A 57671-nucleotide genomic window follows, 5' to 3' on the forward strand; every position below is an offset into this window, starting at 1 on the left:
CAAAAAAGCCCGGCAAGCGATGCTTGCCGGGCTTTCGAAGCATGTCGAAAACTTAAAGAATCTCGGACGCGTAATCCGCCAGACGTGAGCGTTCGCCGCGCGCGAGCGTGACGTGACCGCTATGCGTCCAGCCCTTGAAGCGGTCGACCACGTACGTCAGTCCCGAACTGCCTTCCGTCAGATACGGTGTGTCGATCTGCGCGATATTGCCCAGACACACGATCTTCGTGCCCGGACCGGCGCGCGTGACGAGCGTTTTCATCTGCTTCGGCGTCAAATTCTGCGCTTCGTCGATGATCACGTACTTGTCCACGAAAGTCCGGCCGCGCATGAAGTTCATGCTTTTCACCTTCAGGCGCGATCGGATCAGTTCCTGCGTGGCGGCACGGCCCCATTCGCCGGCAGCGTCGTCGGTCTTCTGCAGGACTTCGAGGTTGTCGTCGAATGCGCCCATCCAGGGCTGCATCTTTTCTTCTTCCGTACCCGGCAAGAAGCCGATGTCCTCACCAACCGGAACAGTCGCACGCGTGACGATAATCTCGTTATAACGCTTGTCGTCGAGCACTTGCGCGAGGCCGGCAGCCAACGCCATCAAGGTCTTGCCGGTACCGGCCTGACCCAGCAGCGTGACGAAATCCACGTCCGGGTTCATCAGCAGGTTCAACGCGAAATTCTGCTCGCGATTGCGCGACGTAATGCCCCACACGTTGTTCTTGTGGTGGCTGTAATCGCGCAGCGTTTGCAGCAGCGCCGTCTTGCCGTTCAGCTCGCGCACGATACCGTAGAACGACGGTTCGCCATTCTGCGGTTCGAAATAAACGAACTCGTTCACCAGCATGGACGCGCATTGCGGACCGGTCACGCGGTAATACGTCGTGCCCGTCTTCGTGTCCTGCCAGCTTTCCATGCCCTTAGCGTGCTTCGTCCAGAAGTCCGAAGGCAGGGCACGCACGCCGGAATAGAGCAGGTCCTTGTCTTCCAGCACCTGGTCGTTGAAATAATCTTCAGCGGGGAGGCCAAGCGCGTGGGCCTTGATGCGCATGTTGATGTCTTTCGACACCAACACGACCTGACGATCCGTCCGCTCCTTCTGCAGCGCGCGAACCACGCCGAGAATCTGGTTGTCAGCCTTGCCGACCGGCAGGCCTTCGACCGGCTCGATATCGGTCAGCGTGGTCTGGAAGTACAGGCGGCCGGTTGCATCGCGATTGCCCAGAGCGGACAACGGCAAGCCTGCCGACATCTCGCCAACATGCGCCACCAGCGCATCCAGCGTACGGCTGACCTGACGCGCATTGCGCGCTACTTCCGACATGCCCTTTTTATGGTTATCGAGTTCCTCGAGCGTCATCATGGGCAGATAGACGTCGTGCTCCTCGAACCGGAACAGCGATGACGGATCGTGCATCAGCACGTTCGTGTCGAGCACGAACAGCTTGCCAATCTCGTTTTCCGGCTGACCGCGCTGGCGACGCTTCTGCTGACCGTGCGGTTGAGCCGCCGCAGCCACGGGCGCGGCAGGCGCTTCGGAGCGTGACGGCGTGCGCGCTTCGACCGGCGTGCGGGCGACAGCCGGCTGCGCGGTTTCGACCTGTTCGGCCGGTGTCGCAGCGGGTTGCAGCAACGCCGCCGTTTGTTTCGTGCGGCGCGTACGCGCGGCGGGTGCAGCGTCGGAGGCTTCTACCGCCGAGCCCTTGGCCGCGTTCGCAAGCGTTTCGCTGGCTATGGCGCGCAACGTATTGGCGGTATTCGCGGCGGCAGGCCGCGAAGCACCGACGCTCGCGCCAAAATCGGTTTCAGTTTCAACTAGATCGCCATCGCTTGCCTGCTTTTTCGATGATCGGGCAGGACGGGCTTTGGCTTTGTATTCTTCAGACGGCAGGAGGTTGCCGAGCTTGACGGGTGCGGTAGGCAAAGGCATGGTTTTCCTCGATAGGATTCGGATCGTATGTCGTGCGTCGCCTGTCGCATCCTGCTTGGGTCTTTCAGGCCTCAGGTTTTGACCAGAAGGCCGGACGTCGATGCAGTTTGCGCCCGGAGACGCGCTTCGGTTTCGAAAACGCCGGTTCGCCTAGATTTCGATCGGCTCCTTGGAAGTTGCGTCCTGAAGAAAACGGGCATGAAACGCACGGACGGCGCGGGACGCCCTAGGGGCGCACGCTGCGGGAGAGGAAGCGTCCGCAAACAAAAAAGCCGCCGTCCCGGACGATGGGACCAGCGGCTCGACAGCGCCTGCTTCAAAGCGCCTTTCAACTTCCGCCACGCCCCGGGATTCCAGGCGTGGCGTGTAGCGGAACCCCGTGCCGGTCGCGGGGAAAACCGCGAAACACCGGACGCTACGCAAAGAGAAATGGAGGGAAGGGCAAGCGCTCATTGCGAATCAATATATCGTGCCTCAAAGCGCTTGTACAGCTTCCACAATCTGCTCAACGTGACCTGGAACCTTTACGCCACGGAACTCCCGGCGAAGCACGCCGTTCGCGTCCAGCAGGAAGGTCGAACGCTCGATTCCGCGCACTTCCTTGCCGTACATTTTCTTCATTTTGATGACACCGAAGAGCGTGCAGATGGCTTCGTCGGAATCGGAAACCAGCGTGTACGGCAGTTCCAGCTTCGCCTTGAAGTTGTCGTGCGACTTCACGCTGTCGCGCGAGATGCCGATCACTTCAGCGCCTGCCTTCTTGAACTGGGCATAAAGATCACGGAACTGCAGGCTTTCCGTTGTGCAGCCGGGCGTGTTGTCTTTCGGATAAAAAAATAGCACGACTTTCTTGCCTCGCAGCGAGGACAGCGAAAAGTCGCCGCCCGTTGCGGGCGCGGTGAAATCGGGAACGGCTTGATCGACTGCGATCGGCACGAAGTTTCTCCTTTTTTTATCGGGTGACGCGTTGCTCGTGCGCCAGTTTCTGGTGAACGAGCATGTTGGAACAGTAGTGCGGATCCGGGAGAAGCTTAAAGCGTTGGGCAAGGTTGGGTCGTGAAGGTCGGCTTGCCCGGCTCAGCGGCGCCGGATTCGGTCCGGCGGCCCGAGTGCAAATAACCTGGTCTTCCAAGCTCAAAACACGCTTCAGGCGTCCACGTGCTTCAATTCGCCCGAAGTGTATTAGTCCGGCTGAAGGATCAACTCGCCCGCGCGACCTGGAATCTCACCCCAGGCGACAGGGTACGTGGGCAGCGTCGCGCGGTCCAGCGTCGCATGATAGTCGCCCATCGTGCAGAAGCTGTGACCCTGTGCACTCCAGCCAGCCAGCAATTGCTCGAATACCGTGGCCAGCTTTTGTCCTTCGAGTTCGGCATGCAGCGTGTAGACCTGGTCGTGCGCCTGCTTCGACGTGAGACCCAGCAAATGCGCCGCGACGTTGTTCACGTCGACGCCATCCACCCCCAGGATTTCATCCAGCGTGGGCAGCGTGGTGGGCATCTGGATGTGGTTCAGCGCCCGGCCGTCGAGCACCGGAATGTAGGGCGTATGGCCACGGCCGTCGGACGCGTACTTCATGCCCCAGGCATCGATTTGTTCGAACGCGTAGCCGTTCATCTGCCAGCCCGCCGCACCGTGCGTAACCGGCGGCGCGCCAAAGATCTCGGCGAAACGTGCGTGACTGCGCTGCATTTGCGCGGTGGTCCATTCGCGATTTCCGGCGCGGACGTTGTCTTGCCAGTACACGTGATCCCACGTGTGGATGCCGCACTCGAAACCGCCTTCGTGGACTGCGCGCATTTCCGCAACCGCACGACGGCCGATATCCGGTCCCGGCAGAAGCACGCCATACATGAGCGTCTTGATGCCGTAATGCTCGACCACCGACGTCCGCGACACCTTCTTGAGAAACCCCGGGCGAAACACGCGGCGCAACGCCCAACCCGTGTGATCGGGTCCGAGGCTGAACAGGAACGTGGCGCGAGCGTGGTATTTGTCGAGCAGGCGCGCGAGATTGGGCACACCTTCGCGCGTACCGCGCAGGGTATCGACGTCGATTTTCAGAACAATGCGAGCCACGCGCCGTCCTTAAGACTGATCTTCGACAAGGCGCCGCGCCGTGCCTACATCGCCGCGATAGGCTTCGAAAATCTTGCGCAACGCGTCGTCCATGGTGGCGACGGGTTTCCAGTCGAGTTCCTGGATCGTGTTGTCGATCTTCGGCACGCGGTTTTGCACGTCCTGATAACCCGCGCCGTAGTAATCGCCCGAGGACGTTTCCACGAGCTGGACCGTCTTCGCGCTTTCAGCGTACTCGCTGATCTCGTTCGCGAGCTTGAGCATCTTGTGCGCGAGTTCACGAACCGAGAAGTTGTTGCTCGGATTGCCGATGTTATAGATCTTGCCGGTCGCCACGCCGTTCTTGTTCTCGATGATCTTCATCAGCGCGCCGATGCCGTCATCAATATCCGTGAACGCGCGCTTTTGCGCGCCGCCATCGACGAGGCTGATGTTTTCACCGCGCACGATGTGACCCAGGAATTGCGTCACCACGCGCGAGCTGCCTTCCTTCGGCGTGTAGATCGAGTCGAGGCCCGGGCCGATCCAGTTGAACGGACGGAACAGCGTGAAGTTCAGGCCTTCCATGCCGTAACCCCAGATCACGCGATCCATCAACTGCTTCGAGCACGCGTAGATCCAGCGCGGCTTGTTGATCGGGCCGTAGCTCAACTGCGATTCTTCGGGATCGAATTGCTCGTCGGTGCACATGCCGTACACCTCGGACGTCGACGGAAACACAAGGTGCTTGCCGTATTTCACAGCCGAACGGACGATGGGCAGGTTCGCTTCGAAGTCGAGTTCGAACACGCGCAGCGGCTGCTTCACATAGGTGGCTGGCGTCGCAATTGCGACCAGCGGCAGGATCACATCGCATTTCTTGATGTGATATTCGACCCACTCCTTGTTGATCGTGATGTCGCCTTCAAAGAAATGCATGCGCTCGTGGTGGGCGAGGTCGCCGAGACGGTCGCGCTGCATGTCCATGCCGAAGACTTCCCAGTCGGTCGTCTCGAGAATGCGCTTGGAGAGGTGGTGGCCAATGAAGCCGTTGACACCCAGGATCAGGACTTTTTTCATGAATGAGGAATTGATTGAGTGAGTCGGCCGAATTCGGCGGGACTGATGACGCGTTCGCAGCCGGCGGGAGTCTGGCTTTCGCCCACGAATGGTTGCCGTAGTTCACGGATGGCGACAACGCGGCTGTCGCCGCATACGCCAAACAGCGCATTATCCTTCACGTGCAGGCCAGGCGGCAAATTCGACAGCTCACGCAGGCTCTCGGCAGCGATGCCCGGCAAGCCGTTTTCGGGCACGAGACGCGCCCGCGCGACGATAAACCGCTGCTGGTCGATGTCCGTAAAAGCCCCCGGATACGGCGGCGCGACGGCGCGAATCAGGTTGTAGACCTGCTGTGCCGGTTGCGACCAGTCGATACGGCCATCCTCCGGCTTCCGGCCGCCGAAATAGCTGCCTTTCGTCAGGTCGTTCGGCAAATGCGGCGCTTCGCCCGCGATCAGGGCCAGCAACACGCGCCACAAGGTTTGTTCTGCGGCGACGGTGGTTTTGTCGAAGACTTGCGAGGCGGTGTCGTCGGGGAGAATGGGGACGGGCGTTTGCGCGAGGATTGCTCCTGCGTCGGGTTTGGCGGCCATTTCGTGCAGCGTCGCGCCCGTTTCTGTTTCCCCGTTCAGCACGGCCCAATTGGTCGGCACGCGTCCCCGGTACTTCGGCAACAACGAACCATGCATGTTGTACGCGCCGCGAGCGGCGAGCGCGAGCACGCCGACCGGCAGCATGTGCCGGTAGTAGAAGGAGAAAATGAAGTCCGGCGCGAGTTCGCTGATTGCGTCATGCAGTTCGGGCGACTTGGGGTCGGCTGGCGTGATCACTGTGATGCCGTGATCCTCCGCGACCGACTTCACGCTGCCGAACCAGATGTTCTCGGCCGGATTGTCCTCGTGCGTGATGACCAGCGCGACTTCAACGCCGCGCGCGAGCAGGACTTGCAAGCAACGAACGCCGACGTTGTGATATGCGAACACGACCGCACGCGGTTTCGCGCGGGGTGCATTTGTGACGGCAACCCCATCGTTCATAGCGGATCGACCTCGCGGCTGATTGCCGCTACCGCTTCCTGGCGAGGCATGGTTCGCGCGAGTTTGCCGTCGCGCTCTTCCAGGATGGTTTGCACCAGGTAACGCGGCCGCGCGCGCACTTGCTGATAGATCCGGCCGATATATTCGCCAAGTAGCCCAAGCGCGAAGATGATCACGCCAAGCATGAAAAAGGTGATAGCGAACAATGTGAACACACCCTGGACTTCCGCGCCGAACATGAAGCGTCGGACCAACAGCAGCAGGAACAGGCCTGCGGACCCCACGGACAGGATCACGCCGATGAACGACAACCACTGCAGCGGTACGACCGAGAAGCCGGTCACCAGGTCAAAATTGAGTCGGATCAGGCTGTACAGCGAATACTTCGATTCCCCAGCAAAACGCTCTTCATGCGCGACATCGATTTCAATCGGATTCTGCGCGAAGGTATAGGCCAGCGCCGGAATGAAGGTGTTGATTTCACCGCACCGGTTAATGGTGTCAATGATGTGCCTGCTGTAACCGCGCAGCATGCACCCCTGGTCGGTCATGCGAATGCGCGTGATGCGCTCGCGCAGCCGGTTCATCAGGCGCGACGCTTTCTTGCGCCAGAAACTGTCCTGGCGTTGCTGGCGAATCGTGCCGACATAGTCGAAACCTTCGCGCATCTTCAGAAGCAGTTTGGCAATTTCCTCAGGGGGATTCTGCAAATCGGCGTCGAGCGTAATGACGCGTTCCCCGCGCGATTGCTCGAAGCCCGCAAGAATGGCCATGTGCTGGCCATAGTTGCCGTTGAGCAGGATCACGCGCGTGGTGTCCGGCCGCGCGCGAAACTGCTGGGCGAGCAATCTCGCCGACTTGTCGCGGCTGCCGTCGTCGATGAAGATCACTTCATACGTTGTGTCGAGCGCGTCGAGTGCGGGATACAGGCGGGAGAAGAGGGCGGCGAGGCCTTCTTCTTCGTTGTACACCGGGACCACGACCGTTAATTCCGGGCCGGTCGGCAGAAAATCCGTTTGACTCATGTTGACGATGGTTCCGCTAGGTGTCCGTGGTGATAAATGTGGTTCTTGTTTTGCTATGCCATCCGCGTGCCGACGATGCCTTCAGTGCACGTCCAGTGCGCTAAATCGCGTGCGCCGCGCAGATTTCGTTGACTGCATCTACGACACGGGTCACGTCGTCCTGGGTCATCTGCGTGAAAAGCGGCAGCGTGACCGTTGATGCACCGTATTTTTCGGCGTGCGGGAACATGCCTTCGTGAAATCCGCGTCCACGATACAGCGTGAACAAATGCAGCGCCGGGTAATGCACGCCCGTGCCAATGCCGCGTTCCTTCATCAGGCCCATGAATGCCGAGCGAGTCAGCGACAAGCGCTCGAGCGGCAGTGCGATCTGGAACATGTGCCAGTTGCTGTCGGTGAAATTCGGCACCGGCAATTGCACGCCCGTTCGCACGGCCGCGCCGTTTGCGAAAGTCTCAAAGTATGCGCGTGCAAGCTCGCGGCGTTGTTCCGTGAAGCGCTCCACGTGCTTGAGCTGGCCGAGGCCGACGCGCGCGGCGACATCGGTGAGATTGTATTTGCCGCCGAGGAGATCGCAATCCATGCCGTCAAAGCCAGTGCGCGTGATGCCTTGTAGCCGGTACTTTTGTGCGAGCACGGCTTCTTCCTCATTATTCAGGACCAGCGCGCCGCCTTCGATTGACGTGACGTTCTTGTTTGCGTGAAAGCTAAACGAAATAATGTCGCCGAATGCGCCGATCTTCTGGCCGCGCCACGACGATCCAAATGCCTGGGCTGCGTCTTCGATCACGCGCAGCCCATGCTCGCGCGCAATGCCGTACAGCCGGTCCATGTCCACGGGCAGACCCGAGAGATACACCGGCAGGATTGCCTTGGTGCGTGGCGTAATGGCCTTTTCGAGCAAATTCAGGTCGATATTGCGCGTGACCGGGTCAATATCTGCGAACACCGGCGTAGCGCCTGTTTCAATGATTACATTGCTGGTCGAGACCCAGGTCATGGGCGTGGTGATCACTTCGTCGCCTTCGCCCACGCCTGCTATACGCAAGCCAATCTCCATGGTCGCCGTGCCGGAATTGAACGTGCGTACCGGGCGGCCGCCGCAATAGGCGGACAGTTCAGCTTCGAACTGCTGGTTTTGCGGGCCAGTCGTGATCCAGCCTGAACGCAGCACGTCGACAACGCCCTGAATCGTCTCTTCGTCGATCTCGGCGCGTACGAAAGGCAGAAAGGGAAGCGTATTAGAAGGCACGTTCTGGGTCATGGAAGCTCTGCGAAGGAAAGGAACGGTGAGATCTTTGATACACGGTGACAGCCGGGCAGGTTCGCTCAAGTGGCCTGGCCACATGAATTGTCTCAACCGCGCGTCAGGACCACGACGCCGATCAGGATAATGCCGATCCCTACCAATCGCTGCAACGACAGGATTTCGCCAAATAAATACCACGCCGCGAACGCGTTCACCACGTAACCGAGCGAGAGCATGGGGTACGCGATTGATACGTCGACCCGCGACAATCCCACGATCCACACGAAGACGCTGATCACGTAGCACGCCAGTCCGCCGATGATTGGCCATTGCGTCGCGATCTTGAAGCCGATCGGCACGATGTTCGCGGGGGTGAATTCGAAATGACCCACGGCGTTTACGCCCGCTTTGAGCAGCAACTGCGCACCGGCGTTCAGCATGACGCCGGTGATGATGCAAATGAAGGATATCGGGTTCATCGTGAGCCGTAATAGGGATTTTTTTAGCGCAGCGCCGCAAAACGATAAGGCTTGGAGGCGTCTCCGGCTTCTGTTTTCGCTGGCGGCCGGTCCTCAGGCAAACACGCGGCGCCATTGTTTCAAGGTTGGGGTTTCTCGACAATCACCCTTCGGTCGTCCCGCGCAATGACCTGCATGGGCACCTGCTTCGCCAGCAGCTCGTCGTAGCGGCCGGGCGGCATCAGCGCAAGACCATAGCGTTGCGCGTCCCAGCGCTGAATCCACTCGTCGATGGTCGGCACCCACTTCTGGGGTTCCGTCGTGACGCCGAACTGCAATTCGTCGGGCTCCTGCACCATGATCATGGTGTGGCCGAGGTAGAACGGCATGGTGTGATCGAGCTTGGCGACCGAGTAGAACGGCGTGTCGGCGGGCAATCGGGCCATGGCGGCTTTCACCGCGGGCACCAGCTGCACGCCCGAACTTTCGCGGCCGAACACATCGTGGCCGGTGCCGGCGATCGTGCCCATGAGCAGCCACGCAGTTCCCAGCAGCACCACGCCACCCATCGAACTACGCCGGTTCAGCCAGATGGCAGCCAGCGTGACCACGAAGGCCACCGCGAGCGCGGCGTACACCCAGACCTGGAATTCCTTGTACAGCGCATTGGGCGTGTGACCCCCGCCCATCCGGCCCAAAAAGATCGCGCCAAACGCTGCCACGACCAGAAACACCGCGTACCCCGTCAGATGCTTGTGCCATTGGGCGCGTGTGAGCAGCGGCAGATAGATGGCGATCAACAACGCAATGGAAGGCGCGATCGGCAGGGTATACGACAGCAATTTCGAATGCGACGCGCTGAAGAACAAGAAGATAAACGCCGTCCAGACGAGAAGCAGTGTGACAGGCGCGAAGCCGTTCGGCTGGCGCGGCACCTTCAGGGCATGCCGGACGCTCTGGAACGTCACCGAGAGCCAGGGCAGGAATCCAACAATCAACACCGGCACGAAGTAGTAAAACGCACCCGGCCGGTTCTGTTCGGGGGTCAGGTATCGCGCAAACTGCTGCACGATGAAAAAGAAATTCAGGAACTCCGGATTCTTGATCTGGACCAGAACGAACCACGGCGCGGCAATGATCAGGAACAGGATCAACCCGCTGCCAATATAAAGCCGGCGCCACAGCGCCCAGTCACGCGCGATCAACGTGTAGAGCACCAGCACCGCGCCCGGAAGAATCAGGCCGACCAGCCCTTTTGACAACAGCGCGAGCGCCATGCCGGCCCAGCAAAGCCACATCCAAAAGCGGACTTGGGGCGCCGGCAGGTTCGGACGTTGCGCCAGCAGCAAGCTGCAGAGCGTGAGTTGCATCCAGAACGACAGGCCCATGTCGAGCGTATCGAAATGGCCCATCAGGTTCCAGTACGGCGAAGTCGCGAGCACCACGGCCGCGCAAAGCCCCGTCACTCCGTTGAACACGCGAGCGCCGGTATAGCCGATCAGCAGCACGCCGGCAAAGCCTGTTAGCGCCGTATAAAGGCGGGCTTGCCATTCGCCGATGCCGAACCATGCGAACGTCAGGGCGTTCGCCCAGGTTTGCAGCGGGGGTTTTTCGAAATACTTGTAGCCGTTGTAGCGCGGCGTGATCCAGTCGCCGGTCACGAACATTTCGCGCGCCATTTCGGCGTAACGGCCTTCGTCGCTTGGAACAAGATGACGCAGGCCCAGCGGCGCGAACCAGATCACGGCAAGTGCCGCGATCAGCAAGAGAAGCGAGAGGCGGGTGAGCGGTAGCCGGGAAGGCGTATCGTTCATGAGGGTTGACCTGTCCGATGCCACTTTCGCGGCGCTAGCAAAATCCATGAGGGGCCCGAGTTTGGCTCATTGAGGCTTAAGGCCGGCTTATTTGGCCCGGTTCCGCACGTTCGGCCCGTTTGGGGCGAGCTGCGCGGCTTATCCGGTGACCTCGGCGCGTCAGCCCATGCAGATTCCGCTGCTTCGACCAAACGCACAAGTCAGCCAGACGGCCAGTCCTTGTGCACCTCGTCATGCGGCGGGCGCTCAAGGGACCAGTGCGTCGACCTGCGGTGCGCAGAAAACAGGCGCTACCGTTGCCGATAGCCGTACCGATATCGACGCCGGGCGGCAGTTTATCGCACTGGCGCAGTGAATCCGTGTTGAAGCGTTGATGTGGCCGTTCGTGCCGGCCTCCATCGGTCAGCCGGGACTACGTTTCGATCAGCAGCGCAGCCGCAACCCGGCGGCCTTCCGACATGAGAATGTTGTAAGTACGGCATGCGGCGCCGAAGTCCATCGTCTCCACGCCAATGCGTTGCTGGGAGAGCCTGGCGATAAGCCGTGGATGCGGAAAACGCAGGCGCGCGCCGCTGCCGAACACGACGACTTCAGGTCCGACCGCGATGAGCGCGTCAAAATCTTCCGGGGTCAGCGCCTCGAACGACGACACCGGCCACGCGATCACCGGCGTTTCCGGCATCACGATGATGCTGCCTTCGTGGCGTTGCAGATTGATCGCGACGTAATCGGCGCCGTAACTCGTGATGGTATTGAGCGCGCCGCTGGCTTCCTGGTGTAATTTCAAATCGGTATTCCGACAGGCAAGTTGATGGCGAAAGGTGACTGGGCGAGCGGCCTGTGACAAAGAGGAGGCCCGGCGCGCAACGCAGCCTTCATCGGTTCACGCGAGCACCCTAATGAAGCCGATGTGCACGCGTTTTACCGGTGGCGCATTGCGAAAGCCACGGATAATCCGCTAAATTATAACTTTTAAGCCGCCAGCGGGTTGCGAGCCCGGGCGGCGCGATGCATCGCGTGCCGCCACAAGCTGCTTGCCGACACGCAATCGGGCGTTTTGCCTTGGCCTGATGGCCATAAGCTCACACGATTCCGCCCAAACCTGCCTCTATCCGACGCATTTTCGCTAGACTGCCTGTTCCGCGTTGCTACTCAGGGTTTCCGCGCGGTGTCCGGTCCGTTTAATGTCTCGCTCAAGGACTCGGTTCGACGTATTTTCACGCTCCGCGTCCGAAGCGCCGGGCAAAAATAACGGCGTTGCCAGCGTTGTGGCGGGTCCGCGGACCTGACTTGTCAATTTTATTTGTCGTTTTCCCTGATCCAGAGCCTGATTTCAGTAACCCAGTGAGCTTTCCTGCCGTGAAACCGATTCTAAAATCCAATAAATTACAGAACGTCTGTTATGACATCCGCGGTCCCGTGCTCGAGCACGCGAAGCGGCTGGAGGACGAGGGCCACCGGATCATCAAGCTCAATATTGGCAACCTGGCTGCCTTCGGCTTCGACGCGCCGGACGAAATCATCCAGGACATGATCCGCAACCTGCCTACTTCGTCGGGGTATTCGGACTCGAAAGGCGTGTTCGCCGCGCGCAAGGCGATCATGCATTACTCCCAGCAGAAGGGCGTGGCAGGCGTCGAGCTGGACGACATCTACATTGGCAACGGCGCGTCCGAATTGATCGTGATGGCCATGCAGGGCTTGCTTAACGACGGCGACGAAGTGCTGCTGCCCGCGCCGGACTACCCGTTGTGGACGGCCGCGGTGAGCTTGTCGGCAGGTACGCCGGTGCATTATCTCTGCGACGAATCTGCCGACTGGATGCCCGATCTCGACGACCTGCGCTCGAAGATCACGTCAAGCACGAAGGCGCTTGTCATCATCAACCCGAATAATCCGACCGGCGCGCTGTATTCGGACGAGTTGCTAAAGGACATGATCGAGATTGCGCGCAAGCATGGCCTGATTATTTTTGCTGACGAGGTCTACGACAAGATCGTCTATGACGGCCGCAAGCACACGGCGGTCGCGGCGCTGTCCGACGACGTGCTGACGGTCACGTTCAATAGCTTGTCGAAAAGTTACCGGGCCTGCGGATATCGCGCGGGCTGGATGTTCATCTCGGGGCTGACGGGTGAGAACCGCCGCATTGCCCATGACTATATGGAAGGGCTCGGCATCCTGGCCTCCATGCGCCTGTGCGCGAACGTGCCCGGGCAATACGCCATCCAGACGGCGCTCGGCGGTTACCAGAGCATCAACGACCTGATCGTGCCGGGCGGGCGCCTGTTCAAGCAGCGGGAACTCGCCTACGACATGCTTACCGCCATTCCCGGCGTGACTTGCGTGAAGCCGCAGGCGGCGCTGTACATGTTCCCGAAGCTCGACCCGAAGATGTATCCGATCGTCGATGACCAGCAGTTCATTACGGACCTGCTGCTCGAAGAACGCACGCTGCTTGTGCAGGGCACCGGCTTCAACTGGCCGACGCCCGATCATTTTCGGGTGGTGTTCCTGCCGAACGTCGATGATCTTGCTGACTCCATCAACCGTATCGCGCGCTTTCTCGATGGTTATCGAAAACGTCACTCTGTCTAAACCTCTCTTATAAGACTCACGCTGCAATGGAACCGATCAAAGTTGGCCTGCTGGGCTTCGGCACCGTCGGCAGCGGCACCTTCACGGTGCTGCGCCGCAATCAGGAAGAAATCAAACGGCGCGCCGGACGGGGCATCGAAATTACGCGCATCGCGGTGCGCACGCCGTCGAAGGTGCAGGGCGCCGAAGGTATCGACGTCACGACCGACTTCAACGCGGTCGTTGACGATCCTTCCATCGACATCGTCGCCGAGATGATTGGCGGTACGGGCGTTGCGCGCGAACTGGTGCTGCGCGCTATTGCAAACGGCAAGCACGTGGTGACGGCAAACAAGGCGCTCCTCGCCGTGCACGGTAGCGAGATTTTCGAAGCGGCCAGCAAGAAGGGCGTGATGGTCGCGTTCGAAGCCGCGGTCGCGGGCGGCATTCCGATCATCAAGGCGCTGCGCGAAGGGCTGACGGCGAACCGGATCCAGTACATCGCGGGCATCATCAACGGCACGACGAACTACATTCTCTCGGAGATGCGCGACCGCGGACTCGACTTCGCGACCGCGCTGAAAGCGGCCCAGGAACTGGGTTATGCCGAAGCTGATCCGACCTTCGACATTGAAGGCGTGGACGCGGCGCACAAGGTCACGATCATGAGCGCCATAGCGTTCGGCGTGCCCGTGCAATTCGACCGGGCTTACGTGGAAGGGATTAGCAAGCTCGACGCCATTGATATCCGCTATGCCGAGGCACTCGGGTACCGAATCAAGCTGCTGGGTATTGCGCGCCGCACGGAGAAGGGCATCGAGTTGCGCACGCATCCCACGCTGATTCCGGCAAAACGCCTGCTGGCGAACGTGGAAGGCGCGATGAACGCGGTGGTCGTCCACGGCGATGCGGTGGGCACCACGCTCTATTACGGCAAGGGCGCGGGCGCCGAGCCGACCGCGTCGGCGGTAGTCGCCGATCTCGTGGACGTTACACGCCTGCATACGGCCGACCCGGAACATCGCGTGCCGCATCTGGCGTTCCAGCCGGACAGCCTGGCCAACACGCCGATCCTGCCGATCGAAGAAGTGACGAGCAGCTACTACCTGCGCCTGCGCGTGGCCGACGTCACGGGCGTGCTCGCCAACATCACGCGGATCCTCGCCGACAAGGTCATTTCCATCGACGCGTTGCTGCAGAAGGAATCCGAGCATGTCGACGGTGAGGACAAGGGCGAGACCGACATCATCCTGCTGACGCACGAAACGGTCGAACGGGAAATCAACGCGGCGATCACGCAGATCGAGGCGCTTTCCACCGTGGTCTCGAAAGTGACGAAGCTGCGCATGGAAGGTTTGAACTAGGGCTTTGATATGAACTACATCTCTACGCGCGGCGCCGGTTTTGGCGAGCGCCATACTTTCTCCGACATCCTGCTCGGCGGTCTCGCGAAGGACGGCGGCCTGTATTTGCCCGCTGAATATCCGCGCGTCACGGCGCAGGAACTGACTGCATGGCGCACGCTTTCGTATGCGGATCTGGCCTACGAAATCTTGCGCAAATTCAGCGACGACATTTCCGACGATGACCTGCGCTCGCTCACGCGCCGCACTTATACGGCGAGCACTTACAGCAACGTTCGCGATCACGAGAGCGCGTCGCAGATCACGCCGCTGAAAACGCTGGGCGAAGAGGGCGGCACGACGGTTTCGCTGCTGGAATTGTCGAACGGTCCCACGCTTGCGTTCAAGGACATGGCCATGCAGTTGCTCGGCAACCTGTTCGAGTACACGCTGGCCAAGCAGGGGCAGACGCTGAACATTCTTGGCGCCACCTCAGGCGACACCGGCAGCGCGGCCGAATACGCCATGCGCGGCAAACAGGGCGTGCGTGTTTTCATGCTGTCGCCGCATCAGAAGATGAGCGCGTTCCAGACGGCGCAGATGTTTTCGCTGCAGGATCCGAACATCTTCAACCTTGCGGTAATCGGCAACTTCGACAATTGCCAGGACATCGTCAAGGCGGTGTCGAACGACCACGCGTTCAAAGCGGCCAACAAGATCGGCACGGTCAATTCGATCAATTGGGCACGTGTGGTGGCGCAGGTCGTCTACTATTTCAAAGGCTACTTCGCCGCGACGAAGTCGAACGCCGAGCGGGTCTCGTTCACAGTGCCATCGGGCAATTTCGGCAATGTTTGCGCCGGGCATATCGCGCGGATGATGGGCTTGCCGATCGAGCAACTGGTTGTCGCCACGAACGAGAACGACGTGCTCGACGAATTTTTCCGCAGCGGGATTTATCGCGTGCGCACGGCGGCCGAGACGTATCACACGACCAGCCCGAGCATGGATATCTCGAAGGCGTCGAATTTCGAGCGTTTTGTGTTCGATCTGCTCGGCCGCGATCCCGCACGCGTGCTTCAGCTTTTCCGCGACGTGGAAGAAAAGGGTGGTTTTGACCTCGCGGCCAGCGGCGACTTTGCGCGCGTGAAGGAGTTTGGTTTCGTGTCGGGACGCAGCAGCCATGCGGACCGGGTGGACACCATCCGTGACGCGTTCAGGCGTTACGGCACCATGATCGACACCCACACGGCCGACGGCCTGAAGGTTGCGCGCGAGCACCTGAAACCTGGCGTGCCGATGATCGTGCTGGAAACTGCCCAGCCGATTAAATTCGGCGAGACCATCCGTGAAGCGCTCGAGCGCGAACCAGAGCGGCCGGCGGCATTTATCGGTATCGAAGCATTGCCACAGAAATTCGATATCTTGGCGGCCGAGGCGGATCTGGTGAAGGCGTATATCGCGGAACGCATCTAGGCTCGGGATGCGCGGCGCCAGCGGATCCGGGCAGGTTCAACCAGCCCGGAACGCCTGGCGCAGTCTCGACCGTGGTGCCATCGTGGCGCCTGCGGCGGCATTTGCGGACCGGCGGAAGCAGCGGTCTACGCACTCCAAGCGTGCGGCTTTTCGCTGCGATGCCGCAATTCGTCGAAAAACTGCTAAAATTACAGGTTTTTCGCCGTACATCATTCAAAAGGACGCGCTGTGCTGTCTACTGCCAACATCACCATGCAATTCGGGCCGAAGCCCCTCTTCGAGAACATTTCGGTCAAGTTCGGGGAAGGAAATCGCTACGGCCTGATCGGGGCGAACGGCTGCGGCAAATCCACGTTCATGAAAATCCTCGGCAGCGACCTTGAGCCGAGCTCGGGCACCGTCATGCTGGAGCCGAACATCCGCTTGGGTAAATTGAGCCAGGATCAGTTCGCCTACGAAGACCAGCGCGTGATCGACGTCGTCATGATGGGCCACACTGAAATGTGGCGCGCGATGTCCGAGCGCGATGCCATCTACGCGAATCCCGACGCGACCGACGACGACTACATGCATGCCGCCGAACTCGAAGCAAAGTTCGCCGAGTACGACGGTTATACGGCCGAAGCGCGCGCGGGTGAGTTGTTGCTGGGTATTGGCATTGCCATCGAAGACCATAACGGTCCCATGAGCAACGTTGCCCCGGGCTGGAAGCTGCGCGTATTGCTGGCGCAGGCACTGTTCTCGAAGCCGGATGTGTTGCTGCTCGACGAACCGACCAACAACCTGGACATCACCTCCATTCGCTGGCTCGAGGACATACTGAATCAGTACAACTCGACCATGGTGATCATTTCGCATGATCGACACTTCCTGAACCAGGTCTGCACGCACATGGCGGACATGGATTACGGCACGTTGAAGGTGTACCCGGGTAATTACGACGACTACATGCTGGCGTCGGCCCAGGCGCGCGAGCGTCAGGCGAATGCGAACCAGAAGGCCAAAGACAAAGTGGCCGACCTCCAGGACTTCGTGCGCCGGTTCTCGGCCAACAAATCGAAGGCGCGTCAGGCGACCAGCCGTGCGAAGCAGATCGAGAAGATCAAGATCGAGGAGTTCAAGCCGTCGTCGCGGCAGAACCCGTTTATTCGCTTCGACTTCGAGAAAAAGCTGCACAACATCGCAGTGGTGGCGACCAACATCACGAAGAAATATGACCGCACCATCTTCAACCATTTCAATCTGAGTGTTCAGCCGGGCGAGCGGATTGCGATTATCGGCGAGAACGGCGCGGGCAAGACCACGTTGCTGCGCGCGCTGAAGGGCGCAATCGAACTGGATGGAGGCACGGTCAAGTGGGCGGAAAACGCGCTGGTCGGCTATATGCCTCAGGACACGTACGAAGAGTTTCCGAAAGACGAGACGCTGACCGACTGGGTTGACCAGTATCGTCAGGACGGCGACGACGACCAGATGGTCCGTGGCACGTTGGGCCGTTTGCTGTTCAACGCCGACGACATCAAGAAGTCGGTCAAGGTGCTCTCGGGTGGTGAGAAGGGCCGCATGATCTGGGGCAAGCTGATGCTCGGGCGCCCGAACGTGCTGTTGATGGACGAGCCGACCAACCACATGGACATGGAGTCAATCGAGTCCCTGCAGATCGCGTTGGAGAAATACGATGGCACGCTGATCTTCGTTTCACATGACCGCGAGTTTGTGAATGGACTGGCGAACCGGATCATCGAAGTGAAGAACGACGGCACGTTGCGCGACTTCGGCGGCACGTACGAGGATTTCCTGGCGAGCCAGGGGATTCACTAATTGAGCGTGCATTACATCGCGAGCAATACAGCAGTTTGCCTTTAGAAACATTTAGAGGAACAAGTAGCGACGCAAACGGCCCGCTTCGTAAGGAAAGCGGGCCGTTTGCGTTTTCGGGAACGAAGCACGTTCGGAAAACTGAAATACAGCACAGTCGAATTTGCTTGATAAAAAGCAACATCAATTTGTCCAACCTCCTGCAAGCTCAAAACTTTGACTCTGGAGATGAACCTTCGATGACCCCTCTTACCCCCCTGACCATTCGCGGCCGCACCTTGCTTCCTGTTGTGCAGGGAGGCATGGGCGTGGGTGTGTCCGCGCACCGGCTGGCCGGCGCCGTCGCCCGGGAGGGTGCAATGGGAACAATCTCCAGCATCGACCTGCGGCATCACCATCCCGACCTGCTCGAAATATGCAAGCAGAATCCGGATCAGGCGACCCTGGAAGCCGCCAACCAGACGGCGTTGCGCCGCGAGATCATTGCTGCGAAGGCGCTTAGCGAGGGCCGCGGCATGATTGCCGTGAATGTCATGCGCGCGGTGTCGTCCTACGGGGCAGCGGTGCAAACGGCGTGCAACAGCGGCGCGGACGCTATCGTCATGGGTGCAGGCCTGCCTCTGGACCTGCCGGACCTGACGCAAGGTGTCGATATCGCGCTGATCCCGATCTTGTCGGACAGCCGTGGCATCGCGCTGGTGCTGAAAAAGTGGCTCAAGAAAAATCGTCTGCCCGATGCCATCGTGATCGAGCATCCGGGGCATGCGGGCGGCCATCTTGGCGTGGCAAGCGTCGCGGATATTCCGAGCGAGCGCTTTGACTTCGCCCGTGTGATCGACGAAACCATGCTGACTTTCGATGCCCTCGGCATCGGCCGGACGCAGATTCCGCTGATCGTGGCGGGTGGTATCGACGGGCATGCAGCGGTGCGTCGCTGGCTGGCGGCAGGTGCGTCAGGCGTGCAACTCGGCACGGCGTTCGCGGTGACTGAAGAGGGTGACGCGCATCCTGAGTTCAAGCGCATTCTGGCCGATGCAACGCCGGAAGACATCGTCGAATTCGTGAGTGTGACCGGCCTGCCGGCTCGCGCGGTGAAAACTCCATGGCTCGATCGCTACATGCGCAATGAGCAACGGATTCGCGACAAAATTGGCTCGCGTGAGCAAAAGTGCCCCACGGGCCTCAATTGTCTCGTGGCGTGTGGTTTGCGCGATGGTATCGAAAAGTTCGGGCATTTTTGTATCGATACCCGTCTCGCCGCGGCCCTGCGTGGAGATCGTGCGAACGGATTGTTCTTCCGGGGGCGCGAGGCGCTGCCGTTCGGATCAGCCATTCGCAGCGTGCGTGAATTGCTCGACTTGCTGGTCGCGGATATCCGGCCTGCGACGGCAGCCTAAGCGACCAAGACTCAACTCAACCGCAACTCAAACCTTGTCCCGCGTGAAGCGCATCGCAGTGCCTTCGCGGGTAATGCGTTCCCAAATGGCGAGCTTCTCGGCGTCGCTGAGAAACACCCAGTTGGAGACTTCTCCGGCCATGCGGCCACAGCCCTTGCAGATATCGTCGAAGAGGGTCGAGCAGACGCCGATGCACGGGCTGTCGGGTAAATCATGAAGGTTCGATGCCATAAAACACCTGTAGTCGGGCGCGGCATGCAGTGAAAACCTGCGGCGCCCGCGCAAAAGCCCTCAGTTTAACGCGCGATGCTGTATCCGATCCGCGCGATCCAGTGGTTACGCTGGTTGTAATCGAGAATGTCTTCGCCGTAGCCGTTAAAATAGCCCACCCACAAATAGCCGCCCCACGCGCTGCCGATCAGCTTGGCGAGCGGATAGGTGAATTGGGTGTCCACGCTGCCGTAGCCGTGTTTTGTGCCTTTGCGCAATGTCGTGGCGAGTTGCCAGCCATCGGGGCTGCCGTACTTCACGAGCAGGTCGACGTACCCGCGATAGTCCTGGATATCTTCGTTGCCGCTCTTCGTGATGTAGTAATAGATTTTCGGCGCTATGGTCAGGTGGTTCGAATTGACATCGCCGAAATCCCAGCTCGGACGCACGAACGCAATGTTGATGCCGCGCGAATCCGCGCCGCTCTTGCCGTTCGACTCATGGCCGATACCCGCGGTTACGCCCATGCGCGAAAACAGCGAGCTTTTCCAACCTGTGTTCTCCAGGTAGTAGAACAGTTGCGGCTCGTAACTCGTGTCACGGAAAGGCGCCGATTCCGCCGACAGGTCCCAGATCGACGTTTGCGTGTAGGCAAAATACAGGTTGTCGAGGAAGCCGCGCGAGCGGGGATCGTCCGGCATGATCAGGCGATATTTAAAGCTGAACTGGAATTTGGCGAGGTTATCGCCGTTCTGGCCATCGGCGAAATACATCGGTTCGAAGGTCGACAACCGGCCGCTGAACATGCGGTCACTCGTGCTCGTCGGAACGGCCGACGTGTTCGCCGCGGCCTCGGCGCTCGCCAATTGCTGCGGCGTCTTCGCTTTCGTCTCAGCGGTTTCCGCCGCCACCACTTGCGTCTGCGACTTGCCGCGGTTCAGGGTGATCAGCATGGGGGATGAATCGAAGCCCACCGGATCGACCTTCATCACGCCGCGCGCCGCGTCGGGCCAAGGGGCGGCGTAGCGAACTTTCCGATATTGGCCGGGGCGCAGCGTCAGCTGGTCGGGGACGTTGCCTTCGCGTTGCAACGCCAGTGGCTGTGGCGGCAAGTCGCCGTTGGTCAGCGTGATGTTGAGCGCTTTCGGTACATCGATGGTAAGCGGTTGCTTGTCGTCGTCGCTATAAAGCAAGGTCAGTTCGAGCGGTTGTTCTGCAGCGGCTTCGCGCACGGGCTGGAGCACGGCGACGGTGGCGTAGGCTGCGCTTGTCCATCCGGGGCCGATAGCGCCCGCGAGCAGCGCCAGGCGGCAAGCCGTCGCGACATCGCGTTGCCGGAAGGGCATAAGGGAGCGGCGGGAGCAGAGGGGAAGCGGCAAAGAGCCTCGGGCCATGAAACGATCGTCCTTGTTGCGTTGAGCAGCGTCGGTGCGGGCGGGGCGGCAGGAACGCGTATTCCTTGTCGCCCCGATTGCGCGATCCACGACTGCTTGTTTAGCGACTGGCTTGGCGATTAACTGAGCGGATAGATTCACGCCTGCCATCGGTTGAAATTCGCGGAACGCATAATTGTAAGCGCGCGGAAGGGTCATCTCGATAAGTTGGACGAACGGGCAGCCACAGCAAAAAGCGATCCTGACCTGCATCGACCGACTTATTTCTCGATGAACGAAACGGGAGAAGTGGGGGTGTTTGCTGGTTCGTATCAACGCCTTTGGCGGGCGCATTCACGCCGCGTTGGACCATGCATCCCGCGGTCAGAACGACTAGCCGATTGAAACGTTGGCGGGGTGCGAATCTCAGACTTCCGGGCGGGTCGTCCTGTCAGGCGTAGAAGAAACCTTGAAATGCGGGATAAAAGTCACAGCGAAAAGAGCGCAGTCTCCGCAGCAACCGAAAATCAGCGGCAAACCCAAACGATCCTTGCACGCCCAGACACCCCTCAACTTTCGGTCAACAACTGCCACAACAGCGCGCCGTTCAGCAGCACGATCAGCGCGGCGCACAACCACGCCAGGGCGAGCGGAATGCGCTTGATGCGCCACCGGCCCATGATTCCCGCGTCCGAGGCAAAGCGCACGAGCGGGATCACGGCCAGCGGCAATTGCAGGCTCAGCACGACCTGACTTGCAACGAGCAACTGGTTCGACCCATGTTCCCCGAACGCGCCGACCGCGAGCAGCGCGGGTCCCATGGCCAGCGCGCGGGTGAGGAGCGCTCGCGCCCAGCGAGCGATCTTCAGTTGCAGGAACCCCTCCATGACGGCTTGTCCGGCCAGCGTGCCGGTCACCGTGGCGTTCAAGCCGCACGCCAGCAAAGCCGCTGCGAACACAATGCTCGCCCAGTGACTGCCGACGAGCGGTGCGATCAGGCGATGGGCATCGGCGAGATCGTTGACGTCGAAATGGCCGTTGGCATGGAAGACGGCCGCCGCCACGATCAGCAGTGACGCGTTGACGGTGAATGCCAGGCTGAGGGACGCGAAGGTATCGATGTTGACGCCCTTCATGGCGTTGGAGATAGCTTCGTCGTTGCCGTTTTTCGCGTGCTCCTTGACGAGCGCGGAGTGCAGATAGAGGTTATGCGGCATGACGGTGGCGCCGAGGATCCCGGCAGCGAGCCAGATCATGCCGGCGTCGCGCAGCAGGGCGGTGGGCGGTGCAAGACCGGCCAGCGCGCCGCGCCATGACGGGTTGGCAAGCGCGAGTTCGACGACAAAACAAAATCCCACGAAAAAGATCAACGTGGTCACGGCGATCTGGAGCGGCCGCTGCCCACGGCTTTGGAGCGCGAGCATGGCGAACGTGCCTACCGCCGACATCAGGACGCCGACTGTCAGCGAGACACCCAGCAGCAATTGAAGGGCGACTGCGCTGCCGACGACCTCGGCGACATCGCACGCGATGATCGCGATCTCACTGGTGATCCAAAGGAAGAGCGTGGTGCGCCGGCTGTAGCGTTGGCGGCAAAGTTGCGCGAGATCCCGTCCCGTCACAACGCCTACTTTCGATGCCACCCACTGCAGCAGCAAACCCATCAAGCTGGCGAGCAGGACGACGCTTAGCAATTGATAGCCGTATTTCGCGCCGCTCGCGAGCGCGGTGGCCCAGTTGCCTGGGTCCATATAGCCGACAGCGACGAGCGCTCCAGCGCCGACGAACGAGAACCAGCCGCGCTTGGGGAGCGAGCCGTTCGGTTGACCGGCCTGATGTCCGGATGCGGGATCAGGTTGCGGATCGTCCGCGGTGCCGGATGAAGTGAGAGTGGACGGATTCGTGTTCATGCGGTTTGCGGCCTGTTTCCTGAAGCGGGATGTCGCGAAGCGGTTGGGGAAAAGGCATGAGCAGCGGGACGAACCACCCTCAGGGCCACGAGACGTCACATCGATAAAAACACGGTGCAAGCCGCAGCGCATCCTCGGGCGACAGGCGAACCTGAGCAGAGCCTCAGCAACGACCGTTCCGCTGACTTGCTGCTCGTCGCCGCCAGCCTCCCATCACAGTCTCACGCGGCGCTCTAAAGGCATGGTTATGGGACGAGCGATTCACATCGGTTTCGGCACAAGGGCCCCGATAATGACATTACGTAAGCCTCTACCCGGTTGGATTCAACAACGGCGGTGGGGTCTTTATAGCTGGGCCGGCAATCTGGAACCCCTCATAACTCCACTTCACTCCACGATCGGGCAAACGCGTCCCTTGTACACTCCACGCGACAAAACTTGCCGATTGTTTTTTGCGAAGCAACCTTTTGATGATAGTTTTCGTTTTTTTAAGATCGTCTCGAATCGACTCGGCATTGGCTCGGCATTGGCTCGGCTGGGCAGGGGAGAAAGAGCGAATCGAGACATGGAAATCAACGGTCGGCAAGTCGAAAGGACGGAGAAACTGAAATGACAGAAAAAGTGGCGGACCGGTTGTCGATGCGTTTGGGGGCATCGGGCGCGGCTGCGCGCGTATTGACGATCACTATGGCTATCGCGGGCGTGGCGGCGGTATCGGCACCGCTGGCGGCATCGGCGAAAGACACGCAGCTCAACGTCTACAACTGGTCGGACTACATCGCGAAAGACACGATTCCGAACTTCGAGAAGCAGACGGGCGTCAAGGTCAAGTACGACAACTACGACAGCGACGACACGCTGCAAGCCAAGCTGCTCACCGGCAATTCGGGCTATGACATCGTGGTGCCGACCAGCAACTACGCCGGCAAGCAGATCACGGCGGGCATCTTCGCCCCGCTCGATAAATCCAAACTCCCCAACCTCAAATACCTCGACCCTGACCTGATGAAGCTGGTCGCGGGCGCCGATCCGGGCAACCAGTACACGGTGCCGTGGGCCTACGGCACAACGGGCCTGGGCTACAACGTCACGAAGGTCCAGCAGATCCTTGGCAAGAACGTGCCGCTGGATAACTGGGACATCCTGTTCAAGCCGGAAAACATCTCGAAGCTCAAGGCCTGTGGTGTGTCCGTACTCGACGCCCCTGACCAGATGTTCGCCGCCGCGCTGCATTACATCGGCAAGGATCCCATGAGCACGAACCCCGCCGATTACCGCGCGGCGCTGGCGATGCTCAAGAAGATCCGACCGTACATCACGCAGTTCAACTCGTCGGGTTATATCAACGACATGGTTGGCGGCGACGTCTGCTTCGCCTACGGCTGGTCGGGCGACGTGGTGATTGCCAAGCATCGTGCAGAAGAGGCGAAGAAGGCGTACAAGATCGAGTACTACATCCCGAAGGGCGGTGCGCCAGTGTGGTTCGACGTGATGGCGATTCCGAAGGACGCGAAGAACAAGGAAGCTGCGCTCGAGTGGATCAATTACATCGAGACGCCGCAGGTTCACGCCGCGATCACGAACGAGGTGTATTACCCGAGTGCGAACTCGGAAGCGCGGAAATATGTATCGAAGGATGTTGCCAACGATCCGGCCGTCTACCCGCCGCAAGACGTGATCAAGACGTTGTTCCTGCTCAAGCCGTTGCCGCCGGAAATCCAGCGTTTGCAAACGCGCCTCTGGACGGAACTGAAGTCGGGGCGCTGATCCTGATTTTGAATTCCGGTAAGGTTGCCAGGTTTGCATCGGGCAATTGATCAACGCGAAGCCCCTGGTTCTCCGGGGGCTTTGTTCGTTGCCGGCGACCTTGCAGGCGGTGGTGGCGAAAAGTCGTCGAAAAAATAATTGAGAAGTGCAGCTGGAAAAGCAGCACGAATGCGCGTAGCGCAGGAGCCAGGCAGCAGATCATGAGTGAGCAGCAGTCGAGCGCAGTGCCCGCCGGACCGGGCAATCAAGGCAGGCAGAGCGGTTCGGGAGCTCCCAATGGCCGCAGGCCGGAACCGGGTTTGCGGTACCCGGACTGGGCGGCGGAGAATTTCGTGCGGATCGTCGATGTCGTCAAGAAATTCGATGAAACCGTTGCAGTGAAGGGCGTGAACCTGTCGGTGAAAAAGGGCGAACTATTCGCGCTGCTCGGCAGTTCGGGCTGCGGCAAGTCCACCTTGCTGCGCATGCTTGCGGGGCTGGAGTCGGTCACCTCAGGCCAGATTGTGATCGATGGCGAGGATCTCGCAAGCATGCCGCCGTATAGGAGACCGGTGAACATGATGTTCCAGTCGTATGCGCTGTTTCCGCATATGACGGTGGAGTCGAACGTGGCGTTCGGGCTCAAGCAGGAAGGCGTGCGCGGCGCGGAACTCAAGGAGCGCGTGCATGCAACGCTCGACCTCGTGCAGATGGCGAAGTATGCGCAGCGCAAGCCGCATCAGTTGTCAGGCGGCCAGCAGCAGCGCGTGGCGCTGGCCCGCAGCCTGGTCAAGCGTCCGAAGTTGCTGCTGCTCGACGAGCCCATGTCCGCGCTCGACAAACAGATCCGCCAGCGCACGCAGATCGAGCTGGTGAATATCCTCGATAAGGTCGGCGTGACCTGCATGATGGTCACGCACGATCAGGAGGAGGCGATGACCATGGCCGGCCGGATCGCGGTCATGAGCGAAGGCGAAATCGTGCAGATCGGCACGCCGCACGAGGTCTACGAATATCCGAACAGCCGCTTCACGGCTGAATTCATCGGCTCGACAAATCTGTTCGATGGCATCGTGGTGGAAGACGAACCGGATCACGTGTTCGTGGAAACGGCCGAGTTGCCGTCGCGGCTGTATGTGAATCATGGCATTACGGGCCCGCTCGGCATGCCGGTCACCATCTCGGTCAGGCCCGAGCGCATTGCGTTGACGCGCAAGCCGCCCGACGGTGCGTACAACTGGGGCCGCGGGACCGTCGCGAACATTGCGTACATGGGCGGCTACACGCTGTATCACGTAAAGCTGGACAGCGGCAAAGTGGTCGTGGCGAACCTGTCGAGCCTCGCGATTGGCCAGATCGATTCGCCCACTTGGGACGATGAAGTCTTCGTGCGCTGGACAGCGTCGGCAGGCGTGGTGCTCACGGCATGAAAACGCTGAATTTGCAGGACTTTCTTAAGCGGCGCTTCGGCCTTTCCGGCAGGACGGCGGTCATCTTCGGGCCGTATTTGTGGCTCGTGCTGCTGTTCCTCGTCCCGTTCCTGCTGGTCGTCAAAATCAGTTTCTCCGATTCGCGTCTCGGGATTCCGCCTTATACGGAATTGACGGCGATGAAAGACGGCGTGCTGAGTATCGCGCTGGATTTTTCGCATTACGCGTTCCTGTTCACCGACAGCCTGTACTTCGCGACGTACATGAATTCGCTGCTGGTGGCGGGGGTATCGACGCTGCTGTGCCTGCTGATTGGTTATCCGATGGCGTATTACATCGCGCGTTCGAATCCGGCGACCCGCAATCTGCTGATGATGGCCGTGATGCTGCCGTTCTGGACGTCGTTCCTGATCCGCGTGTATGCGTGGATCGGGATTCTGAAGAACAACGGTTTGCTGAATAATTTCCTGATGTGGACCGGGATTATTCATTCGCCTATCGAGCTGTATCACACGAATATCGCGGTTTATATCGGCATGGTGTATTCGTATTTGCCGTTTCTCGTGATGCCGCTTTATGCGCATCTGGTAAAGATGGATCTCACTTTGCTCGAAGCCGCTTACGATCTTGGCGCGAAACCGTGGAAAGCGTTTTTGCAGATCACGCTGCCGTTGTCGAAGAACGGGATTATCGCGGGCTGCCTGCTGGTGTTCATTCCGGCGGTGGGTGAATACGTGATTCCGGAATTGCTGGGCGGCGCGGATACCCTGATGATCGGCCGCGTCATGTGGAATGAGTTCTTCGATAACGCCGACTGGCCGATGGCTTCAGCCGTCACCTGCGCCATGGTTCTGCTGTTGCTGGTTCCCATGGCGTTGTTCCAGTATTACCAGGCGAAGCAACTAGAGGAGAAGCGATGATTGAACCCAGTCGCTCGCTCCGGTTCACGTTCCTGGGTCTCGGATTCCTGTTCCTCTATATTCCGATCGTGAGCTTGGTGGTGTATTCGTTCAACGAGTCGCAACTCGTGACGGTATGGACGCAGTTCTCGTTGAAGTGGTACGCGGCGTTATTACACGACGATGAACTGATCAACGCGGCGTGGTTATCGATTCGAGTTGCGGTGTTCACGGCATGCGCGTCGGTAGTGATCGGGACATGGGCAGGCTATGTGCTCGCGCGCATGGGGCGGTTTCGCGGCTTTACGCTTTATGCCGGCATGATCAATGCGCCGCTCGTGATACCTGAGGTGATCCAGGGGATTTCGCTGCTACTGCTGTTCGTGGAAATGGCGAAAGTATTTGGCTGGCCGGCAGGACGCGGCATTTTCACGATCTGGATCGGTCACGTCATGCTGTGTATTTCCTACGTCGCGATCATCGTGGAATCGAGAGTCAGGGAATTGAATCCGTCGCTTGAAGAGGCCGCGCTCGATTTGGGCGCAACGCCATTGCGCGTGTTTTTCGCGATTACGTTGCCGCTGATATCGCAGGCGTTGGTGGCGGGATGGCTGCTGTCATTCACGCTGTCGATTGATGACCTCGTGTTGTCCGCGTTTTTATCGGGACCGGGGTCGACTACGCTGCCGCTTGTCGTGTTTTCGCGCGTCCGGCTCGGCTTGAATCCCGAGATGAACGCGCTCGCCACGTTGTTTATCGCGTTCGTGACCGTCGGCGTGATCGCTGCTAATTACTTCATGCAGCGCAGCGAGCGCAAACGGCTGATGAATGTGATTTAGATGCAGTGATTTAAAAGCGCAAGCCTCAGTCGTCTTGAGCCGCCCTTGCGAGGTGTTTGCCGAGCGTGGCCGAGTCGGTGTTGGTGCCGCACAGCAATACGCCAACGCGTTTGCCCTGCAAGGTCTCGCGTAACGGCCCGAGCAATGCGGCGGTTGCGGCGGCACATGCCGGTTCAACGGCCAGCTTCAGCTCGTTGAACAGATGCAGCATGGCGTGGCGCAGTTCAGTGTCCGACACGGTCACCAGACGGTCGATATGCCGCCGGCACAATTCATAGCTGTAGTCTTCGGTGTGCGGCGCCATCAACGAATCGGCAATGCTTTGCATCGCGCCCATCTTGACGGTGTGATTCGCGGCGAAACTCTGGCCCATGGCATCGGCGCCCTTGGGTTCAACGCCATACACATGAATCGATGGATTCGCGAGCCGGAATGCCAGCGATACCCCCGCCGCCAATCCGCCGCCGCCGATCGGCAAGATGACGGCGTCCAGATCGGGCGCCTGCGATGTCCATTCGTAGCCGAGCGTCGCTGTGCCCACGATCGTCCGATAACCGTTGAACGGATGCACGAAATAGCGGCCTTCCTCGGCTTCTATGCGACGCACGATCTCGAATGCTTCGGCACCGTTTTCCGCCATCACGATGTCTGCCCCAAAGCGGCGGCAGAGCGCCAATCGCGCTGGACTGGCCGTCTTGATCATCACGACCTTTGCGCTGATCTGAAGACGCATCGCGGCATACGCGACCGCGACCGCGTGATTGCCCGCCGATACGCACGTCACGCCCGCGTCGCGTTCGCCTTCCGTGAGCGCTAGCAGATGCGAAAACGCGCCGCGTGTCTTGAACGTGCCGCCGACCTGCAGCAACTCGAACTTGAAGTTGACCGGCGTGCCTTCCAGCGTGGGAAAGTCGTGACGCTCGAAGGTCGGCGTGCGCGCGACCCATGGCGAGAGCGTCATGTGCTGGCTGGCGATATCGTCGAGCGTGGGAATCGGCGTGCCGTCGATGGTGTTATCGGAGTGATGGGCGGTGGACATGGATTACCTTGTGAACTCAACGCGCAATTTCAACAGACATCAACGTACCTGCGCCTCAACCGACATGCTGTGAATGAACTTGCCCAAAAACGCTTCGCACGCCGCAAGCTGCTCCAGCGACACATATTCGTTCGCCTTATGCGCCTGCTCGATATTCCCCGGCCCGCACACAATGCTCGGCACGCCAGCGAGCTGGAACAAACCTGCTTCCGTCCCGTAAGCCACCTTGCGCTTGTCCTGATTCTCCGTCAGCGCCCGCACCAGTTGCGTGATCGCCGCCTGCTCGGAGGCATCCAGCCCCGGCGCCGAAGCAATCTTCGAGAACTCGATCGCTGCGTTCGCGTGTTCCTTCTGCATCTTCGGCAACAACTCTTCCCGTGCGTATTTCTCGATGCGCTGATAAATCGGCTCAGGATCAAGCGTCGGCAAATTGCGGAATTCGAACGCGAAATTGCATTCGGCGGGCACCGTGTTGATCGCGTTGCCGCCATTGATCGTGCTGGTCTGCGCAGTCGTGAAGGGCACGTCGTACTGTTCGTCGAATGGACCTTGCGCGCGGAATTGATCTGCGACATCGCGGATGTAGCAAATCAGCCGCGCTGCATATTCAATCGCGTTCAAGCCCTTCGGCGTCAGCGACGAATGCGCCGCAAACCCGCGCACGCAGCAGTTGTACGCGTTGATGCCCTTATGCGCGATAACCGGCCGCATGCTGGTCGGCTCACCCACGATGCAGCCATCGGGACGCAATCCGCGCTTTTGCAGGTCGGTGATCATCAGCGGCGCGCCGGCGCAGCCGACTTCTTCGTCGAAGGAGAGGGCGAAATGTATCGGCCGCGCAAGTTTCGTGGCCTGCATCTTCGGCAACAAGCTCAGCGAAGCACCGATAAACCCCTTCATGTCGCACGTTCCGCGACCGTACAACAGGCCATCGCGGACTTCAGGCTTGAACGGATCGCTGTCCCATTTCTGGCCATCGACAGGCACCACGTCCGTATGCCCGGAGAGCACGATCCCGCCATTCGTCGCGCCATCGTGCGCGGGCACGGTGGCGAACAGGTTGGCCCATTTGCCGGACGGATCGGTGCTGAGCGTGCAATCGACACCCGCCGCGCGCAGTTCGTCGCGCACGGTTTCGATCAAGCCCATGTTCGGGTTGCGGCTGACGGTGTCGAAGGAGACGAGCTTCTTGATCCACGGCAACGACGCCGGCTCGGAACCTGACGATGCATTGGAAGAAGGTGTTTGGGCGACGGAATCCGTCGATTCAGCGATCTGCGACATGACGCTCTCCTTGGAATTATTCACTTTCGATAATACCGAAAAAACCGGCCGCGCACCGCCGGATAAGGCAGTGCGCGGATGTGCATAGTTCAGCGCGACGGCAACGACGCAATCGCGGGTTTCTGCTGACGCACCGGCGCGCCCAGGGCGCGCAGCGTTTCCTTGACCGTCGAAATCCGCACAGCAAGATCTGGACTGCGCACTTCTATGCGCAGCTTGTCTTGCCCTGCGAGCTTGATGTGCTTGTTCTTCTGCACCATCTCGATGATCTTCATTGCATCGATGGGCGGGTTCGGAATGAACTGCAATGCAATTGCGTGCTCGGCCGCGTCGATCTTGATAATGCCCAGCGGCTTGGCCGCGAGACGCAGCTTATGCGTCTCGACCAGCGCGCTCGCCTGCGGCGGCAACTTCCCAAAACGGTCGATCAGCTCTTCAAGAATGCTGTCGATGGCATCGCTCGTCTCGCAGTTCGCCATGCGTTTATACAGCGACAAACGTTCCTGCACATCGCCGCAATAATCGGCGGGAAGGATGGCCGGCGCGTGCAAGTTGATCTCGGTCGTGGCGGCGAGCGGCGAGTTCAGGTCGGGCTCGCGGCCTTCCTTCAACGCTCGCACGGCGTCGTTGAGCATGTCCGTGTAAAGCTGGAAGCCGATCTCGTGGATTTCGCCCGATTGTTTATCGCCGAGCACTTCGCCCGTGCCCCGAATTTCCAGGTCGTGCATCGCAAGATAGAAGCCTGAACCGAGCTCTTCCATCTGCTGGATGGCCTCCAGCCGACGCTGCGCCTGCTTGGTCAGCGCGGCCGGATCGTGAACCAGCAAATACGCGTAAGCCTGATGGTGCGATCGCCCAACCCGCCCACGCAATTGATGCAACTGCGCGAGGCCGAATTTGTCGGCGCGATGGATGAGGATTGTGTTTGCGCTCGGCACGTCGATCCCCGTTTCGATAATCGTCGTGCACAGCAGCACGTTCGCGCGCTGGCCGACGAAATCGCGCATCACGCGTTCGAGTTCGCGCTCGTGCATTTGCCCGTGCGCGACCGCAATGCGCGCTTCGGGCACGAGTTTTTCGAGCATCGCACGCCGGTTTTCAATGGTCTCGACTTCGTTGTGCAGGAAATAAACCTGGCCGCCGCGCTTGAGTTCGCGCAGCATCGCCTCGCGGATCACGCCGTCTTCTTCGCGTCGAACGAAGGTCTTGATCGCCAGGCGCTTTTGCGGCGCGGTCGCGATGATCGAGAAGTCGCGCAGTCCTTCCAGCGCCATGCCGAGCGTACGTGGAATAGGCGTAGCGGTGAGCGTGAGCACATCGACTTCCGCGCGCAGCGCCTTCAACGCTTCCTTCTGACGCACGCCGAACCGATGCTCCTCGTCGATGATCACCAGCCCGAGCCGCTTGAACACGACATCGGTAGACAGCAGCTTGTGCGTGCCGATAACGATATCGATCGTGCCTTCATTGATCGCCTGAATCGACGCGCTGACTTCCTTCGTGCTCTTGAAGCGCGACAACTCGGCAATCTTCACCGGCCAGTCGGAGAACCGGTCGCTGAACGTGTTCGTGTGCTGTTCGGCGAGCAGCGTGGTCGGCGACAGAATGGCCACTTGCTTGCCGCCCATCACCGCGATAAACGCCGCCCGCAGCGCCACTTCCGTCTTGCCGAAGCCGACGTCGCCGCAAACCAGCCGGTCCATCGGCTTGCCGCTCGTCATGTCGCCTATCACGGCCGTAATTGCCGCGGCCTGGTCGGGCGTTTCCTCGAAGCCGAAACTCTCCGCGAACTTCGCGTAATCGCGCGCTTCGAGCGGGAACGAATGACCTTCGCGCAGCGCGCGGCGCGCGTAAAGATTGAGCAGTTCGGCGGCGGTATCGCGGATTTGCTGCGCAGCCTTGCGCTTCGCTTTGTCCCACTGGCCGGAACCGAGCGCGTGCAACGGCGCGCTTTCCGGATCCGCGCCGCTGTAGCGCGAGATCACGTGCAACTGGGCAACCGGCACGTACAGCTTGCTTTCGTTCTGGTATTCGAGATGCAGGAATTCGGTTTCGCCTTCGCCCAGATCCATCGATACCAGGCCCATATAGCGCCCAATACCATGCTGCGTATGCACGACCGGATCGCCGATCTTCAGCTCCGAGAGGTCGCGCACCATTGAGTCGACGTTGCTCGCCTGCTCTTGCCGGCGCCGTCCCGCGCGGCGCGTGAGCTGGCCGTACAGCTCGGTCTCCGTGATGATCGAGATGCCTTCGCCGGGCAGCGCAAATCCGTTCGCGAGCGGTGCGACGCCCAGCGAGAATTTGTTGTCGCCGGTGAGCCAATCCTGGAAGGTATCGTCGAGCGATGCGCGCAGGCCGTTATCGGAGAGCAGTTGCTGGATCGTCTCGCGGCGGCCGGCGGATTCAGTCGCGAACAACACGCGATTCGGCGTCTGTTCCAAGTAATGACGCAGCGCGAGCAGCGGTTCCTCGGCGTGACGGTCGATCGCGAGACCCGGCAACGGCACCGCCCAGCCGCCTTCGGGCGTGGCCGGGAACTTGATCTGCGCGAACGGTTTGGCGAACGAGAAGAAATCGTCGTCGCTCAGAAACAGGCGCTGCGGTTCGAGCAGCGGCCGCTCGCGGTCGTGCGACAAGAAGTTGTAGCGCTGCCGCGTGTCGTTCGTGAAGCGCTTGATGGCCGCGTCCATGTCGCCGACGAACGCCAGTTGCGCGTCTTGCGGCAAGTAATGGAACAGCGTGGCGGTTTCGTCGAAGAACAACGGCAGGTAATACTCGATGCCCGCCGCCGGCACGCCATTGCCGATGTCTTTGTATATCGATGAGCGGCTTGGATCGCCCTCGAACACCTCGCGCCAACGGCTGCGGAACGCAGTGCGCGCGGGTTCATCGAAGGGAAATTCGCGGCCCGGGAGCAAGCGCACGTCGCGAACCGGATACAAGCTCCGCTGCGTATCGGGATCGAAGGCACGGATGGAATCGACCTGATCGTCGAACAAATCGATCCGATACGGCAGCGGCGAGCCCATCGGATACAGGTCGAGCAGCGAACCACGCACGCAATATTCGCCGGGACGCACGACCTGGCTCACGTGTTCGTAGCCGGCGAGCGTCAACTGGCTCTTCAGTTTCGCCTCGTTCAGCCGCTCGCCCTGCGTGAATGAAAACGTATACGCGGCCAGAAATGATGCCGGCGGCATCCGATACAGCGCCGTCGTCGCGGGCACCAGCAGGATGTCGCAGCGGCCTTCACCCAGATCGTGTAACGTCGCCAACCGTGCCGAAACAAGGTCCTGATGGGGCGAAAACGTGTCGTAGGGCAACGTTTCCCAGTCGGGCAAAAGCCGCACGCGGGCATCGGGCGCGAAAAACGGAATTTCGACCGCGAGACGCTGCGAATCGACAGCGCTCGCACACATGACGACCAATAACGGGACTTTTTCGCGAAAAGCCAGGTGGTAGCGTGCCAGGGCGAGGGCGTCGGAGGAACCGGTGGCGCCATCGAAGGCAAAGCGCTGACCAGCTTTGACGAGTGCGATAGGGGACGTTGACTGCAAACTGACGGCTTTTGAAGGCATAAAGTGTGCGGGGAACCGTTCGCGTGCGAAAGTGCACGCGGGACCGGCATGGTCGCGATGGTCCTATTATAAAATCCGGGCTTCACTTTTGACTTGGGCGTTTTCAACTCGTGACTTCCCGCCTGTTCGCCCTCATTCCGTGCGCCGGTTCCGGCAGCCGCTCCGGTGCACCGATGCCGAAGCAATACCAGACTATCGGTCGCCATCCGATGCTGCGTTATTCGCTCGCCGCCTTCGACGCCTGTTCCGAATTTGCCCAGACGCTGGTCGTGCTGGCGCCGGGCGATCATCATTTCGATGACCGCCGTTTCGCCGGCTTGCGCTTCGCCGTGCAACGCTGCGGCGGCGCGACGCGGCAAGCGTCGGTGTTCAACGGGCTCGCCGCGCTGACCGGTTTCGGCGCGCGCGACGACGACTGGGTGCTCGTGCACGACGCGGCGCGCCCCGGGCTCACGCCGGAGATGATCCGCAGACTGGTGAGCGAGTTGAAGAGCGACCCGGTCGGCGGAATTCTGGCGCTGCCGGTGGCTGACACGCTCAAGCGGATCGAAGCCGAGGGGGTAGCGCACACAGAAGGGCGCATCGCCCGCACGGAGTCGCGCAACGGCTTGTGGCAGGCACAGACGCCGCAGATGTTCCGCCTGGGCATGTTGCGCGATGCAACCACGCGAGCGCAGCAGGACGGCCACGATCTCACCGACGAAGCCAGCGCCATCGAATGGCTCGGGCACGCGCCGCGGCTGATTCAGGGAAGCCTGCGCAATTTCAAGGTGACGTATCCGGAAGATTTCGCGCTGGCGTCCGCTATGCTCGGCGGCGCTTGACGCAGCAATTTGATTTGCCCTTTACTTTCTAGGACTATCGATGGATTTCAGAATCGGACAAGGCTACGACGTTCACCAACTGGTCGAAGGCCGGCCGCTCATCATCGGTGGGGTCACTATTCCCTACGAGCGCGGGCTGCTGGGTCATTCGGACGCTGACGTGCTGCTGCACGCAATTACAGATGCGCTGTTCGGCGCTGCTGCCATGGGCGATATCGGCCGGCATTTTCCCGATACAGACGCGGACTTCGCCGGCGCGGATAGCCGGGCGCTGCTGCGCGAAGCCTTTTCGCGAGTCTCGGAAGCCGGCTTCGCGATCATGAATGTCGATTCCACGGTGATTGCGCAGGCCCCGAAGCTTGCACCGTTTATCGAAGCGATCCGGGCGAATATTGCCGAGGATCTCGAACTGCCGCTGACTCGGGTGAACGTGAAAGCCAAGACGAACGAGAAGCTGGGGTATTTGGGGCGCAAAGAGGGCATCGAAGCGCAAGCGGCCGTGCTGCTGATGCGCACGGGTATCGACGCCTGAGTTTTCACGCGCCTGAAAAGCAAAACGCCACGTTTAACTAAACGTGGCGTTTCTTTAGTCGCAAGCTCGACCCTTCTACCGTTTAGTTGCCTTCAGCGGTGATTGCCAGCTGAGCAGCGTTGATCACAGCGGCGATCCGGCCTACATCGCGCAATTGCGTCGTGCTCATGCCCTCGCCAACGAGGTTTTCATAGTGCGACTTCACGCAAAAGTGGCACTTGCCAACAATCGATGCCGCCAGCGCGTACATCTCGAAGCGACGTTTATCGACGCCGCCATGCGTTGCGTATGCGTTCATGCGAAGTGCTGCGGGCTGCGTCTTCAGATCGGCGTTATCGGCCATTTCCAGGTACGGATACCAGACGTTGTTCATGCCCATCAACGCGGCTGCGGTCAACGCGCCATTCGTTTCCTCGGCCGACAACACGCCTGACGCGCGGATGATCGCGACAATCTTCGACGCCTTCGCTGCAAACGCGGCCGCCAGCGCGACGCCGACCGCGTCATTGCCTTCCAGCGATGAACGCGCAATCGTGCCATCCACGTTCAAGCGGATGTCTTTTGCATAATCGGGAATGAGTTCTTTAATCGATGCGAGGAATTCCATAAATTTCTCCTATCCAGTAATCGATAAAAAAGCCCGCCGGTTCGAGCTTGACTCGGAACGCTGACGGGCCGGGGCGAAAGCCATCGGGCTTTCGCCAATACAACTTACAGCGTCGAACCGCCGACCGCGCGATTGCACGGGCACAGTTCGTCCGTTTGCAGGCCGTCGAGAATACGCAGGATTTCTTCCGGATTACGGCCGACGTTCAGGTTGTTCACCGAAACGTGCTGAATCACATTGTCCGGATCGATAACGAACGTTGCGCGCAGCGCCACGCCAGCTTCCTTGTCGCGGATGCCGAGCTGGTCGATCAACTCGCCCTTCACGTCGCCGAACGAATAGTGGTTCAGCTTGCTCAGGTCCTTGTGTTCCCGGCGCCATGCCAGTTTCACGAATTCATTGTCCACGCTGCCGCCGAGCAACACAGCATCGCGATCGGCGAAATCGCTGTTCAGCTTGCCGAATTCGACGATTTCTGTGGGGCAAACGAACGTGAAATCCTTCGGGTAGAAGTACAGGATCTTCCACTTGCCAGGGAACGACTGTTCGGTGATGTCTTCGAACGCCGACACGCCATTTTCTTCGTGATTATTGAAACCCGGCTTAGCAGCAGTAACGGTAAACGCTTCAACTTTATCGCCCACGGTCTTCATATGAATACTCCTGTGTTCGTTGGAAGAGGAAATCAAGACTAACTGATCGCTGTAACGCTCACATGACGCAGGATCAAACTTGCTGGTGAAGCTGATGACTGCGTTGAACGACCTTCATCATAACTCTATTAACTATCTATTTCAATAGATTTTGACTAACAAACCGGATAGCTTTTTACGAATGGACCGATAGCGTTTTCTTGAAACGATCGGCTAACGCGCGGCCTAGCGGAAGCTACTGCGCTTTTCCATCGCCGGGAAGTCGATGGTCACCTCGAACCCCGCCTGCGGATGGCGGTTGCGCAAGCGCAAGGTGCCGCGCTGCCGCGTGACGAGGCGCTGCACGATCGCCATGCCGAGGCCGGTGCCGTTCGCTTGCGTGCGCGCAGTGTCCACGCGGTAAAACGGCCGGGTAATCAGCGCGACCTGATCTTCGGGAATGCCGCGCCCTTCATCCAGTACCGACAACTCCACGCGTCCGTGGTTGACCCGCGTTTGCAGCGTGATCCTCGCGATATCGTCCACGGCGCTGCGCCCGTACTTGCGCGCGTTTTCCAGCAAATTGCCGATCACGCGCCGTACGTCGGTGGGATCGCCTTCAACGATCGCGCCCTGAGCCAGGTCGGTCTTCATCAGCACGCCGTCTTCCGCGTAGAAACGCGCGGCCATTTCCCCGCCGATCAGAGAGAGATCCACCGCTTCGGCCATGCGCTGCATCGGCCGGGCGTAGTCGAGGAAGCGCCCGATGATCATGTCCATCTGTTCGATGTCATCGACCATCGCAAGTTTCGTCGCTTCATCGGAAGGACTCATTTCGGTTTCGAGCCGCAAGCGCGCAAGCGGCGTGCGCAAGTCGTGCGAGATGCCGGCCAGCATCAGCGCACGGTCGGCGTCGAGCTGCTCGAGGTCCTGCACCATCTGGTTGAAACTGCGATTGGTTTCGGCGGCCACGCCCATGCCACGCTCGGGCAGCGGCTCAGGCGATTGCCCTGAGCCGACCCTGCGCGCCGCGAGCGCCAGCCGCGCGAACGGCCGGTTCACCAAACTGGTAATGAACGCCGCGCCGAATAGCGACAGCGCGAGCGCAAAGACACCCCAGCCGGCCCATTGCAGACCAGTGACGTTATCGAGCTGATCGCGATCGAGCGCCACCCAGTAATCGTCGTCGTCGATCTTGAAGCTGATCCAGACACCCGGGATATCGTTGACCGATTGCGCGATGACCGTGTCGTTGCCGAGCCGGCCGCGCACGTCGTGCTCGATCAGCCGGTTCAGCGACTCGTCGGGCTGCAGGCGATATTTATCGGTGGTTTCGCGCGGGTACACGCGCACTCCTTCGTTGCTCTCCAGATCCTGCAGCAACGCGCGGCGCAGGTCGGGATCGGAATAAAGGAGGGCGGTGCGGGTGAGCTTGACGACCGCGACGAGTTGCAGCGCCACGCGCTGTGCGCGCGGTTCGCGTTCGATCACGCGGAAGCTCTGGAACCATGCGGCGATGCTGACCGCAATCAGCAGCGCGATCAAGGCGAAGGTCCGCCAGAACAGGCCGCCGAACGCGAGCGTCAGTAGCCGCCTGTCAATCCGCATGGTGTGCTGATGCTCTTGCTGGTGGCGCGCACGGGGCGCGTTGGTCAGAACTCAATCAGGCTGCGCCGTCGGGGATAAAGACATAACCGAGACCCCACACCGTCTGGATAAAACGGGGGCTACTCGGGTCCGGCTCGATCAGCTTGCGCAGTCTTGAGATCTGTACATCGAGGCTGCGGTCGAAAACTTCGTACTCACGGCCGCGCGCCAGTTCCATCAGTTTTTCACGCGACAGCGGGGCACGCGGATGTCGCGCAAATACCTTCAATACCGAGAATTCGCCGGTGGTCAGCGGGATTTCCTGGCCGTTCTTGGTCAGCGTCCGCGTGGCGAGATTCAACGCAAATTCGCCGAACTCAAAGACTTCAGTGGTTTCGGACGGCGCACCCGGCAGTTCCGACGGTGACTGGCGACGCAGCACGGCGTGAATCCGCGCGACGAGTTCGCGCGGGTTGAACGGCTTTGGCAAATAGTCGTCCGCGCCCATTTCCAGGCCCACGATGCGGTCGACGTCCTCGCCTTTCGCGGTGAGCATGATGATAGGCGTGCGGTCGTTGCTGCCACGCAGGCGACGGCAGATCGAGAGTCCGTCTTCCCCTGGCAACATCAGGTCGAGCACGAGCAGGTCGAAACGTTCGCGAACCCAGAGCTTGTTCATCGACGGCGCATTTTCAGCGACATAGACGTTGAAGCCCTGTTCGCCGAGATAACGTCGCAGGAGATCGCGCAAACGGGGGTCGTCGTCGACTACGAGTATTTTTGAGGGATTTTTGGTTTCCATGCCCGCATCTTAGCGCGATTAGAAAGAGAGCCTAGTTTGCTCCTTTTCTGAGGTAACAGATAGTTACAAAATTTACGGCGAGTGTGGCACGACATAAAGGTTCTATGCGTACACTCCTTTACCCAAGCCCGTCATTCGGTGGATACTCCATTAGTACAACGATTGCGCGTCAGTATCATGGCGGCATTAACCGTCAATACTGGCATGACACGCAAGCACGCCAAAGAGCCTGAGACTGTCCGGTTGTCGAGCAACGAAGGGAACAACATGAAGGGAGCGCGGCGGCGCATACCTGTGCGCACCAAGCGCATCATCCGACTAACGCTAATCGCTAGCGCGTTTTACGCCGTGTTTGCCGCGCGTACCGCTCTGGCGCAACCCTCTTCAGCTACCAATCGCAGTTCGTCCGCGTTCGATCGTCCTGATTCGTCGATGTCGTCGTCTTCATCATCTTCGTCGCCAGCTTCGTCCCGGTATTCGAATCCAGAGGTCGAGAGTGCGGATTTCAATTCGCAACAGACCCGGAAACGCTTCGATGGCCGCTTCATGCGCGCGCAACATCGGATGCAAAAGCCGGCTAATGGGAATCGCGACCCGCAACTGGCCATGCCGGCCATGGCCCCGCCGCCAAGCGATCCGCAACCGCCCGAGCGGCCTCCGCGGCATGGCGTGATGACCGCCGATGAACGGCGGCTGCTGCGCCAGCATATTGAAGAAGCGGTCAGGGATCTTTACAAGAGATAAGGCCTGTGCAATGGCGCGGCCTTTGCGGGTCCGCGGAGCCGGATGCCGAAGTGGCGCCGGCGGTCAACGGGCGCCGACAGCGCGCCGTTGATTGAGATAGCACGGCCACCGGACTCGCTCCTTGATACACCCCTTCAGGTTTACCGATGTCCACATCGCACGCGCTTCGGATCGGCGCGAGCGTGGCGTGCGTATCGTCATGCTGGTTATCGCGTTGTGTTTGATGCTCACCAGCGCGCTGACGGCTCAGGCAGAGCAAAACAACACGCCGCGCCGCGTGCGCAACGTACATAGGACGGAAACCACGGCAGTCGATGCCGATCCGCTCGATGCCACCGACGCCCGCTTCCTGCTTACTCGAACAGGCTTCGAAGCAGACGCCGCCGAGGTTGCCCCGTTGATTGGAATGACCCGCAAGCAGGCTGTTAATGGGTTGCTTGCGGGCGCTCGTGCGGAAGCTTCGGTACCACCGCCAGCGTGGGTCACGGAGCCGATTCCATCGGTTGAAGTGCGCCGTGCCTGGACGCAGGACGAGCGGCGCGATGACCAGCGCGAACAAAGCCGTCGCTACGATGATTTGCGCGGCTGGTGGATACGCGAAATGGTGACTACGCGTTCGCCGCTCACCGAGCGCATGACGCTCTTCTGGCACGATCACTTTCCGTCGGGTGAAGACAAGGTTCACTATCCGCAGCTTATGTTCCGGCAGAACGCGTTGTTGCGTCGCGACGCGCTCGGCAATTTCGGCGACTTGCTGCATGCGGTGTCGAAAGATCCGGCCATGCTGCAATATCTCGATGTCGCCGGCAGCCGCAAAGGCCGCCCGAACGAGAACTTTGCGCGCGAGGTCATGGAGTTGTTCACGCTCGGCGAAGGACATTATTCGCAGCGTGACGTGACCGAAGCCGCGCGGTCCTACACCGGCTGGGGGCTCGATCCGAATACGCTCGCTTATCAGTTCAATCCGAAAATCCACGATGACGGCGACAAGACCGTCCTCGGTCAGAAGGGCAATTTCGATGGCGATCAGGTTCTCGACATCCTCCTCGCGCAACCCGAAACGGCGACGTTCATCACGACCGAATTGTGGCGCGAGTTCATCTCAGAGACGCCGGACCCGGCTCAGATCACACCGATCGCCGATCGTTTTCGCGCGTCGCGTTACGACATCAAGACTGCGTTGCGGGGACTGTTTTTATCGGAGGCGTTCTGGGATGAGCGCAACCGCGGCGTGCTGGTCAAGTCGCCTGCGGAATTCGTGGTTGGCGCTGTGCGCGAGTTTGATATAGGTTATGCCGATCAGGACGCAACCGCGCTTGGTGCCCAGGTGCGCAATTTCGGCGAGAACCTCTTTTATCCGCCGAACGTGAAGGGCTGGCCCGGCGGCGAAAACTGGATTAACAGCTCCACGTTGCTCGCGCGCAAGCAGTTCATCGAACAGTTGTTCCGGGCGACCGAAGCACATGGCATGCGCCCGGCGGCGGCCAATGCGAAGACGAGCGCGAAGCTGGACTCAGTGGCTGACAAGACGCAAAGCATGATGACCAGCGCCGCGATGAAACCCGCATCGACGCAAAGGTCTCATCCGGGCTTGCGTTTCGATCTCGACGCATGGCTCGCGCGATACAAGACGACGCCTGACGCGCGCCCGGACTTGTCGACGCAATTGCAAATGCAGCGCGCGGTGCTGGCGGTTTCTCCGGCGGACGCCACAGAGCCTGATGTCACCAGCAGTGCTTATTTGCGCGCTTTGCTGATGGACCCTGCGTACCAGTTGAAATAGGCGACCTCATGAACCGACGCGATTTCCTTTCGATGACCGGCGCAGCCGGCGCCTTTGCGTTGGCGCCGTCGGCATTTGCCGCAGCAGGCCCGCTTCCGGTCGAGATGCGTTCGACCGGCTATGGCAATGTGCTGATCCTGGTCGAACTGAAGGGCGGCAACGACGGCCTGAACACCGTGATCCCATTCGCCGACCCCGCTTACGCCACGTTGCGTCCGGGGATTGGCATCAAGCGAGAACAGGTCATCCAGCTTGACGAGCGCACGGGTTTTCATCCGGCGATGCAGCCATTGATGCCGCTCTGGAAAGACCGGCAACTTGCGATCGTGCAGGGCGTGAGTTATCCGCAACCGAATCTCTCGCATTTTCGATCGATTGAGATCTGGGATACCGGTTCGCGTTCCGATCAATATCTGCATGAGGGCTGGCTCACGCGCACATTCCGTGCGCAACCCGTGCCGACCGGATTTGCTGCTGATGCCGTGGTGATCGGCAGCGCGGAAATGGGGCCGCTTGCGAACGGCGCGCGCGCGGTCGCGCTCGTGAATCCTGCGCAGTTCGAGAAGCAGGCGCGGCTTGCGACGCCGGTATCGCTGAAGGAACGCAATCCTGCGCTCGCGCATATCTTGGATGTAGAAAACGAGATCGTGAAGGCGGCTGACCGGCTGCGTCCGCGGGCTGGTCAGTTCGCGCTCAAGACGCAATTTCCGGGCGGTGCATTTGGGACGTCGATCAAGACCGCGATGCAAGTGTTGGCCGCAACCGATACCTCCGCCGGCGTGCCGCAAAGCGGGCAGGGTGTTGCGGTGATCCGCTTGACGCTTAATGGTTTCGATACGCATCAGAACCAGCCGGGACAGCAGGCGGCGTTGCTGAAGCAGTTATCGGAGGGAATGGTGGCGATGCGCTCGGCGCTAGTTGAACTGGGCCGATGGAACGAGACGCTGATCATGACCTATGCTGAGTTTGGCCGGCGGCCGCGAGAGAACCAGAGCAATGGGACGGATCACGGCACGGTCGCGCCGCATTTCGTGATGGGTGGCCGCGTGAATGGTGGGCTTCATGGAGCGGCGCCGGAATTGGGAAGATTGGATGGGAATGGCAATTTGCCGGTTGGCGTGGACTTCCGTCAGATGTACGCGACTGTGCTGGGACCGTGGTGGGGAATGAATTCTAGTGCAGTGCTGGGCCAGAAGTTCGAGACGCTGCCGTTGCTGCGGGCGTAGACCGCGCGGCGGCTTGCCAAGTTCGTGGCTTCGTTCCTTGGTTGGTTATCCGCGGATAGCGCGGGGTGCACCTTGGGCAGGTTCAATCACTGGTGGCGAAGCGTGGGGTATCCGTGTTCGGAGAAAGAGGGGTTCACACATCCGTGGCTCTTGCGAGCACCGTGCTTTTGGGGCACCTATGAAATGGAACTGCACGCTGTGGACACTTAGGGTAGAGCGGTGAAAGCGTTTTCTTTGCTTCGTTTCTTTGTCGCTTTGGACAAAGAAATGACGCGCTGCCACGCGCAGTGGCTAATAGTGATAAAGAAATCAGCCAACATAAAACGCGCAAAAACCTAAAAAGCAGCAACCCGGCACTGAACCAGACCGCTAACACAAAAACCTGGCAACCCGGCACTGACCCTGACCAAAATCCCAAGCCCGCAACCCCCAAAAAACCGTCCACCGGCGCGAGCAACCCCTACCTGATCCGCCAACTAATCCAAAGCTTGCGAATAGGCGTAAGCGCAATCCTTTGATGAAGCACCTGAAAATTTTCGCGTTCAATCTCGTCGAGCAGAGCTAGTGATAAAGCCGCTTGCGTACGCAGAACGCGCTGCGTGGCGCGCTCGTCTGGAGGGATTGCGGCCAGAGACTGCTTAAGCGCTTCCCTTGCACGGTTAGTTTGAAAGCGCATGAGCTCATTAAACGCATCGCTGTATTTGCGATTGATGAGATCTGCGGCCGTAACATTAAAGCGCTGCATCTCGTCGATAGGAATATAAATGCGCCCATGACGCGCATCGTCACCCATTTCGGCGATGCGTTCCGCGAGCATCAGTGCCGTGCCAAGCGAGTTAGCCCAGCCCGGTGCGTCGTCGGGACGGTGCGCACTCGCCCGCGCGATGATTAACGCAAACTCGCCACCGACGTTATCCAGATAGCGCCGCAAACCCGTCCAGTCGAGATATCGCGCCTGATCGAGGTCCATGCTGAAACCATCGGCCATATTGTTGATTGATGCCCGTCCTTGCTCGTCGAGAACCGGCGTATTCGCCTGATGTGCAGCGATCGCCTTCGTCACCGGATGCGCGGGTTCGCCGCCGAACAGGCTGGCCAATTCCTTTTGCCACCAAGCGTGTTTCGTGCGACCAATGGTCGGATCGCTCGTTTCCTTGACGGTGTCCTCCAGCTCCCGGCGCAATGCGTAAAACGCGGTCAGGAGCGGCCGGCTGGCCAAGGGCGCACGACGCAGGGCGTAGTACGTGCTGGAGCCATCGGGTGCGGCTTTTTGCTGGCAGTAGTCGTCGAAATTCACGGCAATGGAAGGTGATGACGGCGTAAGCCGATCGGTCCGGGCCAGAAAAAAAGCCATTGAAACTCAATGGCTCGCGCGTGTTCTGGAGACTGGACAGGTAACTGAGGAGTCTTTTTCGGAGCGGTGAAATCTACTTCACCGCCCGCAATATTCAGCGCGAATTATCCCCCGGATGCGAATGTGCTGCAAGACGGCCCGGAACGGGTGCTGCCTACGCGGTGACATCAACCCGTTCCTCACCACGCGATGGCGATTGGGGTCAATGCCGGGGTGCTAGGTTCTGGCGTTAGCGGTCTGGTTCAGTGCCGGGTTGCTGCTTTTTAGGTTTTTGCGCGTTTTATGTTGGCTGATTTCTTTATCACTATTAGCCACTGCGCGTGGCGGCGCGTCATTTCTTTTTCCAAAGCGAAAAAGAAACGAAGCAAAGAAAACGCTTTCACCGCTCTACCCTAAGTGTCCACAGCGTGCAGTTCCATTTCATGGGTGCCCCAAAAGCACGGTGCTCGCCAGAGCCACGGATGTGTGACCCCCTCTTTCTCCGAACACAGATACCCCACGCTTCGCCACCAGTGACTGAACCTGGCTAAGGAACACCCCGCGCTATCCGCGTGAACCATCCACCAAATTAATACGCTTGACGAACCACGTCGCCAGCCCACCAAGAAACGGAGTCTCAAAAGCGCGTGAGGCCGTGCCGGTCCGTGGAACACGGGTGCTTGCCCGAGAGCGTACGGGGCGAAGCGTTTTACTGTCAGGATTCGCGAGAAGGAGGGTTTCACACATCCTAAGCTCTGGCGAGCACCGTGCTTTTGGGGCACCCATGAATAAAAACTGCACGCTGTGGACACTTAGGGTAGAGCGGTGAAAGCGTTTTCTTTGCTTCGTTTCTTTGTCGCTTTGGACAAAGAAATGACGCGCCGCCACGCGCAGTGGCTAATAGTGATAAAGAAATCAGCCAACATAAAACGCGCGAAGACTTGGAAAGCAGCAACCCGGCAAAGAACCAGACCGCTAACGCCAAAACCCGTGCACCCATTAGATATCCAAACAAAACGGGCTCACTACTCCGCCTCGCAGACTACATCGAATTTGAGCAGCTTGGTGGGACCGAAGGTATTGCTGATCGCGACATCGGCGGCATCGCGGCCTCGCGCCATCAACACACGGCCCATTCGCGGCACGTTGTTGCGGGCATCGAATGTCTGCCAGTTTCCGCCGATAAAAGCCTCGAACCACGCCGCGAAATCCATGGTGGTGTATGGCGGCGGCATGCCGGCGTCGCTGATATACCCCGTGCAGTAGCGCGCCGGAATATTCATCGCGCGACACAACGTGACGGCCAGATGCGCGAAGTCGCGGCATACGCCCTGACGCTCGTTAAACGCTTCCCACGCTGTCTTGGTCGGGCGCGCGTGTGCGTAATTGAACACAATATGGGTATGCACGAAATCACAAATGGCCTGCACGCGCGGGCGTCCCAGCGGCGTATTGCCGAACGTTTTCCACGCGAACTCTGACAGCAGGTCCGTTTCGCAATACCGGCTGCCGAGCAGGAACACAAGGCATTCGTTCGGCAGGTTTTCAACGGGATGCTGCTCGCCATCCGGCCCGGGCTTTTCAAATTCGGACGCCACTTCAAGCAACGCCGACGTCGACAATGCGATCTGGCCTTCGGGCGCAACGATCCGGCTGCACAGGTTGCCGAAGCCATCGCGATACTGCGAGATCGGCACGGGCGGATCAACGACCAGCAGATCGGCGAGCAAGACCTGGGGAGCAAACGAGAAATGCGTGTTCAGCATGAGAAGCATGGGTGTCGGTTGTTGACACTCGTAGACCAGCTCGTAACCAACGCGGAGTTTCATGAGAGTGGCCTTTCTATGGAAGAGGACATCAGCGGTTCTCGGTCACGCTGACCTCGACATCGAGGCTGCGGAATGAGCCGGGCTCGCCGTTCCAGGTTCCCCATAGCGGGAGGGCCTGATGGTGGTCCCAAGCAACCGCGACGCGGATGAGATGACGGTTGCCGATTATGCTGTTGGTCGGGTCGAAATCGACCCAGCCAGCACCGGGAAGGTAAATTTGCAGCCACGCGTGCGTGGCGCCGCCGCCGCGCGTCGCGGTGACCGGGTTGACTTCAGGCACGAAGATATAACCGCTGACAAAACGCGCGGCCAGACCCAGCGAGCGTACCGCGTCCATCATGAACACGGCGAAATCCCGGCAACTGCCGGTGCGCAGGCGCAGGGTATCGGCGGGACGATTCACGCCTTTTTCCGTGCGGCGGACGTACTTGAAGTCGTCGTTGATCGCCTGGTTGATCTTGCGCAAAAGCGCCATCGTGCCCATGGATTCACCGGGCGTGACGAAGCGTTTTGCCCACGCATCGACATCGCCATCCGGCTCCGGCCGATTGCGCGCGTTGACGAGATCCGACGCTTCCTCGTTCGTGTATGCAAAGGGGAACGTGGCGGCGTAGCGCTCGAGCGCGTAGTCCGGTTGCGGCGTTTCGAAGTGCTCGAGCTTGACTTCACTTTCGAATGTCAGCTCCGTTGCCTGGCTATCGAACGTGGCGACGGCCACCGAGTTGTCGAAGATATCGTGCAGCCAGCGCAAGCGCGCCGGCTCCGGCGTGATCTTCAACTGCATGGTGACGAGGCGCAGGTCGTGGCTGGACCTTGGCCGGAACATCATTCGATGCTCGCCGAAATCGACCGGTTCCGAATACCGGTAGATGCTTGTGTGCCGTACGGTAAAGCGTTGTGGCTCGTTCACTTGACGGTACCGTTTAAGCGAAAACCAACAGGCAGGAGGCCGCTGGTCAACGTGCTCTGCGGCCCTACCGCGACAGTCGCGGCCTGATTGCTGAAAGCCATTGTGGATCCTTGATGGAGGTGGCTGGACGTCCCAGACACCAGTTTTCAGGATACACGAGACGGTTCAAGTGAAAGAATTCGTTTGCGGCTTGGCTGGCGGCCTCGCGCGGGCGTTTTGCCGCGCATGGCCGCCGCGGTCTTAGGCGAGGACGAGCGGGGAGGTGCGTTCTCGGCCGACAGTCGAGGACAAGTCGATGCGGCCGATCCGCAGCCGCGCGATCAGCGCATGCGTCAGTTGGGCAGCCTGCTGCTCGGCCATCGCTGTCACGGACACTGGAGCCACTGGAGCGGCCGACGCCGTAACAAGCGTCAGCGCGACCAGCGCGTTGACATCCTGACGCGCGATGGCATCGAGTAGCGACTCGATAGCGTCATCTTCCTGCGCTGAATGCGTTGCGTCGATGGATTTTCGATCGTCGCGCACCCGGTCTTTCGCGCGATGCACGATTTGCCGGCAATGCGCGGCGCTCCGGTTAAGTATCTTCGCGATACTCGCGTAGTCCGCCTCGAACGCCTCGCGCAGTAAAAATGCTACTTGTTCTTGCGCCGACAGCCGGTCGAGCACGAGGCGCATTCCGTACGATAAATCCGATACCCGTTCCGCGAGTGTCTCAGCTGACAGAGCATGGTCGAAGGAACCGAAACCATCCAGTTTGTCGATATCGCCGGGCAACGATGCTTCATGTTTCAGCCGCCGCAAGCGGTCGATAGCGGACCGTTTCGCGACCGTCGCGAGCCATGCGGCGGGCGTGTCCAGCGCGTTGTGTCCCGTGGCGGCCACCGCGCGCTGATGCAGATGCCATTTGACGAACGTGTCCTGGACGACGTCCTCGGCGTCCGCGCGCACGCCGAGGATCCGGTAAGCGAGCGAAAACAGCCGTGCGCGCGACGCCTCGAAGATATCCGTATCACCAGTCATGCAGGTTCCCCTCAATTACGCGCGTTTGCGATGTATTGGCCGTCAAGTACTTGGCCTGACGTCCGGCGCCACGCGGATGTGACAGCCCCCAAGCAAAAATATATCGCGTGAACGGGCGTCACGCACGGACGGCCTTGCGCGTCATATCGGTTGAAGGCATTCACAACGGGCAAAAAGCAAAGGAACCGCAACGATATGAATCCCCAAAACCTGGGCCTCGTGCCGACCGTCATTGAGCATTCGGGACGCGGCGAGCGCGCCTACGACGTCTATTCGCGGCTGCTGCGCGAACGCATCATTTTCCTGGTGGGACCGGTGACGGACCAGACGGCGAGCCTGGTTGTCGCGCAATTATTGTTTCTCGAAGCAGATAACCCCGAGAAGGACATTGCGCTGTACATCAATTCGCCGGGAGGCTCGGTCTACGACGGCATGGCGATCTTCGACACCATGCAATTCATCCGGCCGGACGTGTCCACGCTGTGCACCGGATTCGCCGCGAGCATGGGGACCTTCCTGCTGACGGCGGGCGCGAGGGGCAAGCGTTATGCGCTGCCCAACGCGCGCATCATGATCCACCAGCCTTCGGGCGGCTCGCAGGGCACGGCGGCCGATATCGCCATCCAGGCCAAAGAAGTGCTCTATTCGCGCCGGCGCCTGAATGAAATCATGGCGGAGCGCACGGGGAAGAGCGTGGAGCAGGTCGCCACCGACACCGACCGCGATAATTTCATGTCGGCGGATGAGGCGCGGGAGTATGGGCTGATCGATGAAGTGCTGGCGCAGCGAGCCGCTTGAGCCGGGGCCGCTCGTTCAGCCAGGAAACCAGCGGTTAAAATGACGAAGCCTCGCAGTTTTCACTGCGAGGCTTCGTTTTCAGCTTGGTGCGTGAGGTCGGACTCGAACCGACACGACATTGCTGCCGTCAGGACCTAAACCTGGTGCGTCTACCAATTTCGCCACTCACGCGCGTTTGTGCGGCTAGTTTAAAGCGGGTTCTTAGAGCCTAGCTCCGCTTGATGCAACCTCGGGAAAGCGAATTTCCCGGCGACGCAGGTGCGTGCGTCGCGCCAAGCCCGGCATTCTAACCGAATCGATGGCCGATGTCTCCATGTGCAATCTGCACGCGGCGTGCCTGCGAACCCGGCCCAATGCGCACCAAAGCAATACATCGACAATCGCTGCCCGAAACCCCCGAACCGCATTGCATCGCGCAGACGGCGTGCTTACAATCGGTTCTCATTCTCGTTTGCCCATCCGCGGCTGAACTTACCCTGATCCTGATGAATCGCACTTCGCGCAATCGCCTCGTTGCATGGCTCGGCATGGCCGCCATGTGGCTGGCTATTGTCGCACCGGTGATTAGCCAGACGCTGGCGTCACGTCAGCAAGGTGTCGATCCGCAAGCAGCGATCTGTTCCGCCGATGCTCTCGCGCAAATCGTTTCATCGGCGCTTTCCACACCGCCGCAGACTGCGGTTCAAAGCCACGAACAAACCGGCCATCACATGGCCGGCGCCGATTCGTTCGACGTCTGTTCGTATTGCGGTTTGCTGGCGCACAACGTGCCGCTGACATCGGCGCCGCCTGCAGCATTGGTGCGGGTCGAACGCGTCACGCGCCTCGCTGCCGCGCCGGTCGCGCAAGTCGTTTACGTCAAGTCGTTCAACGCCGCGTCTCCGCGCGCGCCGCCCATCGTTTCCTGAAGTCCGTCCGTATCGACCGTCCTGCCTATTTGCCATGATCGCGCGCGCCGTTTGAGCGCCCGTGGCCGGCCGGTCTGCGTCCACTCATTCAGGATTTTCTTCGATGCTCAAGCTCCTCAAGCGAGCATGGCAGCCGTCAGGCCGCCATGCCGCCGCGCGTTCGCACGCGCTCAGGTTTCATGGATTCACACTACAGCGCCACGCCTGCGTGCCCTTGTCCCTGCTGGCGCCAGCTTTTGCTCTGGCTGCCCCCGCAGCGGCCAATTCGGAAAGTCCACCCGATCGTCGAGAAACCGACGCCATCCAGCTCGCGCCGGTAGTCGTCACCAGCACCGCGGGTTCATCGGCACGTTCCCCGCTCGATCCCAACCTTCCTGCCACGACCGCGACGGTCACCGCCGACCAGGCGCAATACTGGAACGTGGTCACGCCGGAAGACGTGCTGAAGTACGTGCCGAACATGGCGGTGCGCAAGCGGTTTATCGGCGATGTGAATTCGCCAATCGCCGTGCGCGGCACAAGCAATTCGCAAACGGCGCGCGGGCTGGTCTACGCCGACGGCTTGTTGCTCAGCAATTTCCTCGGCAATACGTTCACGTTCGCGCCGCGCTGGTCGATGGTGTTCGCCGACGACATCGCGCGCACCGACGTCATCTACGGGCCATATTCAGCGCTGTATCCCGGGAATTCGATCGGCGCGACGGTGGCCATCACCACGCGCATGCCGGAGAAGTTCGAAGCCGATGCCCACGTCCAGGCATTCAGCCAGCACTTCGATCTGTTCGGCGTGAATCGCAGTTTCAACGGCACGAATTCATCGGCGACTATCGGCGATAAAAACGGCAAGCTGTCCTGGCTGATTGGCGTCGATCATTTGGAAAATACCGGTCAGCCGTTGCAATTCGCGACGCTGGCGGCATCGGCTATTCCAGCGAAGTCGACCGACCGGCCCGTGGCGGGCGCGGTTTTTTACAACGACCAGAACAACACCCGCACGGCGGTGCTGGGCGTGACAGCGGAAGGGATCGAGCGGACGTTCCAGGACCAGTTCAAGCTGAAGCTTGCGTACGACCTCACGCCTACTTTGCAAGCCGGCTTTACGCTCGGTTACTGGCATCAAAAATACAACAGCGATACGCAGTCGTTTCTCCGCGATGCCGCCGGCAATCCGGTCTACAGCGGCCTCGTCAATATCGGCGGCTACGAATACAACCTACCGGCCGCCACGTTTGCGCCGAGCCAGGGTTCGAGCGAGAACTTCCTGTATGGGTTGTCGCTGAAAACACGGAACGCGACCGGCTGGAACGCGGAGGCCATAGCGTCATATTTCGATATCACGCAGAGCATTGCGCGCACCGCGAATTCGGGCGTGCCGGGCAATGGCGCGGGCACGATCGCATTCGGCGATGGCACCGGTTGGAAGACGCTCGACCTGCGCACGACATGGACGCCGGCTTCGCCCACCGCGGGTCTGGGCGCGCACTGGCTGTCATTCGGCTACCACTACGACAACTATTTTCTCGATAACGAAAACTACAACACGCCGGCCTGGCGCGACGGCGGCGGGACGTCATTTGCCAACGCGTTCGGCGGACGAACCGAGACGCAAGCCGTGTACGCGCAAGACGCGTGGCGGCTCTTGCCGCGCTGGAAGTTCACTTACGGCGCGCGCTACGAGAACTGGAACGCGTACGACGGCACGCGAGCCGTTGGCGCGACCTCGCTGAATTACGCTGAAGTCAGCCAGAGCCACTGGTCGCCGAAAGCCTCCCTGTCCTTCGATGTCACGCAAGACCTGTTGCTGCGCGCATCGATAGGACGGGCGTACCGGTTCCCCACCGTCGGCGAGCTGTTCCAAGGGCAGATCACGGGGTTATCGATCGTCAACAACAACCCGAACCTGAAGCCGGAAGACGATCTCTCGAAGGAACTGACGGCTGAGTGGCAACACGGTAACGGTGTGTATCGATTCACGCTGTTTCAGGACGACGTGAAGAACACATTGTTCAGCCAGACGAACACGACCGTAATTCCGAACATCACGAATTTTCAGAATATCGACAAGGTGCGTTCGCGCGGTATCGAAACAAGTTACGAAGGGCAGGACGTGCTGATTCGCGGCCTGGACCTCACGGCGGGGCTGGCGTATACGCAGTCGAAGATCATCGCGAACAGCGGCAACCCGGCGTCGGTGGGCAAGTACTTCTACCGGATCCCGTTGTGGCGCGCGAACGTGGCTGTCACATGGCGTGCGACGAGCCAGAGCGCGATCACAGTTGCCGCGCGTTATTCGGGCCGCGAATACAACACGCTTACCAATACCGATACGAACCCGGACACCTACGGCGGCACGAGCACGTACACCGTTGTCGACGCCAAATTCACCTTCCGTCCGACGAAGCGAACCGAGCTTGGCATCGGCGTGGATAACCTCTTCGATCACCGCTATTACGTGTTCCATCCGTACGCGGGACGGACGGTTTATGTCGAAGGTCGAATCGGGATTTGACGGCTGGTTTGGGTTTGCAATCTACTCATTGAAGGACATCTCACATGCAACCAGCATCTCTCTCCGATGCACGCATAGCCGCGCGGCATCGTTTGTTATGGCGCTGGCATTTCTATGCCGGCTTGTTTGTCATGCCGCTGCTGCTGGTGCTCGCGATCACCGGCACGTTGTACTGCTTTCAGCCGCAGATCGAGCCGCTGCTGTATCGCGACCGCATGGTCGTCGATGCCCGCGCCGAGCCGCGTCTCAGCCAGCAAGTCTTGCTCGCGAAAGCGACGGCCGCTGAACCGCGCGATGCCGTGCCGACCACTGCGGTTATCAATGCCGATCCACGCCGCAGCGCCGAATTTGTGTTCCGTCTGCAGGCAGGATCGAGCGAAAGCGTCTATCTGAATCCGTACACGGGTGAGGTGCTGGGCAGGCTGAGCGTCGAGAACCGCTTGATGAAGCAGATTCGCAATGTGCATCGCGGATTGATGCTGGGAAAAACCGGCGAGATCCTGATGGAACTGGCTGGCTGCTGGACACTCGTGATGATCGGAACAGGCATTGCCTTGTGGTGGCCGAAAGCGCGCCAGGCGGGCGGTCGCTTTGTGCCGCGGTTGTCGTCGCTGAAAGGCCGTGCGTGGTGGCGTGAATTGCATGCGGTCGGCGGTGCATGGCTCGCGATTGGCGCGCTGTTCTTTGTGCTCAGCGGCTTGCCGTGGTCGAGCACATGGGGCACGCAATTCAAGGCGATGGCAACGTCCGCGCAGCTGGGTTATCCGCAAGGGGCGTGGGGCAAGCCGCATGTCCATTCCGCGAAGCCCGCGATGGACATGACCGATCCATCGATGGCCGGCATGAAGATGGATGATCTGCCGTTGCCGCAGACACCGTGGGCAGTGGGCGCGACGCATGTTCCTGACAGCACGGCTGGTGCAACGGACGCCACCATTCCGCTCGACAAGGTCATTGCGTCGGCAGCGCAAGCGGGCGTCAAGGATGGCTACGGCATCGCATTGCCGACCACCGCCGATGGCGTGTACACCGTGTCGTACTTTCCATCCGATCCGCAGGATGAACGCACCTTGCACATCGATAGATACAGCGGCCAGATTCTCTCGGACATCGCGTATCGCGATTACGGGCGTGTCGCGAAGTGGATTTCGTATGGGACGTCGCTGCACATGGGGCGTTATTTCGGCGTTGCGAACCAGATACTCGCGTCGTTCATCTCACTCGGACTTGCTGCGATGTCGATCAGCGGCTTCGTGATGTGGCGCAAGCGCAAACCGGGCAGGGCGATCGGCGCGCCGTCGAGACCGGTTCTCAATCCACCGATGCGCGCATGGGTCGGCGGCCTGACGGCACTCGGCATCGTCTTCCCGATGATGGGTCTGACGATGCTGATCGTGTGGATATCGGACCGCATGCTGTTCAGTCCCGGCAGGGTTGCCGGCACGCGGTAACTACCCAAATAAACGCGGCGGCCAGCAAGTCGCCGGCCGCGGCAACTTACCTTGAACCGAACTTCAACCGCGTCAGTTGTTCGGCTTCGTTTGCCAGCAGGGCGGCGGCGTCGCGGATTGCGACCTCTAGCGTGATCGGGCCGGGTGCGGGAGAAAAACAGCCGCTGAAATGCTCCGACAAACGCGGCAAGGCGGCCGGATCAATAGCGCCTGACAGCAGCGACGCTTCCACGCCATGCGCACGGGCGTGCTGACACGCGATGAACGGCGCCTTGCCATGCAGCGTCTGCACGTCCGAACGTCCTTCGCCCGTAATCAACCAGTTCGCGCCATCGAGCGCCTCGTCCAGCCCAACTTCGCGCGCGACCACTTCCGCGCCGGCCTCGAAACGCGCGCCGAGCATATGCAGCGCAAAGCCGAGCCCGCCCGCCGCGCCGGCGCCGGGTTTATCGCGTCCGGTGCGCTGGAGCGCCGGTTCAAGCAAATCAGCAAAATGCCTAATCGCTGCATCGATGGTCGCAATCTGATCGGGCGTCACGCCTTTCTGCGGCCCGAAGATCGCCGTTGCACCGTGCTCGCCGGTGAGCGGATTGTCCACGTCGGACATGCCGGTGAATTCGGCTTCCAGCACACGCGGATCGAGCCCACTCGCATCGATGCGCGCAATTCGCGCCAGTTGCGAGGGCACCGGTTCGAGCGGTTTGTTATCTGCATCGAAGAGTTTCAGGCCCAGGCCCACCAGAAGCCCCGCGCCGCCGTCGTTCGTGCTGCTGCCGCCCAGCGCGACATAGAACTTGCGCACGCCGAGATCGAGCAGTGCGCGGATCGCTTCGCCCATGCCGAGCGAACTGCGCTCGGCGACCGGCACGGCCATGCCGTCCGGGTCCGTGATCCCCACGACTTCCGCCGTTTCCACCACCGCGCTGCCATCCGCCAGCAAACCCGTTGCGGCTTGGCGGCGCTTGGCCGCCGCACCCCGTACATCGATCAAACGACGTTCGCCGCCTGCCGCGAGCATGGCGTCGAGCGTGCCTTCACCGCCGTCGGCCATCGGCACGATGCGGATGACGGCATCGCTGCGCGCGCGCCGGATGCCGCCCGCAATCGCGTCCGCGACCTGTTCGGCGCTAAGCGAACCCTTGAAAGAATCCGGAGCGATCACTACAACGGGAGAAGGCGAGGAGGCGGAAAAACCGGCAGGTTGGGAATTGGGCATGATGTCTCAAGTTATGAATTTGCTTGAAATCTAGCGACACGGCCCGAATTAATCAAACCTTATGCGTGTACGGCATGCTTTCGATGCGCGCAGGCAATGCAACCCGCGCTGCCATTGCCCGAACGCGCGTTCGGAAACGAGTCGGGCGGAATGCAACCGGAGCAGCGTCACGGTGTCCGTGGACCGTAAAATTCGCACCAAAAGCGCCCAAATGGATTGAATTTGGCAGTGAATTTGCCAGTATTTGGCAGAGCAAACCCTCATCCGCCGCGACCCTTGCAAATAGTTTGGTAAAATGTTTGGCTCGGTTGACTCAAACCGGCGCGTACGGCTTCCAGACACGGCTTGGCGGATCTACGGTATTGAGCGTTGGCGGTGTTTGCCAATGATCTCAGTCAGGCTGCTTGCATTGTTCAGGAACCACTGTGTGCCGTGCGCCTATCGTGGCGCGAGATCGAACCAGAACTGACCAGACACACGAACCCGAATACTCGATTTACTCTAGGACGATAGAAGCCATGGCTAACGTTGTTGAAAACCTCGGCAAGCTGGAACGCCGTGTGACGATTTCCCTGCCGAAAGATACGGTGCAAAAGGAAGTGGATTCGCGTATCCGTCAGCTGGCGAAAAACGTGCGCATGCCGGGTTTCCGCCCGGGCAAGGTACCGCTCAAGATGGTGACGCAGCAGTACCAGGGTCAGGTTGAAGCCGAAGTGCTGAGCGACAAGGTAGGCAAGGAATTCTTCGACGTCACGCGCACCGAAAACCTGCGCGTGGCAGGCCAGCCGAGCTTTGCGCCCAAGGGCGGCGAAGTCGCTGGCGAAGCGGCCGAATATGCATTCGACGCAACTTTCGAGGTATATCCGGAAGTGAAGATCGGCGACGTGGCGACGGCTGAAATCGAACGCACGGTCACGACCATCTCGGAAGCCGAAATCGACCGCACGCTGGAAATCCTGCGCAAGCAGCGCGTGCATTACCACGCACGCGGCGAAGGCGGCGAGCACGGTGACGGCGGCGCGGATACGGCAGCTAAAGACGGTGACCGCGTCACCATGGACTTCGTCGGCAAGCTCGACGGCGTGCTGTTCGAAGGCGGCAGCGCTGAAGACTTCACGTTCGTGCTGGGTGAAGGCCGCATGTTGCCGGAATTCGAAACAGCGGCGCTCGGCCTGAAGGTCGGCGAGTCGAAGGAATTCGACCTCAAGTTTCCCGACGACTACCACGGCAAGGACGTGGCCGGCAAAACGGCTCAGTTCACCATCACGATGAAGAAGATCGAATGGGCGCACCTGCCGGAAATCGATACCGACTTCGCGAAATCGCTGGGTGTGGAAGACGGCGACACGACGAAGATGCGCGGCGAGATTAAAGACAATCTGGAACGTGAAGCCAAGCGCCGCACGCAGCAGATCGTGAAGAACCAGGTCATGGACGCGCTGCTGAAGATTTCCGAACTCGACGTGCCGAAGGCGCTGATCGAGCAGGATCAGCAACGTCTGGTTGAAATGGCACGTCAGGATCTGCAACAGCGCGGCGTGCCGAACGCAGCGGACGCTCCCATCCCCGCAGAAATGTTCGCGGAACAAGCTGAACGCCGCGTCAAGCTGGGCCTGGTTCTGGCTGAGCTGGTCAAGAACAACGACCTGCAGGCGAAGCCGGAACAGATCCGCGCGGAAGTCGACGAATTCGCGAAAAGCTACGAGGACCCGAAGGAAGTCGTCCGCTGGTATTATTCGAATCAGCAGCGCCTCGCCGAAATGGAAGCGTATGTTGTGGAGAGCAACGTCGTGGACTTCGTGCTCGGCAAGGCCCGAGTGAGCGACAAGGAAGTAAGCTTCGAAGAATTGGCCAGCGCGACGGCGCAAGCGTAAGCAGCGTCGACAAGGCGTGCAGGGCCGTCGAGGTGACGGGCCGGCACGCCTTTTTTGCATTTCGGTTGCCGGTCTTGTTGCCCGGTTGTGCCGTTTTTCGGATGTTCCTTTGTCGTTCAGTATCCCTATTCCGAACAAGGAAATTGCATGACCTTTCGCGCTCAATTACTGGACACGCTCGCGTCGAACGCGCCGCATGATTTCGAAACCAAGGCGCTCGGTCTGGTGCCCATGGTGGTGGAAACGAGCGGCCGCGGCGAACGTGCCTATGACATCTATTCGCGCCTGCTGAAAGAGCGACTGGTGTTCCTGGTCGGCGAAGTGAACGACCAGTCGGCCAACCTTGTGGTCGCGCAGTTGCTGTTCCTCGAAAGCGAAAACCCCGACAAGGACATCAGCCTGTACATCAACAGCCCGGGTGGCTCGGTGTCGGCTGGCATGGCCATTTACGACACCATGCAGTTCGTGAAGCCGGACGTTGCTACGTTGTGCATGGGACTGGCCGCGAGCATGGGCGCTTTCCTGCTGGCAGCGGGCGCCAAGGGCAAGCGGGTTGCGCTGCCCAACTCGCGCGTGATGATTCATCAGCCGCTCGGCGGCGCGCGTGGTCAGGCATCGGATATCGAAATTCAGGCACGCGAAATTCTGTACCTGAAGGAACGTCTGAACCAGTTGCTCTCGCACCATACGGGTCAGCCGGTGGAACGTCTTGCACGCGACACCGACCGCGACAATTTCATGTCCGGCGATGACGCGCAGGCGTACGGTATCGTCGATCAGGTTCTTCACAAGCGTCCCTGAGCGGCGTCCATAGGCGCCTTTAACCGGCGTCGAGCCGGTCGTTGGGGACGGGTTGGAAACTGACGGGCCGGCTGTTCCGTTTTTGTCCATACGGACGTTGCGATTTCGGGCCAGACCGCCAACGGCGGGCGCGGCAACCGAAGCCGCGCGTCAAGGCTGGAGCCAACGCGGAAAACGGCGTCAAAGCACACGCCACACGCGCTTTCAGCTTACGCAGAGGCCATTTCTGCGTAGGTGAATTGAGCGGCGTATTATGTAATCGAGTGTCCGGAGGCTCGCACATCCATGGCGGACAAAAAAGGTTCTAACAGCGAAAAGCTGTTGTATTGCTCGTTCTGCGGCAAGAGCCAGCACGAGGTCAAGAAGTTGATTGCAGGTCCTTCTGTGTTCATCTGCGATGAATGCATCGACTTGTGCAATGAAATTATCCGCGACGAAGCTGCCGGCGCGGCGGAAGAGGCTGGCCTGACGAAGTCGGATCTGCCGAGCCCGCAAGAGATCAGCGAGATCCTGAACCAGTACGTGATCGGTCAGGAGCGCGCGAAGCGGATTCTTGCAGTGGCCGTGTACAACCACTACAAACGTCTTAAGCATCTCGAGAAGAAAGACGACATTGAGTTGTCGAAGAGCAACATCCTGCTGATCGGACCCACGGGTTCGGGCAAGACCTTGCTCGCGCAGACGCTTGCGCGCATGTTGAACGTCCCGTTCGTGATTGCAGACGCAACCACGCTCACGG

Annotated in this window: 47 protein-coding genes and 1 tRNA gene (1 of these 48 running past the window's edge); 22 read left to right on the forward strand and 26 right to left on the reverse strand. The window is 60.1% G+C overall.

Annotation, left to right across the window (positions count from 1 at the left end; translation table 11 throughout):
- Positions 1-52 precede the first annotated feature (52 nt).
- From ACSQ83_RS14475 to ACSQ83_RS14515, 9 genes are all read right to left on the reverse strand, one after another.
- Positions 53-1921, reverse strand: a complete 1869-nt coding sequence (locus ACSQ83_RS14475; protein ID WP_436228620.1) for a PhoH family protein — start codon at positions 1919-1921, stop codon at positions 53-55.
- Positions 1922-2395: 474 nt separating this feature from the next.
- Positions 2396-2857, reverse strand: coding sequence for a peroxiredoxin (locus ACSQ83_RS14480; RefSeq protein ID WP_414948489.1), 462 nt, complete (start codon positions 2855-2857; stop codon positions 2396-2398).
- A gap of 246 nt (positions 2858-3103) precedes the next feature.
- Entirely contained in the window at positions 3104-4000 is an 897-nt protein-coding gene (locus ACSQ83_RS14485) for a polysaccharide deacetylase family protein (RefSeq protein WP_436228621.1), read from the reverse strand.
- Positions 4001-4009: 9 nt separating this feature from the next.
- Entirely contained in the window at positions 4010-5059 is a 1050-nt protein-coding gene (locus tag ACSQ83_RS14490) for a bifunctional UDP-4-keto-pentose/UDP-xylose synthase (protein ID WP_414948491.1), read from the reverse strand.
- On the reverse strand, positions 5056-6078 hold the full coding sequence (locus ACSQ83_RS14495; RefSeq protein WP_436228622.1) for a formyltransferase: 1023 nt from the start codon (positions 6076-6078) through the stop codon (positions 5056-5058). The genes ACSQ83_RS14490 and ACSQ83_RS14495 overlap by 4 nt, the downstream gene beginning before the upstream one ends.
- On the reverse strand, positions 6075-7103 hold the full coding sequence (locus ACSQ83_RS14500; protein ID WP_414948493.1) for a glycosyltransferase: 1029 nt from the start codon (positions 7101-7103) through the stop codon (positions 6075-6077). The genes ACSQ83_RS14495 and ACSQ83_RS14500 overlap by 4 nt, the downstream gene beginning before the upstream one ends.
- 100 nt (positions 7104-7203) lie before the next feature.
- Complete coding sequence (locus ACSQ83_RS14505; protein ID WP_436228623.1) at positions 7204-8367, reverse strand: DegT/DnrJ/EryC1/StrS family aminotransferase; 1164 nt, start codon at positions 8365-8367, stop codon at positions 7204-7206.
- Positions 8368-8459: 92 nt separating this feature from the next.
- Positions 8460-8831 (reverse strand): SMR family transporter, encoded by a 372-nt coding sequence (locus ACSQ83_RS14510; RefSeq protein ID WP_089159042.1) that lies wholly within the window; start codon positions 8829-8831, stop codon positions 8460-8462.
- Between the two features lie 119 nt (positions 8832-8950).
- On the reverse strand, positions 8951-10624 hold the full coding sequence (locus ACSQ83_RS14515) for a glycosyltransferase family 39 protein (protein ID WP_436228624.1): 1674 nt from the start codon (positions 10622-10624) through the stop codon (positions 8951-8953).
- Positions 10625-10715: 91 nt separating this feature from the next.
- Here ACSQ83_RS14515 and ACSQ83_RS14520 point away from each other — a divergent pair, with 91 nt between their 5' ends.
- Positions 10716-10979 (forward strand): hypothetical protein, encoded by a 264-nt coding sequence (locus tag ACSQ83_RS14520; protein WP_414948496.1) that lies wholly within the window; start codon positions 10716-10718, stop codon positions 10977-10979.
- Between the two features lie 57 nt (positions 10980-11036).
- Here the strand turns inward: ACSQ83_RS14520 and ACSQ83_RS14525 are convergent, their stop codons facing one another.
- Positions 11037-11411: an Mth938-like domain-containing protein gene (locus tag ACSQ83_RS14525; RefSeq protein ID WP_436228625.1), complete on the reverse strand. Its 375-nt coding sequence runs from the start codon at positions 11409-11411 to the stop codon at positions 11037-11039.
- A gap of 572 nt (positions 11412-11983) precedes the next feature.
- Here ACSQ83_RS14525 and ACSQ83_RS14530 point away from each other — a divergent pair.
- The 5 genes from ACSQ83_RS14530 (at position 11984) to ACSQ83_RS14550 (ending at position 19235) form a co-directional block, all read left to right on the forward strand.
- Complete coding sequence (locus tag ACSQ83_RS14530; protein WP_414948498.1) at positions 11984-13222, forward strand: pyridoxal phosphate-dependent aminotransferase; 1239 nt, start codon at positions 11984-11986, stop codon at positions 13220-13222.
- 26 nt (positions 13223-13248) lie between these two features.
- Positions 13249-14565 carry a homoserine dehydrogenase gene (locus tag ACSQ83_RS14535; protein WP_299707220.1) on the forward strand — a complete coding sequence of 439 codons (1317 nt, stop codon included), beginning with the start codon at positions 13249-13251 and terminating at the stop codon, positions 14563-14565.
- A gap of 9 nt (positions 14566-14574) precedes the next feature.
- Positions 14575-16020, forward strand: coding sequence for a threonine synthase (gene thrC / locus ACSQ83_RS14540; RefSeq protein ID WP_436228626.1), 1446 nt, complete (start codon positions 14575-14577; stop codon positions 16018-16020).
- A 228-nt stretch (positions 16021-16248) separates the two neighbouring features.
- Positions 16249-17841: an ABC-F family ATPase gene (locus ACSQ83_RS14545; protein ID WP_414948500.1), complete on the forward strand. Its 1593-nt coding sequence runs from the start codon at positions 16249-16251 to the stop codon at positions 17839-17841.
- A 236-nt stretch (positions 17842-18077) separates the two neighbouring features.
- Positions 18078-19235 (forward strand): NAD(P)H-dependent flavin oxidoreductase, encoded by a 1158-nt coding sequence (locus ACSQ83_RS14550; protein ID WP_436228627.1) that lies wholly within the window; start codon positions 18078-18080, stop codon positions 19233-19235.
- Between the two features lie 27 nt (positions 19236-19262).
- Here the strand turns inward: ACSQ83_RS14550 and ACSQ83_RS14555 are convergent, their stop codons facing one another.
- The 3 genes from ACSQ83_RS14555 to ACSQ83_RS14565 form a co-directional block, all read right to left on the reverse strand.
- Positions 19263-19466 (reverse strand): DUF1289 domain-containing protein, encoded by a 204-nt coding sequence (locus ACSQ83_RS14555; RefSeq protein ID WP_414948502.1) that lies wholly within the window; start codon positions 19464-19466, stop codon positions 19263-19265.
- 65 nt (positions 19467-19531) lie between these two features.
- Complete coding sequence (locus ACSQ83_RS14560; protein ID WP_436228628.1) at positions 19532-20791, reverse strand: phospholipase A; 1260 nt, start codon at positions 20789-20791, stop codon at positions 19532-19534.
- A 596-nt stretch (positions 20792-21387) separates the two neighbouring features.
- Positions 21388-22728 carry an Nramp family divalent metal transporter gene (locus tag ACSQ83_RS14565; RefSeq protein ID WP_436228629.1) on the reverse strand — a complete coding sequence of 447 codons (1341 nt, stop codon included), beginning with the start codon at positions 22726-22728 and terminating at the stop codon, positions 21388-21390.
- 687 nt (positions 22729-23415) lie between these two features.
- Here ACSQ83_RS14565 and ACSQ83_RS14570 point away from each other — a divergent pair.
- The 4 genes from ACSQ83_RS14570 (at position 23416) to ACSQ83_RS14585 (ending at position 27642) form a co-directional block, all read left to right on the forward strand.
- Positions 23416-24495 carry a polyamine ABC transporter substrate-binding protein gene (locus ACSQ83_RS14570; RefSeq protein WP_436228725.1) on the forward strand — a complete coding sequence of 360 codons (1080 nt, stop codon included), beginning with the start codon at positions 23416-23418 and terminating at the stop codon, positions 24493-24495.
- Between the two features lie 299 nt (positions 24496-24794).
- A complete protein-coding gene (locus tag ACSQ83_RS14575; RefSeq protein WP_436228726.1) occupies positions 24795-25904 on the forward strand; it encodes an ABC transporter ATP-binding protein in 1110 nt (369 codons plus the stop codon).
- A complete protein-coding gene (locus tag ACSQ83_RS14580; RefSeq protein WP_414948505.1) occupies positions 25901-26824 on the forward strand; it encodes an ABC transporter permease subunit in 924 nt (307 codons plus the stop codon). The genes ACSQ83_RS14575 and ACSQ83_RS14580 overlap by 4 nt, the downstream gene beginning before the upstream one ends.
- Complete coding sequence (locus tag ACSQ83_RS14585) at positions 26824-27642, forward strand: ABC transporter permease subunit (protein WP_436228727.1); 819 nt, start codon at positions 26824-26826, stop codon at positions 27640-27642. Before ACSQ83_RS14580 ends, ACSQ83_RS14585 begins: the two co-directional genes overlap by 1 nt.
- A gap of 25 nt (positions 27643-27667) precedes the next feature.
- Here ACSQ83_RS14585 and ACSQ83_RS14590 read toward each other — a convergent pair whose 3' ends face one another.
- The 3 genes from ACSQ83_RS14590 to mfd all read right to left on the reverse strand — a co-directional run bounded on the left by ACSQ83_RS14590 (position 27668) and on the right by mfd (position 33546).
- Positions 27668-28681 carry a threonine/serine dehydratase gene (locus ACSQ83_RS14590; RefSeq protein ID WP_414948507.1) on the reverse strand — a complete coding sequence of 338 codons (1014 nt, stop codon included), beginning with the start codon at positions 28679-28681 and terminating at the stop codon, positions 27668-27670.
- A gap of 39 nt (positions 28682-28720) precedes the next feature.
- The gene (gene argE / locus ACSQ83_RS14595) at positions 28721-29965 is read right to left on the reverse strand and encodes an acetylornithine deacetylase (RefSeq protein WP_414948508.1); all 1245 of its coding nucleotides are present in this window, start codon (positions 29963-29965) and stop codon (positions 28721-28723) included.
- 89 nt (positions 29966-30054) lie between these two features.
- Positions 30055-33546, reverse strand: coding sequence for a transcription-repair coupling factor (gene mfd / locus ACSQ83_RS14600; RefSeq protein WP_436228630.1), 3492 nt, complete (start codon positions 33544-33546; stop codon positions 30055-30057).
- Between the two features lie 110 nt (positions 33547-33656).
- Here mfd and ispD point away from each other — a divergent pair, with 110 nt between their 5' ends.
- The gene (gene ispD / locus ACSQ83_RS14605; RefSeq protein ID WP_436228631.1) at positions 33657-34370 is read left to right on the forward strand and encodes a 2-C-methyl-D-erythritol 4-phosphate cytidylyltransferase; all 714 of its coding nucleotides are present in this window, start codon (positions 33657-33659) and stop codon (positions 34368-34370) included.
- Between the two features lie 40 nt (positions 34371-34410).
- Complete coding sequence (gene ispF, locus ACSQ83_RS14610; RefSeq protein WP_436228632.1) at positions 34411-34902, forward strand: 2-C-methyl-D-erythritol 2,4-cyclodiphosphate synthase; 492 nt, start codon at positions 34411-34413, stop codon at positions 34900-34902.
- Positions 34903-34984: 82 nt separating this feature from the next.
- On the opposite strand, the gene ACSQ83_RS14615 is transcribed toward ispF, so the two are convergent.
- The 4 genes from ACSQ83_RS14615 to ompR all read right to left on the reverse strand — a co-directional run bounded on the left by ACSQ83_RS14615 (position 34985) and on the right by ompR (position 38530).
- Complete coding sequence (locus ACSQ83_RS14615) at positions 34985-35509, reverse strand: carboxymuconolactone decarboxylase family protein (RefSeq protein ID WP_414948511.1); 525 nt, start codon at positions 35507-35509, stop codon at positions 34985-34987.
- A 104-nt stretch (positions 35510-35613) separates the two neighbouring features.
- Positions 35614-36162 (reverse strand): peroxiredoxin, encoded by a 549-nt coding sequence (locus ACSQ83_RS14620; RefSeq protein ID WP_414948512.1) that lies wholly within the window; start codon positions 36160-36162, stop codon positions 35614-35616.
- 225 nt (positions 36163-36387) lie between these two features.
- Positions 36388-37749: an ATP-binding protein gene (locus tag ACSQ83_RS14625; protein ID WP_414948513.1), complete on the reverse strand. Its 1362-nt coding sequence runs from the start codon at positions 37747-37749 to the stop codon at positions 36388-36390.
- A gap of 55 nt (positions 37750-37804) precedes the next feature.
- Positions 37805-38530 carry an osmolarity response regulator transcription factor OmpR gene (ompR, locus tag ACSQ83_RS14630; RefSeq protein ID WP_031359745.1) on the reverse strand — a complete coding sequence of 242 codons (726 nt, stop codon included), beginning with the start codon at positions 38528-38530 and terminating at the stop codon, positions 37805-37807.
- Positions 38531-38707: 177 nt separating this feature from the next.
- Between ompR and ACSQ83_RS14635 the strand changes: the two genes are divergently transcribed.
- The 3 genes from ACSQ83_RS14635 to ACSQ83_RS14645 all read left to right on the forward strand — a co-directional run bounded on the left by ACSQ83_RS14635 (position 38708) and on the right by ACSQ83_RS14645 (position 42283).
- On the forward strand, positions 38708-39274 hold the full coding sequence (locus ACSQ83_RS14635; RefSeq protein ID WP_436228633.1) for a hypothetical protein: 567 nt from the start codon (positions 38708-38710) through the stop codon (positions 39272-39274).
- A 223-nt stretch (positions 39275-39497) separates the two neighbouring features.
- On the forward strand, positions 39498-41057 hold the full coding sequence (locus ACSQ83_RS14640) for a DUF1800 domain-containing protein (RefSeq protein WP_436228728.1): 1560 nt from the start codon (positions 39498-39500) through the stop codon (positions 41055-41057).
- 8 nt (positions 41058-41065) lie between these two features.
- On the forward strand, positions 41066-42283 hold the full coding sequence (locus ACSQ83_RS14645) for a DUF1501 domain-containing protein (RefSeq protein ID WP_436228634.1): 1218 nt from the start codon (positions 41066-41068) through the stop codon (positions 42281-42283).
- A gap of 460 nt (positions 42284-42743) precedes the next feature.
- Here the strand turns inward: ACSQ83_RS14645 and ACSQ83_RS14650 are convergent, their stop codons facing one another.
- The 4 genes from ACSQ83_RS14650 to ACSQ83_RS14665 form a co-directional block, all read right to left on the reverse strand.
- Positions 42744-43637, reverse strand: coding sequence for a squalene/phytoene synthase family protein (locus ACSQ83_RS14650; RefSeq protein ID WP_436228635.1), 894 nt, complete (start codon positions 43635-43637; stop codon positions 42744-42746).
- 1004 nt (positions 43638-44641) lie between these two features.
- A complete protein-coding gene (locus tag ACSQ83_RS14655; protein ID WP_436228636.1) occupies positions 44642-45445 on the reverse strand; it encodes a transglutaminase-like domain-containing protein in 804 nt (267 codons plus the stop codon).
- 28 nt (positions 45446-45473) lie between these two features.
- On the reverse strand, positions 45474-46355 hold the full coding sequence (locus tag ACSQ83_RS14660; RefSeq protein ID WP_436228637.1) for a transglutaminase family protein: 882 nt from the start codon (positions 46353-46355) through the stop codon (positions 45474-45476).
- A 240-nt stretch (positions 46356-46595) separates the two neighbouring features.
- Entirely contained in the window at positions 46596-47375 is a 780-nt protein-coding gene (locus ACSQ83_RS14665) for a sigma-70 family RNA polymerase sigma factor (protein WP_436228638.1), read from the reverse strand.
- Positions 47376-47570: 195 nt separating this feature from the next.
- Between ACSQ83_RS14665 and clpP (ACSQ83_RS14670) the strand changes: the two genes are divergently transcribed.
- Positions 47571-48173: an ATP-dependent Clp endopeptidase proteolytic subunit ClpP gene (gene clpP, locus ACSQ83_RS14670; protein WP_414948520.1), complete on the forward strand. Its 603-nt coding sequence runs from the start codon at positions 47571-47573 to the stop codon at positions 48171-48173.
- An 84-nt stretch (positions 48174-48257) separates the two neighbouring features.
- On the opposite strand, the gene ACSQ83_RS14675 is transcribed toward clpP (ACSQ83_RS14670), so the two are convergent.
- A tRNA-Leu gene (locus ACSQ83_RS14675) sits at positions 48258-48344 on the reverse strand.
- Between the two features lie 314 nt (positions 48345-48658).
- Between ACSQ83_RS14675 and ACSQ83_RS14680 the strand changes: the two genes are divergently transcribed.
- From ACSQ83_RS14680 to ACSQ83_RS14690, 3 genes are all read left to right on the forward strand, one after another.
- Positions 48659-49081, forward strand: coding sequence for a DUF2946 domain-containing protein (locus tag ACSQ83_RS14680; protein ID WP_436228639.1), 423 nt, complete (start codon positions 48659-48661; stop codon positions 49079-49081).
- 103 nt (positions 49082-49184) lie between these two features.
- Positions 49185-51590: a TonB-dependent receptor gene (locus ACSQ83_RS14685; RefSeq protein WP_436228640.1), complete on the forward strand. Its 2406-nt coding sequence runs from the start codon at positions 49185-49187 to the stop codon at positions 51588-51590.
- Positions 51591-51634: 44 nt separating this feature from the next.
- A complete protein-coding gene (locus ACSQ83_RS14690; RefSeq protein WP_436228641.1) occupies positions 51635-53041 on the forward strand; it encodes a PepSY-associated TM helix domain-containing protein in 1407 nt (468 codons plus the stop codon).
- Positions 53042-53087: 46 nt separating this feature from the next.
- Here ACSQ83_RS14690 and ACSQ83_RS14695 read toward each other — a convergent pair whose 3' ends face one another.
- Complete coding sequence (locus tag ACSQ83_RS14695; protein WP_436228642.1) at positions 53088-54257, reverse strand: glycerate kinase; 1170 nt, start codon at positions 54255-54257, stop codon at positions 53088-53090.
- A gap of 518 nt (positions 54258-54775) precedes the next feature.
- On the opposite strand from ACSQ83_RS14695, the gene tig reads away from it, so the two are divergent.
- From tig to clpX, 3 genes are all read left to right on the forward strand, one after another.
- A complete protein-coding gene (gene tig / locus ACSQ83_RS14700; protein WP_414969194.1) occupies positions 54776-56131 on the forward strand; it encodes a trigger factor in 1356 nt (451 codons plus the stop codon).
- 147 nt (positions 56132-56278) lie between these two features.
- Positions 56279-56932, forward strand: coding sequence for an ATP-dependent Clp endopeptidase proteolytic subunit ClpP (gene clpP, locus ACSQ83_RS14705; RefSeq protein ID WP_414948526.1), 654 nt, complete (start codon positions 56279-56281; stop codon positions 56930-56932).
- 285 nt (positions 56933-57217) lie between these two features.
- Positions 57218-57671, forward strand: partial view of an ATP-dependent Clp protease ATP-binding subunit ClpX gene (gene clpX, locus ACSQ83_RS14710; RefSeq protein WP_089159577.1) — the beginning only. The gene runs 818 nt beyond the window's last position; the window shows 454 of its 1272 coding nt (coding positions 1-454); the start codon lies at positions 57218-57220; its stop codon lies off the right edge, out of view.

It is taken from the genome of Caballeronia sp. LjRoot29 (genome assembly GCF_964252755.1).
Classification (GTDB): domain Bacteria; phylum Pseudomonadota; class Gammaproteobacteria; order Burkholderiales; family Burkholderiaceae; genus Caballeronia.

What these genes read in the sequence shown, in the direction of transcription:
- ACSQ83_RS14475 (WP_436228620.1), bottom strand. Translation starts at nt 1,921, where the DNA reads ATGCCTTTGCCTACCGCACCCGTCAAGCTCGGCAACCTCCTGCCGTCT.
- ACSQ83_RS14490 (WP_414948491.1), bottom strand. Translation starts at nt 5,059, where the DNA reads ATGAAAAAAGTCCTGATCCTGGGTGTCAACGGCTTCATTGGCCACCAC.
- ACSQ83_RS14495 (WP_436228622.1), bottom strand. Translation starts at nt 6,078, where the DNA reads ATGAACGATGGGGTTGCCGTCACAAATGCACCCCGCGCGAAACCGCGT.
- ACSQ83_RS14500 (WP_414948493.1), bottom strand. Translation starts at nt 7,103, where the DNA reads ATGAGTCAAACGGATTTTCTGCCGACCGGCCCGGAATTAACGGTCGTG.
- ACSQ83_RS14505 (WP_436228623.1), bottom strand. Translation starts at nt 8,367, where the DNA reads ATGACCCAGAACGTGCCTTCTAATACGCTTCCCTTTCTGCCTTTCGTA.
- ACSQ83_RS14510 (WP_089159042.1), bottom strand. Translation starts at nt 8,831, where the DNA reads ATGAACCCGATATCCTTCATTTGCATCATCACCGGCGTCATGCTGAAC.
- ACSQ83_RS14515 (WP_436228624.1), bottom strand. Translation starts at nt 10,624, where the DNA reads ATGAACGATACGCCTTCCCGGCTACCGCTCACCCGCCTCTCGCTTCTC.
- ACSQ83_RS14535 (WP_299707220.1), top strand. Translation starts at nt 13,249, where the DNA reads ATGGAACCGATCAAAGTTGGCCTGCTGGGCTTCGGCACCGTCGGCAGC.
- thrC (WP_436228626.1), top strand. Translation starts at nt 14,575, where the DNA reads ATGAACTACATCTCTACGCGCGGCGCCGGTTTTGGCGAGCGCCATACT.
- ACSQ83_RS14550 (WP_436228627.1), top strand. Translation starts at nt 18,078, where the DNA reads ATGACCCCTCTTACCCCCCTGACCATTCGCGGCCGCACCTTGCTTCCT.
- ACSQ83_RS14555 (WP_414948502.1), bottom strand. Translation starts at nt 19,466, where the DNA reads ATGGCATCGAACCTTCATGATTTACCCGACAGCCCGTGCATCGGCGTC.
- ACSQ83_RS14560 (WP_436228628.1), bottom strand. Translation starts at nt 20,791, where the DNA reads ATGCCCTTCCGGCAACGCGATGTCGCGACGGCTTGCCGCCTGGCGCTG.
- ACSQ83_RS14565 (WP_436228629.1), bottom strand. Translation starts at nt 22,728, where the DNA reads ATGAACACGAATCCGTCCACTCTCACTTCATCCGGCACCGCGGACGAT.
- ACSQ83_RS14570 (WP_436228725.1), top strand. Translation starts at nt 23,416, where the DNA reads ATGGCTATCGCGGGCGTGGCGGCGGTATCGGCACCGCTGGCGGCATCG.
- ACSQ83_RS14580 (WP_414948505.1), top strand. Translation starts at nt 25,901, where the DNA reads ATGAAAACGCTGAATTTGCAGGACTTTCTTAAGCGGCGCTTCGGCCTT.
- ACSQ83_RS14590 (WP_414948507.1), bottom strand. Translation starts at nt 28,681, where the DNA reads ATGTCCACCGCCCATCACTCCGATAACACCATCGACGGCACGCCGATT.
- argE (WP_414948508.1), bottom strand. Translation starts at nt 29,965, where the DNA reads ATGTCGCAGATCGCTGAATCGACGGATTCCGTCGCCCAAACACCTTCT.
- mfd (WP_436228630.1), bottom strand. Translation starts at nt 33,546, where the DNA reads ATGCCTTCAAAAGCCGTCAGTTTGCAGTCAACGTCCCCTATCGCACTC.
- ispF (WP_436228632.1), top strand. Translation starts at nt 34,411, where the DNA reads ATGGATTTCAGAATCGGACAAGGCTACGACGTTCACCAACTGGTCGAA.
- ACSQ83_RS14615 (WP_414948511.1), bottom strand. Translation starts at nt 35,509, where the DNA reads ATGGAATTCCTCGCATCGATTAAAGAACTCATTCCCGATTATGCAAAA.
- ACSQ83_RS14620 (WP_414948512.1), bottom strand. Translation starts at nt 36,162, where the DNA reads ATGAAGACCGTGGGCGATAAAGTTGAAGCGTTTACCGTTACTGCTGCT.
- ACSQ83_RS14625 (WP_414948513.1), bottom strand. Translation starts at nt 37,749, where the DNA reads ATGCGGATTGACAGGCGGCTACTGACGCTCGCGTTCGGCGGCCTGTTC.
- ompR (WP_031359745.1), bottom strand. Translation starts at nt 38,530, where the DNA reads ATGGAAACCAAAAATCCCTCAAAAATACTCGTAGTCGACGACGACCCC.
- ACSQ83_RS14635 (WP_436228633.1), top strand. Translation starts at nt 38,708, where the DNA reads ATGGCGGCATTAACCGTCAATACTGGCATGACACGCAAGCACGCCAAA.
- ACSQ83_RS14640 (WP_436228728.1), top strand. Translation starts at nt 39,498, where the DNA reads ATGCTCACCAGCGCGCTGACGGCTCAGGCAGAGCAAAACAACACGCCG.
- ACSQ83_RS14645 (WP_436228634.1), top strand. Translation starts at nt 41,066, where the DNA reads ATGAACCGACGCGATTTCCTTTCGATGACCGGCGCAGCCGGCGCCTTT.
- ACSQ83_RS14650 (WP_436228635.1), bottom strand. Translation starts at nt 43,637, where the DNA reads ATGGCTTTTTTTCTGGCCCGGACCGATCGGCTTACGCCGTCATCACCT.
- ACSQ83_RS14655 (WP_436228636.1), bottom strand. Translation starts at nt 45,445, where the DNA reads ATGAAACTCCGCGTTGGTTACGAGCTGGTCTACGAGTGTCAACAACCG.
- ACSQ83_RS14665 (WP_436228638.1), bottom strand. Translation starts at nt 47,375, where the DNA reads ATGACTGGTGATACGGATATCTTCGAGGCGTCGCGCGCACGGCTGTTT.
- clpP (WP_414948520.1), top strand. Translation starts at nt 47,571, where the DNA reads ATGAATCCCCAAAACCTGGGCCTCGTGCCGACCGTCATTGAGCATTCG.
- ACSQ83_RS14680 (WP_436228639.1), top strand. Translation starts at nt 48,659, where the DNA reads ATGAATCGCACTTCGCGCAATCGCCTCGTTGCATGGCTCGGCATGGCC.
- ACSQ83_RS14685 (WP_436228640.1), top strand. Translation starts at nt 49,185, where the DNA reads ATGCTCAAGCTCCTCAAGCGAGCATGGCAGCCGTCAGGCCGCCATGCC.
- ACSQ83_RS14690 (WP_436228641.1), top strand. Translation starts at nt 51,635, where the DNA reads ATGCAACCAGCATCTCTCTCCGATGCACGCATAGCCGCGCGGCATCGT.
- ACSQ83_RS14695 (WP_436228642.1), bottom strand. Translation starts at nt 54,257, where the DNA reads ATGCCCAATTCCCAACCTGCCGGTTTTTCCGCCTCCTCGCCTTCTCCC.
- tig (WP_414969194.1), top strand. Translation starts at nt 54,776, where the DNA reads ATGGCTAACGTTGTTGAAAACCTCGGCAAGCTGGAACGCCGTGTGACG.
- clpP (WP_414948526.1), top strand. Translation starts at nt 56,279, where the DNA reads ATGACCTTTCGCGCTCAATTACTGGACACGCTCGCGTCGAACGCGCCG.